The organism is Geodermatophilus sp. SYSU D00965, assembly GCF_054050075.1.
Window position 1 is genome coordinate 1 of the sequence record NZ_JBJGYQ010000025.1, and the last position, 56,279, is coordinate 56,279.

General features: G+C 75.0%; 57 protein-coding genes (1 of these 57 running past the window's edge). 32 read left to right on the forward strand and 25 right to left on the reverse strand.

Annotated features, from left to right (window positions below):
* Positions 1–304: 304 nt before the first annotated feature.
* From ACI789_RS20450 to ACI789_RS20460, 3 genes are read right to left on the reverse strand one after another with little or no spacing between them, the layout of a single operon-like run.
* On the reverse strand, positions 305–1,003 hold the full coding sequence (locus ACI789_RS20450; protein WP_457011218.1) for a hypothetical protein: 699 nt from the start codon (positions 1,001–1,003) through the stop codon (positions 305–307).
* Entirely contained in the window at positions 1,000–1,914 is a 915-nt protein-coding gene (locus tag ACI789_RS20455) for an ABC transporter ATP-binding protein (protein WP_457011219.1), read from the reverse strand. Before ACI789_RS20455 ends, ACI789_RS20450 begins: the two co-directional genes overlap by 4 nt.
* The gene (locus tag ACI789_RS20460) at positions 1,911–2,273 is read right to left on the reverse strand and encodes a GntR family transcriptional regulator (protein WP_456920005.1); all 363 of its coding nucleotides are present in this window, start codon (positions 2,271–2,273) and stop codon (positions 1,911–1,913) included. The genes ACI789_RS20455 and ACI789_RS20460 overlap by 4 nt, the downstream gene beginning before the upstream one ends.
* A gap of 102 nt (positions 2,274–2,375) precedes the next feature.
* Here ACI789_RS20460 and ACI789_RS20465 point away from each other — a divergent pair, with 102 nt between their 5' ends.
* From ACI789_RS20465 to allB, 8 genes are all read left to right on the forward strand, one after another.
* The gene (locus ACI789_RS20465; protein WP_457011221.1) at positions 2,376–3,509 is read left to right on the forward strand and encodes an epoxide hydrolase family protein; all 1,134 of its coding nucleotides are present in this window, start codon (positions 2,376–2,378) and stop codon (positions 3,507–3,509) included.
* A gap of 66 nt (positions 3,510–3,575) precedes the next feature.
* Positions 3,576–3,878 carry an urease subunit gamma gene (locus tag ACI789_RS20470; protein ID WP_457011222.1) on the forward strand — a complete coding sequence of 101 codons (303 nt, stop codon included), beginning with the start codon at positions 3,576–3,578 and terminating at the stop codon, positions 3,876–3,878.
* Positions 3,875–4,183, forward strand: coding sequence for an urease subunit beta (locus tag ACI789_RS20475; RefSeq protein ID WP_457011224.1), 309 nt, complete (start codon positions 3,875–3,877; stop codon positions 4,181–4,183). The genes ACI789_RS20470 and ACI789_RS20475 overlap by 4 nt, the downstream gene beginning before the upstream one ends.
* Positions 4,183–5,904, forward strand: coding sequence for an urease subunit alpha (locus ACI789_RS20480; protein WP_457011225.1), 1,722 nt, complete (start codon positions 4,183–4,185; stop codon positions 5,902–5,904). The genes ACI789_RS20475 and ACI789_RS20480 overlap by 1 nt, the downstream gene beginning before the upstream one ends.
* On the forward strand, positions 5,904–6,632 hold the full coding sequence (locus tag ACI789_RS20485) for an urease accessory protein UreF (protein WP_457011227.1): 729 nt from the start codon (positions 5,904–5,906) through the stop codon (positions 6,630–6,632). Before ACI789_RS20480 ends, ACI789_RS20485 begins: the two co-directional genes overlap by 1 nt.
* A gap of 18 nt (positions 6,633–6,650) precedes the next feature.
* On the forward strand, positions 6,651–7,343 hold the full coding sequence (gene ureG / locus ACI789_RS20490; protein WP_457011228.1) for an urease accessory protein UreG: 693 nt from the start codon (positions 6,651–6,653) through the stop codon (positions 7,341–7,343).
* Positions 7,340–8,041, forward strand: a complete 702-nt coding sequence (locus tag ACI789_RS20495) for an urease accessory protein UreD (protein ID WP_457011229.1) — start codon at positions 7,340–7,342, stop codon at positions 8,039–8,041. Before ureG ends, ACI789_RS20495 begins: the two co-directional genes overlap by 4 nt.
* Positions 8,038–9,354: an allantoinase AllB gene (gene allB, locus ACI789_RS20500; protein ID WP_457011230.1), complete on the forward strand. Its 1,317-nt coding sequence runs from the start codon at positions 8,038–8,040 to the stop codon at positions 9,352–9,354. Before ACI789_RS20495 ends, allB begins: the two co-directional genes overlap by 4 nt.
* 58 nt (positions 9,355–9,412) lie before the next feature.
* On the opposite strand, the gene ACI789_RS20505 is transcribed toward allB, so the two are convergent.
* Positions 9,413–9,571 carry a hypothetical protein gene (locus ACI789_RS20505; protein ID WP_456919996.1) on the reverse strand — a complete coding sequence of 53 codons (159 nt, stop codon included), beginning with the start codon at positions 9,569–9,571 and terminating at the stop codon, positions 9,413–9,415.
* 89 nt (positions 9,572–9,660) lie between these two features.
* Here ACI789_RS20505 and alc point away from each other — a divergent pair, with 89 nt between their 5' ends.
* The 4 genes from alc to ACI789_RS20525 all read left to right on the forward strand — a co-directional run bounded on the left by alc (position 9,661) and on the right by ACI789_RS20525 (position 14,260).
* Positions 9,661–10,779, forward strand: a complete 1,119-nt coding sequence (alc, locus tag ACI789_RS20510; RefSeq protein WP_457011231.1) for an allantoicase — start codon at positions 9,661–9,663, stop codon at positions 10,777–10,779.
* Between the two features lie 97 nt (positions 10,780–10,876).
* Positions 10,877–12,472 carry a methyl-accepting chemotaxis protein gene (locus ACI789_RS20515; RefSeq protein WP_457011232.1) on the forward strand — a complete coding sequence of 532 codons (1,596 nt, stop codon included), beginning with the start codon at positions 10,877–10,879 and terminating at the stop codon, positions 12,470–12,472.
* A gap of 96 nt (positions 12,473–12,568) precedes the next feature.
* Entirely contained in the window at positions 12,569–12,862 is a 294-nt protein-coding gene (locus tag ACI789_RS20520) for a DUF4333 domain-containing protein (RefSeq protein WP_457011234.1), read from the forward strand.
* 27 nt (positions 12,863–12,889) lie between these two features.
* On the forward strand, positions 12,890–14,260 hold the full coding sequence (locus tag ACI789_RS20525) for an 8-oxoguanine deaminase (RefSeq protein ID WP_457011236.1): 1,371 nt from the start codon (positions 12,890–12,892) through the stop codon (positions 14,258–14,260).
* 17 nt (positions 14,261–14,277) lie between these two features.
* On the opposite strand, the gene egtE is transcribed toward ACI789_RS20525, so the two are convergent.
* The 9 genes from egtE to egtA all read right to left on the reverse strand — a co-directional run bounded on the left by egtE (position 14,278) and on the right by egtA (position 22,992).
* Positions 14,278–15,408, reverse strand: a complete 1,131-nt coding sequence (gene egtE / locus ACI789_RS20530; RefSeq protein ID WP_457011237.1) for an ergothioneine biosynthesis PLP-dependent enzyme EgtE — start codon at positions 15,406–15,408, stop codon at positions 14,278–14,280.
* Between the two features lie 35 nt (positions 15,409–15,443).
* Positions 15,444–16,217, reverse strand: coding sequence for an anti-sigma factor (locus ACI789_RS20535; protein WP_457011238.1), 774 nt, complete (start codon positions 16,215–16,217; stop codon positions 15,444–15,446).
* The gene (locus ACI789_RS20540; protein WP_457011239.1) at positions 16,198–16,794 is read right to left on the reverse strand and encodes an RNA polymerase sigma factor; all 597 of its coding nucleotides are present in this window, start codon (positions 16,792–16,794) and stop codon (positions 16,198–16,200) included. Before ACI789_RS20540 ends, ACI789_RS20535 begins: the two co-directional genes overlap by 20 nt.
* A 92-nt stretch (positions 16,795–16,886) precedes the next feature.
* Positions 16,887–17,561 (reverse strand): class F sortase, encoded by a 675-nt coding sequence (locus tag ACI789_RS20545; protein ID WP_457011240.1) that lies wholly within the window; start codon positions 17,559–17,561, stop codon positions 16,887–16,889.
* A gap of 25 nt (positions 17,562–17,586) precedes the next feature.
* The gene (locus tag ACI789_RS20550) at positions 17,587–18,405 is read right to left on the reverse strand and encodes a DUF4397 domain-containing protein (RefSeq protein WP_457011242.1); all 819 of its coding nucleotides are present in this window, start codon (positions 18,403–18,405) and stop codon (positions 17,587–17,589) included.
* Positions 18,406–18,654: 249 nt separating this feature from the next.
* Entirely contained in the window at positions 18,655–19,623 is a 969-nt protein-coding gene (gene egtD / locus ACI789_RS20555) for an L-histidine N(alpha)-methyltransferase (protein ID WP_457011244.1), read from the reverse strand.
* Between the two features lie 8 nt (positions 19,624–19,631).
* The gene (gene egtC, locus ACI789_RS20560) at positions 19,632–20,321 is read right to left on the reverse strand and encodes an ergothioneine biosynthesis protein EgtC (protein WP_457011245.1); all 690 of its coding nucleotides are present in this window, start codon (positions 20,319–20,321) and stop codon (positions 19,632–19,634) included.
* Complete coding sequence (gene egtB, locus ACI789_RS20565; RefSeq protein ID WP_457011246.1) at positions 20,321–21,637, reverse strand: ergothioneine biosynthesis protein EgtB; 1,317 nt, start codon at positions 21,635–21,637, stop codon at positions 20,321–20,323. The genes egtC and egtB overlap by 1 nt, the downstream gene beginning before the upstream one ends.
* Entirely contained in the window at positions 21,634–22,992 is a 1,359-nt protein-coding gene (gene egtA / locus ACI789_RS20570; protein ID WP_457011247.1) for an ergothioneine biosynthesis glutamate--cysteine ligase EgtA, read from the reverse strand. Before egtA ends, egtB begins: the two co-directional genes overlap by 4 nt.
* 59 nt (positions 22,993–23,051) lie before the next feature.
* Between egtA and ACI789_RS20575 the strand changes: the two genes are divergently transcribed.
* The 6 genes from ACI789_RS20575 to ACI789_RS20600 all read left to right on the forward strand — a co-directional run bounded on the left by ACI789_RS20575 (position 23,052) and on the right by ACI789_RS20600 (position 28,056).
* Complete coding sequence (locus ACI789_RS20575) at positions 23,052–23,540, forward strand: DUF309 domain-containing protein (protein ID WP_457011249.1); 489 nt, start codon at positions 23,052–23,054, stop codon at positions 23,538–23,540.
* Between the two features lie 20 nt (positions 23,541–23,560).
* Positions 23,561–24,358 (forward strand): class I SAM-dependent methyltransferase, encoded by a 798-nt coding sequence (locus tag ACI789_RS20580; protein WP_457011250.1) that lies wholly within the window; start codon positions 23,561–23,563, stop codon positions 24,356–24,358.
* A gap of 10 nt (positions 24,359–24,368) precedes the next feature.
* The gene (locus ACI789_RS20585; protein ID WP_456919980.1) at positions 24,369–24,809 is read left to right on the forward strand and encodes an SRPBCC domain-containing protein; all 441 of its coding nucleotides are present in this window, start codon (positions 24,369–24,371) and stop codon (positions 24,807–24,809) included.
* Positions 24,810–24,923: 114 nt separating this feature from the next.
* On the forward strand, positions 24,924–26,429 hold the full coding sequence (locus tag ACI789_RS20590) for a malic enzyme-like NAD(P)-binding protein (protein WP_457011251.1): 1,506 nt from the start codon (positions 24,924–24,926) through the stop codon (positions 26,427–26,429).
* A 122-nt stretch (positions 26,430–26,551) separates the two neighbouring features.
* Positions 26,552–27,406 carry an Fpg/Nei family DNA glycosylase gene (locus ACI789_RS20595; RefSeq protein WP_457011252.1) on the forward strand — a complete coding sequence of 285 codons (855 nt, stop codon included), beginning with the start codon at positions 26,552–26,554 and terminating at the stop codon, positions 27,404–27,406.
* An 11-nt stretch (positions 27,407–27,417) separates the two neighbouring features.
* On the forward strand, positions 27,418–28,056 hold the full coding sequence (locus ACI789_RS20600; protein ID WP_457011253.1) for a haloacid dehalogenase: 639 nt from the start codon (positions 27,418–27,420) through the stop codon (positions 28,054–28,056).
* A 78-nt stretch (positions 28,057–28,134) separates the two neighbouring features.
* On the opposite strand, the gene ACI789_RS20605 is transcribed toward ACI789_RS20600, so the two are convergent.
* The 3 genes from ACI789_RS20605 to ACI789_RS20615 all read right to left on the reverse strand — a co-directional run bounded on the left by ACI789_RS20605 (position 28,135) and on the right by ACI789_RS20615 (position 31,082).
* Complete coding sequence (locus ACI789_RS20605) at positions 28,135–29,169, reverse strand: methyl-accepting chemotaxis protein (protein WP_457011254.1); 1,035 nt, start codon at positions 29,167–29,169, stop codon at positions 28,135–28,137.
* 113 nt (positions 29,170–29,282) lie between these two features.
* Positions 29,283–30,500 (reverse strand): MBL fold metallo-hydrolase, encoded by a 1,218-nt coding sequence (locus ACI789_RS20610; protein ID WP_457011256.1) that lies wholly within the window; start codon positions 30,498–30,500, stop codon positions 29,283–29,285.
* Positions 30,501–30,539: 39 nt separating this feature from the next.
* Positions 30,540–31,082 carry a copper chaperone PCu(A)C gene (locus tag ACI789_RS20615; protein WP_457011257.1) on the reverse strand — a complete coding sequence of 181 codons (543 nt, stop codon included), beginning with the start codon at positions 31,080–31,082 and terminating at the stop codon, positions 30,540–30,542.
* Positions 31,083–31,185: 103 nt separating this feature from the next.
* Between ACI789_RS20615 and ACI789_RS20620 the strand changes: the two genes are divergently transcribed.
* A complete protein-coding gene (locus ACI789_RS20620; RefSeq protein ID WP_457011259.1) occupies positions 31,186–31,782 on the forward strand; it encodes a MarR family transcriptional regulator in 597 nt (198 codons plus the stop codon).
* Positions 31,783–31,788: 6 nt separating this feature from the next.
* On the opposite strand, the gene ACI789_RS20625 is transcribed toward ACI789_RS20620, so the two are convergent.
* Complete coding sequence (locus ACI789_RS20625) at positions 31,789–33,096, reverse strand: Rieske 2Fe-2S domain-containing protein (RefSeq protein ID WP_457011260.1); 1,308 nt, start codon at positions 33,094–33,096, stop codon at positions 31,789–31,791.
* A 197-nt stretch (positions 33,097–33,293) separates the two neighbouring features.
* Between ACI789_RS20625 and ACI789_RS20630 the strand changes: the two genes are divergently transcribed.
* Complete coding sequence (locus ACI789_RS20630) at positions 33,294–33,683, forward strand: DUF485 domain-containing protein (RefSeq protein ID WP_457011262.1); 390 nt, start codon at positions 33,294–33,296, stop codon at positions 33,681–33,683.
* A complete protein-coding gene (locus ACI789_RS20635; RefSeq protein WP_456919972.1) occupies positions 33,673–35,319 on the forward strand; it encodes a solute symporter family protein in 1,647 nt (548 codons plus the stop codon). The genes ACI789_RS20630 and ACI789_RS20635 overlap by 11 nt, the downstream gene beginning before the upstream one ends.
* Positions 35,320–35,438: 119 nt before the next feature.
* Here ACI789_RS20635 and ACI789_RS20640 read toward each other — a convergent pair whose 3' ends face one another.
* The 3 genes from ACI789_RS20640 to ACI789_RS20650 all read right to left on the reverse strand — a co-directional run bounded on the left by ACI789_RS20640 (position 35,439) and on the right by ACI789_RS20650 (position 37,501).
* Positions 35,439–35,657, reverse strand: a complete 219-nt coding sequence (locus ACI789_RS20640) for a hypothetical protein (protein ID WP_457011264.1) — start codon at positions 35,655–35,657, stop codon at positions 35,439–35,441.
* A gap of 104 nt (positions 35,658–35,761) precedes the next feature.
* On the reverse strand, positions 35,762–36,622 hold the full coding sequence (locus ACI789_RS20645; protein ID WP_456919970.1) for a manganese catalase family protein: 861 nt from the start codon (positions 36,620–36,622) through the stop codon (positions 35,762–35,764).
* Between the two features lie 156 nt (positions 36,623–36,778).
* On the reverse strand, positions 36,779–37,501 hold the full coding sequence (locus ACI789_RS20650; RefSeq protein ID WP_457011265.1) for a sensor histidine kinase: 723 nt from the start codon (positions 37,499–37,501) through the stop codon (positions 36,779–36,781).
* A gap of 68 nt (positions 37,502–37,569) precedes the next feature.
* On the opposite strand from ACI789_RS20650, the gene ACI789_RS20655 reads away from it, so the two are divergent.
* Positions 37,570–38,253 (forward strand): response regulator transcription factor, encoded by a 684-nt coding sequence (locus tag ACI789_RS20655; RefSeq protein WP_457011267.1) that lies wholly within the window; start codon positions 37,570–37,572, stop codon positions 38,251–38,253.
* Between the two features lie 122 nt (positions 38,254–38,375).
* Entirely contained in the window at positions 38,376–39,650 is a 1,275-nt protein-coding gene (locus ACI789_RS20660; RefSeq protein ID WP_457011268.1) for a glutamate mutase L, read from the forward strand.
* Here the strand turns inward: ACI789_RS20660 and ACI789_RS20665 are convergent.
* Positions 39,598–41,106, reverse strand: a complete 1,509-nt coding sequence (locus ACI789_RS20665) for a PH domain-containing protein (RefSeq protein ID WP_457011269.1) — start codon at positions 41,104–41,106, stop codon at positions 39,598–39,600. The two genes, ACI789_RS20660 and ACI789_RS20665, sit on opposite strands and share 53 nt — an antisense overlap.
* Positions 41,103–41,612 (reverse strand): PH domain-containing protein, encoded by a 510-nt coding sequence (locus ACI789_RS20670; RefSeq protein ID WP_457011271.1) that lies wholly within the window; start codon positions 41,610–41,612, stop codon positions 41,103–41,105. Before ACI789_RS20670 ends, ACI789_RS20665 begins: the two co-directional genes overlap by 4 nt.
* A gap of 57 nt (positions 41,613–41,669) precedes the next feature.
* On the opposite strand from ACI789_RS20670, the gene ACI789_RS20675 reads away from it, so the two are divergent.
* The gene (locus tag ACI789_RS20675; RefSeq protein WP_457011272.1) at positions 41,670–41,999 is read left to right on the forward strand and encodes a rhodanese-like domain-containing protein; all 330 of its coding nucleotides are present in this window, start codon (positions 41,670–41,672) and stop codon (positions 41,997–41,999) included.
* A gap of 43 nt (positions 42,000–42,042) precedes the next feature.
* On the opposite strand, the gene ACI789_RS20680 is transcribed toward ACI789_RS20675, so the two are convergent.
* Both ACI789_RS20680 and ACI789_RS20685 read right to left on the reverse strand, forming a co-directional pair.
* The gene (locus ACI789_RS20680; protein WP_457011273.1) at positions 42,043–43,659 is read right to left on the reverse strand and encodes a long-chain fatty acid--CoA ligase; all 1,617 of its coding nucleotides are present in this window, start codon (positions 43,657–43,659) and stop codon (positions 42,043–42,045) included.
* Positions 43,660–43,812: 153 nt separating this feature from the next.
* Entirely contained in the window at positions 43,813–45,018 is a 1,206-nt protein-coding gene (locus tag ACI789_RS20685) for a cytochrome P450 (protein ID WP_457011274.1), read from the reverse strand.
* A gap of 49 nt (positions 45,019–45,067) precedes the next feature.
* Between ACI789_RS20685 and ACI789_RS20690 the strand changes: the two genes are divergently transcribed.
* From ACI789_RS20690 to araA, 8 genes are all read left to right on the forward strand, one after another.
* Positions 45,068–46,015, forward strand: a complete 948-nt coding sequence (locus tag ACI789_RS20690) for a DUF5926 family protein (RefSeq protein WP_457011275.1) — start codon at positions 45,068–45,070, stop codon at positions 46,013–46,015.
* Positions 46,016–46,411: 396 nt separating this feature from the next.
* Positions 46,412–47,566 (forward strand): multiple monosaccharide ABC transporter substrate-binding protein, encoded by a 1,155-nt coding sequence (chvE, locus tag ACI789_RS20695; RefSeq protein ID WP_457011276.1) that lies wholly within the window; start codon positions 46,412–46,414, stop codon positions 47,564–47,566.
* Positions 47,567–47,742: 176 nt separating this feature from the next.
* Complete coding sequence (gene mmsA / locus ACI789_RS20700; RefSeq protein ID WP_457011277.1) at positions 47,743–49,281, forward strand: multiple monosaccharide ABC transporter ATP-binding protein; 1,539 nt, start codon at positions 47,743–47,745, stop codon at positions 49,279–49,281.
* Positions 49,278–50,525, forward strand: coding sequence for a multiple monosaccharide ABC transporter permease (mmsB, locus tag ACI789_RS20705; RefSeq protein WP_457011278.1), 1,248 nt, complete (start codon positions 49,278–49,280; stop codon positions 50,523–50,525). Before mmsA ends, mmsB begins: the two co-directional genes overlap by 4 nt.
* Before the next feature lie 80 nt (positions 50,526–50,605).
* Entirely contained in the window at positions 50,606–51,643 is a 1,038-nt protein-coding gene (locus tag ACI789_RS20710) for a LacI family DNA-binding transcriptional regulator (protein WP_457011280.1), read from the forward strand.
* Positions 51,644–51,748: 105 nt separating this feature from the next.
* Positions 51,749–53,425, forward strand: a complete 1,677-nt coding sequence (locus ACI789_RS20715; protein ID WP_457011282.1) for a xylulokinase — start codon at positions 51,749–51,751, stop codon at positions 53,423–53,425.
* A complete protein-coding gene (locus ACI789_RS20720; RefSeq protein WP_457011283.1) occupies positions 53,422–54,102 on the forward strand; it encodes an L-ribulose-5-phosphate 4-epimerase in 681 nt (226 codons plus the stop codon). Before ACI789_RS20715 ends, ACI789_RS20720 begins: the two co-directional genes overlap by 4 nt.
* 10 nt (positions 54,103–54,112) lie before the next feature.
* Positions 54,113–55,624, forward strand: coding sequence for an L-arabinose isomerase (araA, locus tag ACI789_RS20725; protein ID WP_457011285.1), 1,512 nt, complete (start codon positions 54,113–54,115; stop codon positions 55,622–55,624).
* A 179-nt stretch (positions 55,625–55,803) separates the two neighbouring features.
* Here the strand turns inward: araA and ACI789_RS20730 are convergent, their stop codons facing one another.
* Positions 55,804–56,279: the 3' portion of a zinc-binding dehydrogenase gene (locus ACI789_RS20730; protein WP_457011286.1), read on the reverse strand. It continues 73 nt past the right edge of the window; only the last 476 of its 549 coding nucleotides appear in the window; its start codon lies off the right edge, out of view; it ends in the stop codon at positions 55,804–55,806.

The following is a 56,279-nucleotide window of genomic DNA, read 5'->3' on the forward strand; positions in this document are numbered from 1 at the left end:
CTAAGCCTCTCAGCGCCGATGGTACTGCCCTGGAGACGGGGTGGGAGAGTAGGACGCCGCCGGACAACCATTCCCGAAGGGGCCCCAGCAACCGCTGGGGCCCCTTCGCACGTCCCGGGCCAGACGTCCGTCCCCTGAGTCCTTCCCTCGCCATGCGCCGGGTCGGTGCCGGACGGAAGCCGAATTGCGGGAGTCGGGGCGGCGGGCCGGCGCCGGATGGGACCCGGATCCGGGAGCCGGTGGGGGCAGACGTGCATCGGCGCCTCCGTCACGTGACGAAGGCGCCGACGCACGAGGGGTGCCGTCAGGGGACGACGCGGCGGATCCCCGCGAAGGAGGCCGCCGCGACCACCGCCGCGATGGCCGCGGGGATCCCGAAGGCCAGCGTGATGGCCTCCCGGTCGGTCAGCCAGGCCCAGACGTCGCCCCACGCGCTCAGGCCCGTCGTCAGGACCGCCAGGCCGCCGATCACGACCACGCTGAGCAGCACCAGCAGCCACAGCCCATTGGGGCCCCAGAGCTTGTACACCACCCCGATCCCGATGCCCAGGAAGATGAGCGCCAGCATCGGTCCGCCGGAGTAGAGCACCTGGAGCACGAAGTTGTCGGCCAGCAGCGGCGTCGGCACCCAGAAGTTGAGGCCCACCCCCCAGCCACCCGTGACCTGGCCGATCTCGTTGAGGACGGCCAGCGCGATGCCGTAGCCGAGCGCCGACACCACCCCGACCAGTGCGGTGCCCAGCCAGTAGGTGCGCCGGCTGAGGCTGACGCCCATCGCGAAGGGCAGCATCTGGGTGAGCGCCTGGACGAAGACCACGCACACGGTGATGTAGAGCGCCGTGACGCCGCCGGTGAAGTTGTTCGGGTCGTGCTCGGCCACGTCGGCCAGCGCCCAGACCGCCCAGTTGATGACGAAGCTGATCGTCCCGACCATCCACGGCACCCCGAAGACGACCAGCGGGTGCACCAGGTGCAGTCGAGCGGCGGACAGGACGCGGTTCACCGGGGGACCTCCTCGAGGTCGGAGAGGGCGGCCGGGCGGTCCTGCGCCGTCTGCAGGCTCATGGCCACGACCAGCTGCTGGAGGGTGGTGGCCTCCCAGGAGAGGCCGGCCGCGGCGGCGTCCTCGGCGGCGGCACCGGGGCGCAGGCGGACGACGGCCCGGCTGTGCCCGCCCAGGGTCTCGCTGTGCAGGACCTCGTGCGCGGCGGCGAACGCGTCCACCCTGGCGCGCGGCCCGGTGACGGTCAGGGCGGTGCCGCGCAGCGAGTCGGCGTCGGCGTCCAGCAGGACGCGGCCGCGGTCGATGAGCAGCACCCGCTCGAGCAGGCTGGCGATCTCCTCGATGAGGTGCGTCGACAGGACGACGGTGCGCGGGTGCTCGGCGTAGTCGGCGAGCAGCCGGTCGTAGAACAGCTGCCGGGCCACGGCGTCCAGACCGAGGTAGGGCTCGTCGAACAGGGTGACCGGTGCCCGCGAGGCCAGGCCGATGACGATGCCCACCGCGGAGTTCATCCCGCGGGAGAGCTTCTTGATCGCCCGCTTCGGCGGGAGGTCGAAGTCCCGCACGAGGGCGGCCGCCAGGTCCCCGTCCCACCGGGGGAACAGCATCGCGGCCGAGTCCAGCGCGTCCTGCACCCGGAAGTGGTCGGGGTAGCGCTGGCCCTCCTTGACGAAGCAGATGCGGCTGAGCACGGCGTCGTTCTCGTACGGGTCGCCCCCGAGCACCTGCACCCGCCCGCGGGTGGGCCGGCGCTGTCCGGTGAGCAGCTGCATCAGCGTGGTCTTGCCGGCCCCGTTGCGGCCGAGCAGCCCGGTGATGCTGTCGGTCTCGACCGAGGTGGTCACGGCGTCGAGGGCCGTGTGCTCCCGGAACCGCATGGTCACGTCGGTGAGGGTGCCCGCCGCGGTCACCGGTGCTCCTCCCAGCGGTCGATCATCGCGCTGAGCTCGCGCGTGGAGATGCCGAGCTTGTGCGCCTCGGTCATCAGCGGGCGGACGTACTGGTCGGCGAACTCGCTGCGTCGCCGCTTGAGCAGCTGCTCGCGGGCGCCCGGTGCGACGAACATCCCCACTCCTCGTCTCTTGTAGAGGACCCCGTCGGCCACCAGCTGGTTGAGCCCCTTGGCGGCGGTGGCGGGGTTGATGCGGTGGAAGGCGGCCAGCTCGTTCGAGGAGGGCGCCTGGCTCTCCTCGGGGAGGGAGCCGTCGACGATCGCGTTCTCGATCTCTGCGGCGACCTGTCGGAAGATCGGGCCGCCGTCCTCGTTCACACCGGGTCCCGGGAGGAGCCCCGCGGGTCCCTTGGTTCACTACTCATGTAGCGAACCGTAGAGGCGCCGGTGTCGTGTGCGCAAGCCCACTACGGTGGGGCCGTGGACGCCGAGGTCATCAGGCCCTTCGCCGTGGACGTGCCCGCCGAGGCGGTGGCGGACCTCCGACGCCGGCTGCGGGACACCCGCTGGGCCGAGCCCGCCACGGTCGACGACTGGTCGCAGGGCGTCCCCCTCGAGTACCTGCGCGACCTGTGCGCGTACTGGGCCGACGGCTACGACTGGGCAGCCCGCCAGGAGCGGTGGAACGCCGTCCCCCAGGTCGTCACCGAGGTCGACGGCCTGCCCATCCACCTCCTGCACGTCCGCTCCCCGCACCCGGACGCGCTGCCGCTGGTGCTCACGCACGGCTGGCCGGGGTCGGTCCTGGAGTTCCTCGACGTCCTGGGGCCGCTCACCGACCCCGCGGACCCCCGGGACGCCTTCGACGTCGTCGTCCCCTCGCTGCCCGGGTTCGGGTGGAGCGGGAAGCCGGCGTCCTCCGGCTGGGGCCTGTCCCGCACGGCCGACGCCTGGGCCGAGGTGATGTCGCGGCTCGGGTACCCGCGGTTCGGCGCGCAGGGCGGGGACATCGGGTCGTTCGTCTCGGCCAACCTGGCCGCCCGGCACCCCGACCGGGTCGCCGGCATCCACCTCAACATGGTGGTCACCGGGCCTCCGGCGGGGCGCACGGAGTTCACCGAGCGGGAGCAGCGGGCCCTGGACCGGGAGCAGCGGTTCCGCGCCGAGGGCTCGGCCTACAACCAGCAGCAGCGCACCCGGCCGCAGACCCTCGGCTACGGGCTGACCGACTCCCCGGTGGGGCAGTGCGCCTGGATCCTGGAGAAGTTCGCCGCCTGGGCCGACTGCGCCGGCGACCCGGTCGCGACGCTGGGCGCCGACCGCATCCTCGACCACGTCTCGACCTACTGGTTCACCGCCTCGGCGACGTCGTCGGCGCGGATGTACTGGGAGATGGCCCAGGCGCCGCAGGAGCGCACGCCGCACGTCCCGGTGCCCACCGGCGTCTCGCTCTTCCCGCACGAGATCTTCCAGCCGCCCCGCGAGTGGGTGCAGCAGCAGTTCCCCGACCTGCGGCAGTGGCGTGAGCACGACCGGGGCGGGCACTTCGCCGCGATGGAGCAGCCGGGGCTGCTGGTGGACGACGTCCGGGAGTTCTTCCGCCCGCTGCGCTGACCCGCAACAGGACCGACACACGACGCGGCTAGCGTCCGGGCTCCCCGAGTCCGGAAGGCCGCTGCTGTGCACCTCTCCCCTCACGAGCAGGAACGGCTGCTGCTCTCGTACGCCGCCGAGCTCGCCCGCCGGCGGCAGGCGCGGGGCCTGAAGCTCAACCTCCCGGAGGCCACGGCGATCGTCACCGACCACGTGCTCGAGGGCGCCCGGGACGGCGTGCTCGCGGCCGAGTTGATGCAGTCCGGCCGCACGGTCCTCACCAGGGACGACGTCATGGACGGCGTCTCTGAGCTGCTGGAGGAGGTGCAGGTGGAGGCGACCTTCCCGGACGGGACCAAGCTCGTGACCGTCCACCAGCCGATCCCGTGAGCGTGGTCCCGGGCGAGGTGGTCCCGGCCGACGGCGAGATCGAGACGCTGCCCGGCGCGGCGCGGATCGAGCTGGAGGTCACCAACACCGGCGACCGGCCGGTGCAGGTCGGCTCGCACTTCCACTTCGCGCAGGCCAACCGGGCCCTGGCGTTCGACCGGGCTGCCGCGCACGGTCACCGGCTCGACGTCGCCGCCGGAACGGCTGTCCGCTTCGAGCCGGGCATCACCCGCACCGTGACGCTGGTGCCGCTGGCCGGGGCGCGCGTCGTCCCCGGCCTGACCCGCGAGGGAGGGCTGGGCTGATGGTGCGGCTGTCCCGCGAGCGCTACGCCCAGCTGTACGGGCCCACGACCGGCGACCGGGTGCGGCTGGCCGACACCGACCTGCTGATCGAGGTCGAGGAGGACCGCTGCGGCGGTCCCGGCCGGGCCGGCGAGGAGGCGGTGTTCGGCGGCGGCAAGGTGATCCGCGAGTCGATGGGCCAGGGGCGGGCCACCCGCGCCGAGGGCGCGCCCGACCTGGTGATCACCGGGGCGGTCGTCCTCGACCACTGGGGGGTGGTCAAGGCCGACGTCGGGATCCGCGACGGGCGGATCGTCGCGCTGGGCAAGGCCGGCAACCCCGACACGATGGACGGCGTCTCCCCCGAACTCGTCATCGGCCCGGGCACCGAGGTGATGGCCGGCAACGGCAGGATCCTCACCGCCGGCGGCATCGACTGCCACGTGCACTTCATCTGCCCGCAGATCGTGCCCACGGCGCTGGGTTCGGGGATCACCACGCTGATCGGCGGCGGCACCGGGCCGGCCGAGGGGTCGAAGGCCACCACCATCACCCCCGGCGACTGGTACCTGGCCCGCATGCTCGAGGCGATGGACCCCTGGCCGGTCAACGTCGCACTCCTCGGCAAGGGCAACACCGTGCGCCAGGAGTCGATGGAGGAGCAGCTCCGCGCCGGCGCCAGCGGGTTCAAGCTGCACGAGGACTGGGGCTCGACCCCCGCGGCGATCGACGCCTGCCTCACCGTGGCCGGGCGGCACGGCGTCCCGGTGGCCCTGCACTCGGACACGCTGAACGAAGCCGGGTTCGTCGAGGACACCCTGGCGGCGATCGCGGGCCGGAGCATCCACGCCTACCACACCGAGGGTGCCGGGGGCGGTCACGCGCCGGACATCATCACCGTCGCCGGGCACCCGAACGTGCTCCCGTCGAGCACCAACCCCACGCGGCCGCACACGGTCAACACCCTCGACGAGCACCTCGACATGCTCGTGGTCTGCCACCACCTGGACCCCAGCGTGCCCGAGGACCTCGCGTTCGCCGAGAGCCGGATCCGGCCGACGACGATCGCCGCGGAGGACCTGCTGCACGACATCGGGGCGATCTCCATGATCGGGTCCGACGCGCAGGCCATGGGGCGGGTCGGCGAGGTGGTGCTGCGCACCTGGCAGACCGCGCACGTGATGAAGCGCAAGCGCGGGTCGCTGCCCGGGGACGGCGCCGCGGACAACCTGCGCGCGCGCCGGTACGTCGCCAAGTACACGATCTGCCCCGCCGTCGCGCACGGCATCGACGGCGAGGTCGGCTCGGTGGAACCGGGCAAGCTCGCCGACCTGGTGCTCTGGGACCCGCGGTTCTTCGGCGTCCGGCCGCACGCGGTCCTCAAGGGCGGGGTGATCGCGTGGGCCCAGATGGGCGACGCCAACGCCTCCATCCCCACGCCGCAACCGCAGCTGCCGCGGCCGATGTTCGGCGCGTACGGCCGCGTGCCGGCGCAGACGTCGGTGCACTTCGTGGCGCCCGCGGCGCTGGAGGCCGGGCTGGGGGACCGGCTGGCGATCGACCGGCGGCTGGCCGCGGTCACCGACACCACCCGGCTGACCAAGGCCGACCTGCCGGAGAACACCGCGCTGCCGGAGATCCGCGTCGACCCGGACACCTTCACCGTCACCGTGGACGGCGAGGTGTGGGAGCCCGAGCCGGTGCGCGAGCTGCCGATGGCGCAGCGGTACTTCCTCTTCTGATGACGGCAGCGCTGCTCACGCTGGCCGACTCCCGGCTGCCGGCCGGCGGGCACACCCACTCCGGCGGGGTCGAGCAGGCGATCGCGGCTGGGGTGCTGCACGACCCGGCGTCGCTGGCCGCCTTCCTGCTGCGCCGGCTGGCGACCGCGGGTGCCGTGGCGGCCGGGGCGGCGGCCGCGGCGTGCGCTGCCGTCGACGAGACGGGGGCCGGAGGCCTCCTCGAGGAGGCGGCGGACCCGGCTCAACGCGACGGGGGGACGGCACCCGGCCGCGGTGTCGTCCGGAGGACGACGGCGTTGTCGCGCCTCGACCGGGAGGTCGACGCGCGGACGCCGTCGCCGGCGCTGCGCGCCGCCTCTCGCCAGCAGGGTCGCGGGCTGGTGCGGGTGGGCCGGCGGTCCTGGCCGTCGGACGCCTGGGACGCGGTGCCGGACCGGCCGCACCACCCGCTGGCCCTCGGCGTGGCCGCGGCCGCGGCGGGGCTGGACGCGCGCGCCGCCGCGCAGGCCGCCGCCTACCTGTCGGTGAGCGGCCCGGCGACGGCGGCCCAGCGGCTGCTGGCCATGGACCCGCTCACCGTCGCCGCCGTCACCGCACGGCTGGCGCCCGAGATCGACGCCGTCGCCGACGCCGCGCTGCGCGCCGGTCTGCCGGCCGACACCGACCCGCTCCTCGACCTCCTCGCCGAGGTGCACGCCGCACGGAAGGACCGGTTCTTCGCCTCATGAGCCGCACCGGGAGTCGCCATGCCGCCTGACCACAACCTGGACGACTACGTCGACCCGCACGTCGCCGGTCACCGGCACCCCGGCGACCGGGAGGGCCCGCTGCGGATCGGGCTGGGCGGACCGGTCGGCTCGGGCAAGACCGCGCTGGCCGCGGCGCTGTGCCGCACGCTGGCCGGCGAGCTCGACCTCGGCGTCGTCACCAACGACATCTACACGACCGAGGACGCCGACTTCCTGCGCCGGCACGCCGTCCTCCCCGACGACCGGATCGAGGCGGTGCAGACCGGCTGCTGCCCGCACACCGCGATCCGCGACGACATCACCGCCAACCTCGACGCCGTCGAGCTGCTCGAGGCCCGGCACCCGGGGCTGGAGCTGGTCCTCGTCGAGTCCGGCGGCGACAACCTGACCGCGTCGTTCAGCTACGGCCTGGTCGACGTGCAGGTCTTCGTCGTCGACGTGGCCGGCGGGGACAAGGTGCCGCGCAAGGGCGGGCCCGGGGTCACCGCGAGCGACCTGCTGGTGGTGAACAAGACCGACCTGGCGCCGCTGGTCGGGGCCGACCTCGACGTCATGCGGCGCGACGCGGCGAGGGTGCGCGGGGGCAGGCCGACCCTGCTGGTCTCGCTGCGGGAGGACCCGTCCGCCGGCCCGGTGGCCGACTGGGTGCGCGAGCAGGTGCGGCTGCGGGCCCTGCGAACCCCCGCGTGAGGACGGTCGTCGAGGTCGTCGCCCGCCGGGGCCGCGGCGGGCGCACCGAGCTGCCGGTGGTCCGGGCCGGCGGGCAGCTCGCGGTCCGGCGCACCGGTCCGACGTCCGTGCACCTGGTGGCCACGGCCTTCGGCCCGCTCGGCGGGGACGACGCGACGATCCGGCTGGTCGTCGAGGAGGGCGCGGAGCTGACCGTGCGCTCGGTCGCCGCGGCCGTCGCGCTCCCCGCGCGCGAGGAGGCGCCGTCGGTGCAGCGGGTGACCGCGTCGGTCGCCGGCCTGCTGGACCTGCGGCCGGAGCCCACGGTGGTGACCGCGCGGGCCCGGCACGTCGCGGAGCTCACCGTCGAGCTCGACTGCCGCGGCGTGCTCACCGCGACCGAGCGGGTGCTGCTCGGCCGGGCCGGCGAGGCGCCCGGCCGCTGGACCGGCACCACGCGGGTGGTCCGCGACGGCCGGCCGCTGCTGCACACCACGGTCGGGCTGGGCCCGGGCGCCCCGGCCTGGTTGCCGCCGGTGGCGCCGCGGGCGTATGCCTCCACCGTGCACGCCGGAACTCCCGAGGACCTCGCCACCGGGGACGACGCCGTCCGGCTCCCGCTGCCCGGCGGGTGGGTCGCCACCGCGTGGGGCGCCGAGCTGCACCACGTCGACCGCGCGCTGGAGGAGCTCGGGCGGCCGGCGCGGGTCCCGGCATGAGCCTCGTGGTCCGCGCGCGCCGGGTGGCCACGCCGGAGGGGGAGCGTGCCGCGGCCGTCCACACCGAGGGCGGGCGGATCGCCGCGGTCACCGACTTCGCCGACGCGCCGCCCGGAGCGGTCACCCTCGCCGACGACGAGGTGCTCCTCCCCGGCCTGGTGGACAGCCACGTGCACGTCAACGAGCCCGGCCGGACCGAGTGGGAGGGGTTCGCCACCGCGACCCGCGCCGCGGCCGCCGGCGGGGTCACCACGATCGTCGACATGCCGTTGAACTCGGTCCCGCCCACGACCGACGTCGCGGCGTTGCACGTGAAACGGCAGGCGGCGGAGGGGCAGGTCGCCGTCGACGTCGCGTTCTGGGGCGGCGCGGTGCCCGGCAACCTCGGCCGGCTGCGGCCGCTGCACGAGGCCGGGGTCGTCGGGTTCAAGTGCTTCCTGCTCGACTCCGGCGTCCCCGAGTTCCCACCGCTGGACGACGCGGGTCTGCGCGCCGCACTGTCCGAGCTGGCCGCCGTCGACGGGCTGCTCATCGCCCACGCCGAGGACGCCGGGGTCATCGCCGCGGCGCCGGACCCGGCCGGGCCCAGCTACACGGCCTTCCTGGCCTCCCGCCCGGAGGCGGCGGAGGAGTCGGCGATCGCCGGGCTGGTCGCGGCGGCACGGGACACGGGCGCCCGCGTGCACGTCGTCCACCTGGCCGACGCCGACGCGCTGCCGCTGCTGCGCCGGGCACGGGCGGAGGGCGTCCGGATCACCGTGGAGACCTGCCCGCACTACCTGACCTTCGCCGCGGAGGAGGTCCCCGACGGCGACACCGCCTTCAAGTGCTGCCCGCCGATCCGCGAGACCTGGCACCGCGAGGCGCTGTGGGCGGCGCTCGCCGACGGCGAGATCGACCTGGTGGTGAGCGACCACTCGCCGTGCACGCCGGACCTCAAGCGGCTCGACGTCGGCGACTTCGGCCTGGCCTGGGGCGGCATCGCCTCGCTGCAGGTGGCGCTGCCGGCGGTGTGGACCGGCGCGCGGGCACGCGGGATCGCGCTGACCGACGTGGTGCGCTGGATGGCCGCGGCACCGGCCCGGCTGGCCGGACTGCCCAGCAAGGGGGCGATCGCGGCCGGGAAGGACGCCGACCTGGTGGCGTTCGCGCCGGACGAGCGGTGGACGGTGGGCCAGCTGGCGCACCGCAACCCGGTCACCCCCTACGCGGGGCGGTCGCTGGTCGGGCGGGTGCGGCGGACCTGGCTGCGCGGGGAGCCCGTCGACGGCAGCCCCCGCGGTCGGCTGCTCGACCGCGGCGGCCCCGCCTGACGTGCCCCGGCCCCCTGCCGGGTCCCGCCCCGAGCCTGCGAGGGGGCAGGGGGTCCTCCTACCGCTGCTCCCCTTCCTCGCGGGCGGCCTGGTCCATCACCTGCGGGTCGTCGGTCGAGCCGCCGGCCGGGTCGGCGTTGCCGAGCGCCGTCTCGGCGGGCATCTGCTGCACGTGTTCGCGGGCGCGCTCGCGCGCGTCGTCAGTGGGTTCGGACACGAGCCCTCCTCGGAGTCGGTGGGGACGCCGACGGTCCTACCCGCCCCGTGCCAGAGTGACCCGCGCGCCGCCCACTCCCGAGGAGCCCGATGAGCGACCCCACCCGCCTGACCGACCTCGCCGGCCGTGCCCTCGGCGGTGCCGTCGTCGCCGCGAACGACGAGTTCTTCGCGGCCAAGGAGAACCTGGTGCTCCCGCACCCGCCGGTGGCCCGGACGGAGTTCGGGCACCGGGGCAAGGAGTACGACGGCTGGGAGACCCGACGGCGCCGCTCGCCCGGCACCGACTGGGCGGTCGTCCGGCTGGGCGCACCCGGGATCGTGGCCGCGGTCGTCGTCGACACCACGCACTTCACCGGCAACTCCCCGGCGCGGGCGTCGGTGGAGGCCGCGTCGGTGGAGGGCCACCCCACGGTCGCCGAGCTCGACCGCGCCGACTGGCAGCCGCTGCTGCCGCTGTCCGACCTCGCCGCCGACACGGCCAACGTGTTCCCGGTGCGCTCCACCCGGCGGGTCACCCACGTGCGGCTGACCATCCACCCCGACGGCGGTGTGGCGCGGCTGCGGGTGCACGGCACCGTCGTCCCCGACCCGCGGCTGGTCGACGCCGGCCCGTTCGACCTGGCCGCGCTGGAGTGGGGCGGCCGGGTGACCGGGGTGAGCGACGACTTCTACGGCCGGCCGGCGCAGCTGCTCGCGCCCGGCCCGGCCCGCAGCATGGGCGAGGGCTGGGAGACCCGCCGGCGCCGCGACGGCGGCAACGACTGGGTGGAGGTCACGCTGGCCTGCGAGGGCGTGGTCACCCTCGCCGAGCTCGACACCTCCTGGTTCCTGGGCAACGCCCCCGGCTCGGCGTCCCTGACCGGCAGCGGTCCGGACGGCGAGGTCGTCGTGCTGCCCCGGACCCGGCTGCTGCCCGACACCCGCCACCGCGTCGTCCTCCCCGGCGGCCCGGCGGTCGACCGGGTGCGGCTGGACGTCTTCCCGGACGGCGGCATGGCGCGGCTGCGGCTGTGGGGCCGGCCGACCGTCGCCGGGCGGGCCGCCCTGGGCCGCCGGTGGTTCGAGGCGCTGCCCGACGTCCAGGCGCTGGAGGTGCTGCAGTCGACCGGCGTGCCCGCCGCGGCGGCCGGCCGGCTGGTCGGTGCGCGGCCGCTGCCGGCCGACCTGCCGCCCGCCGTCCGGCCGCTGCTGGACGGCCCGGCCTGACCGGTGTGCCGGAGGTCATGACGCCGCCGGGCTGAGGCCGGCGCCGGACCTGCCGATGAGGGGAGGTCACACCTGTCTCGTCGATGGAGCTCCCCTGGTGTCCCTGACCCCCTCGTTCCTGCGGCGCAGCGTCCGCACCCGGCTGCTGGCCGCCTTCCTCGGCGTCGCCGCCGTCATGGTCACGCTCGGGCTGATCAACGTCGCGCAGCTGTCCTCGATCCACGGCCAGGTCGAGGACCTCGCCGCCCGCGACGTGCGCCCGCTGGCCGACCTGCAGCAGCTGACCGACGACTTCCAGGCCTACTCCGTGCACGGCCTGGTCACCGCGCTGGGTGCGGTGCAGGGGCAGCCCGACATCGTGGAGCTGCAGAGCGGCCTGCAGGAGGAGTCCAAGGCGGCGACCGACGCCGACGTCGAGGCGCTGCTGGCCAACACGCCCGCCGAGCTCCGGGACCGGGCGGAGCAGCTCGCCGCCGGCTGGGACGACATGGTCGCCAAGGACCAGGCCTATCGCGCCGCCACGGCAGCGCAGGCCCCGAACGCCCAGCAGCTCGGTGACGTCGCGACCGCCTCGTACCTGGAGTTCCAGGCCGGCGTCGGCGAGATGACCGACGCCCTCGTCGCCGACGAGCAGGTCAGCCGGGCCAAGATCGGCGACAGCTTCGGTGCCACCCGGGTGTGGACCCTGGTCCTCCTCGCCGTGGGCACGGCGCTGGCCCTCGCGCTGGGCATCGCCCTGGCCCGGGACATCCGCCGCCGGATCGTCCCGGTGCGCGCGGCCGCCGAGGCCCTGGCCCGCGGCGACCTGTCGCATGACGTCCGCAGCGAGTCCGACGACGAGCTCGGGCAGCTGGGCCGGGCGCTGTCGCAGGGCGTGGGCCGGATCCGGGAGATGGTCTCCGGTGTCGCGTCCGCGACCGCCTCGATGAGCACCCTGGTCGGCGACCTCAGCCGCGCCACCGCGGGGGTCGTCGACGCCTCCCGCAGCGGGGCGACCCACGCCCAGGCGGTGTCGGGGACCGCGGCCGACGTCTCGGGCAACGTGGGCCAGGTGGCCGCCGGCGCCGAGGAGATGAGCACCTCCATCCGCGAGATCTCCCGGTCGGCGCACCAGGCCGCGAGCGTGGCCACCGACGCAGTCCGGATCGTGGCCAGCACCAACGACACGCTGACCCAGCTGGGCACCTCGTCGGCGGAGATCGGCAACGTCATCAAGGTGATCACCGGCATCGCCGAGCAGACCAACCTGCTGGCGCTCAACGCCACGATCGAGGCCGCCCGGGCCGGGGAGGCCGGCAAGGGCTTCGCCGTCGTCGCCAACGAGGTCAAGGAGCTGGCCCAGGAGACGGCCAAGGCCACCGAGGACGTCTCCCAGCGGATCCAGGCCATCCAGGCCGACTCCGGCGCGGCCGCCCGGGCGATCGCCCGGATCGGCGAGACGGTCGGGCAGATCAACGCGCTGCAGACGACGATCGCCACCACCGTCGAGGAGCAGACGGCCGCCGCGGCGGAGATCGACCGCAGCATCGGCGTCGCCGCGCAGGGCAGCCAGGACATCGCCCGAGGGGCCGAGGCCGTCGCGGGCGCCTCGGAGCTGAGCGCCGGGCGGATCGAGGAGTCCCGCGTCCTGGCCGAGCGGCTGGCCACCGAGGCAGCGGAGCTGCAGCAGCGGGTCGCCCAGTTCACCCTGTGACGGACCGCTCCTCCCGGGGCGGGCGCGACCTGCCCGCCCCGGGAATGCGCTCGATAGGGTGCGGCTCCCCGCCGTGACCTTCCCCGAGGAGCAGCCGTGCCCCGTTCCGGTCCCCTGGCTCTGCTCCTGCCCGCCGCGGCGCTGGCGCTGACCGGTTGCGGCTCGTCGATCGAGCAGGGCGAGCTGGAGTCGCAGGTGGCCGCGGCGCTCGAGGGCGAGACCGGTGTCAGCCCGGAGGTCAGCTGCCCCGGGGACCTCGACGCCGAGGTCGACGCCAGCACCGAGTGCACGGCCACCGAGCCCGACACCGGCCGCGAGTTCACCTACCGCATCACCGTCACCTCGGTGGACGACGGCCGCGCCGCGTTCGACATCGAGTCGGTCGGCTGACGCCGTCCTCCCGCGGAGACCGTCGCCGTGCGCACCGCTGACCTGCTCGTGCACGACGCCGAGCTGCTCGCCACCGTCGACGACACCCGCCGCGAGATCGCCGGGGGGTGGATCGCGGTCACCGGTGGGGTGGTGACCGGCGTGGGCGGCCCGGCCGACCCCCAGCCGGCCGCCACCCGCCGCATCGACGCCCGCGGCTGCCTGGTCACCCCCGGGCTGGTCAACACCCACCACCACCTCTACCAGAACCTCACCCGCGCCTACGCCCCCGCGCTGACCGGCGGCCTGTTCGAGTGGCTGGTCACCCTCTACCCGCTGTGGGCGCGGCTGGACGAGGAGGCGGCGTACGTCAGCGCCTTCGTCGGGCTCACCGAGCTGGCGCTGTCGGGCTGCACCACCTCCACCGACCACCTGTACGTGCACCCCCGCGGCGGCGGCGACCTGATCTCCGCGGAGGTCGCGGCCGCCCGCGACCTGGGGGTGCGGTTCTCGCCCACCCGGGGCTCGATGTCGCTGTCGGTGAAGGACGGCGGGCTGCCCCCGGACTCGGTGGTGCAGGACGACGACGAGATCCTGGCCGACTCCGAGCGGCTGGTGCGGGCGCACCACGACCCCTCACCGCACGCCATGACCCGGGTCGCGCTGGCGCCGTGCTCACCGTTCAGCGTCTCGACGGCACTCATGACCCGGACCGCCGAGCTGGCCGAGGCCCTCGACGTGCGGCTGCACACCCACCTGTGCGAGACCCAGGACGAGGACGCGTTCTGCCTGGCCACCTTCGGTCGCCGCCCGGTCGAGTACCTCGCCGACGTCGGCTGGCTCTCCGACCGGGTGTGGCTGGCGCACGTGGTGTGGCCGGACGCCGCCGAGGTCGCGCGCCTGGGGGCCGCGCGGGTGGGGGCGGCGCACTGCCCGTCGTCCAACATGATCCTGGGCAGCGGGCTGGCGCCGGTGGCCGAGCTGCGCGCGGCCGGCGCCCCGGTGGGCCTCGGCGTGGACGGCTCGGCGTCGGCGGACGCCGCGTCCCTGTGGCTGGAGGCCCGGACGGCGATGCTGCAGGGCAAGCTGCGGCACGGCGCGGGGGCGTTCTCCGCCCGGGACGCGCTGGAGCTGGCGACCCGCGGCGGCGCGGCCTGCCTGGGCCGGGCCGGCGCGATCGGACAGCTGTCGGTCGGCGCGTGCGGGGACCTGGCGGTGTGGCCGCTCGACGGGGTCGCGTTCGCCGGCGCCCTGTCGGACCCCGTCGAGGCCTGGCTGCGCTGCGGCCCCATCGCGGCGCGGCACACCGTCGTCGCGGGGCGGCTCGTCGTGGAGGACGGCGTCCCGGTGCACCCCGCGCTCGACGAGCAGCTCGCCGTCCACGCCCGGGTCTCGGCTCGGGTGCAGGCCGCCGTCTGACGTCGGCCCCGTCCCCGCTACAGGGCGGAGGCGAGGGCGTCGAGGTCCTCGGTGGTGGCGTCCAGGTGCGGGGAGACGCGCAGCACCGGCCCGGTCATCTCGCCCGGCGCCCGCTCGCGCTCGATGGCGGTGGTCACGATCCCGTGCTCGGTCAGCAGCCGGGCGCGGGTGGTGACGACGTCGACGCCGTCCGGCGGCCGCAGCGTCGTCGTCGCCGTGGGCTCGTCCAGCGGCTCGACCACCCGCCAGCCGGCCACGCCCTCCAGCACCTCGCGGGAGGCCCGCCCCAGCGCGGCCAGCCGCTCGCGGACCCGGGCCGGCCCCGCGGCGACGTGCTCGCCGACCGCCAGCACCAGCCCGACCCGCCCGGCCACGTGCGCCTCGCCGGACTCCAGGGCCCGCAGCGGCGGCAGGTCGGCCGGTGCGGGCAGCACCGGGACGAGCTCCGCGGTGACGGCCGGCCGCACGCACAGCAGCCCCACGCCCCGCGGACCGGCCAGCCACTTGCGGGACGTGCCGTAGACCACGTCGGCGCCCACGTCGGTGTCGACGTGGCCCAGCGACTGGGCGGCGTCGAGCACGAGCGGCACGCCGGCCGAGCGGCACAGCGCCGCCACCTCGGCGGCCGGCTGCACGGTCCCGCGGTGGCTGCCGATGTGGGTGAGGTGCACCGCCCGGGGCGGGTCGGCGGCCAGCAGCCGGGCCACCCCGTCGAGGTCGGCCCGTCCGAGTCCGTCGACCGGCAGCGGCTCGAGCACCAGGCCCGCCGCGCGCAGCAGGGCGGCGTTGGGCGCGTACTCGCCGGGCAGGCACGCCACCCGGGACCCCGCCGGCAGCCGCCAGGCGGTGAGCAGGGCGAGCAGCGCGGCCTGCGCGGACTCGACGAAGACGACGTCGGCGGCGGCCATGCCGACCAGGCCGCCGATCACCGAGCGGCCCTGCTGCAGCAGGTCCTCGGCGGTCGCCTCGGCCACGTACCCGCCGAGCTCGGCCTCGTGCCGGGCGTGGTGGGCAGCGGCCTCCAGCACCCGGTGGCTCTGCCGGCTGCAGGCGGCGGTGTCCAGGTGCCGCCCGGCGGGACGGGGTCGTGCGGAGCGCCACGAGGAGCCGAGGTCCTCGTGGACGAGGGCGCGGTCGAGCAGGGTCACGTCCCCACGCTAGGCGAGCCGGGCGGCCGGTCTGCTCAGGTCTCCAGTTGCCCGCGGGCCACCGAGACGCCGGAGTGCGCCGGGTCGCCGTCCAGCGGCTCCACGGAGACGTCGACGATCGGGTACTCGCCGAGGTCGATGCCGGGCGGCAGCTCCAGCGTCACCTCGCTCCCGCCCTGCACGACCCCGAGGGAGACCAGCTGCTCGACCGCCGGGTCGAGCAGCCAGACCTCGTAGTACTCGCCGGCGCGCTCGGCCGCGCTGAGGTCGACGTCGAGCACCAGGCTGCCGTCGCTGCGCTCGAGCACGCGGGCCTCGCCCGACGCGCCGCTGCCCTCCAGCGGCTCGAGGGGGGTCTCGGCGACGGTGAGGCCCTCGCCGCCGCGGGTGCCGAACGCCACGGCTCCCGCCCCGATGGCCGCCCCGACGACGAGCGCCGCGGCGGCGGCCACGAGCAGTCGCGAGCGGCTGCGTCGCAGCGGGACGACCGGCGCCGGCGGCTCGGACGCCGGGGTCGCGGGCTCGGGTGCTGCGGCCGGCGCGGGCTGGACGGGGGCGGCGTCTCCCGCGGGGCGCGGGGCGGTGCTCACGCCGGTCGCCGCGGCGATCCCCGCCCAGACCGACGCCGGCGGGGCGACCGGCGCCCCGGGCGCGGCCAGCTGCGGAACGGCGAGGGCGTCCACGCCGCGCTGCAGCGAGGCCACCTCGGCGCGGCACTGCGCGCAGGACTCGAGGTGCGCGGCGTCGGACGCGGGCAGGGGCTCACGCAGCGCGGCCAGGGCGAGCTGTTCAGGCGTGCAGTGCGGCACCGTCCACCTCCAACCGGGTGCGCAGGCGCTCGAGGGTGCGCCGGATGTGGCTCTTGACCGTGCCCAGCGGCAGCCCGGTGCGGGCCGCGATCTGGGCGTGGGTGAGGTCCTCGAAGAAGGCGAGCTCGATGATCCCGCGCTGCGGCTGGCCGATCTGGTCCAGCTCGTCCAGCAGGAGCACGCGGTCGGCGACGGTGGTGTCGACCAGCGGGCCGCCGGGGTCGGGCGCGGCCTGGGCCTGCGCCGCGGCCGCCTCGGCGGTCCGGCGCTGCCGGTCCCGGCGGGCCCAGGTGTCGGCGATCTTGTGCCGGCAGACGCCGACCAGCCAGGCCGGGAGCGGGCCCTGGTCGGGGCGGTACCCGGCGCGGCCGGTCCACGCCGAGACGAAGGTCTGCTGGGTGACGTCCTCGGCGTCGGGGCCCGGACCGAAGGCACGCACCGCCATGCCGTGGATCTGCCCCGCGAAGCGCTCGTAGGCCCAGGCCAGTGCCTGCTCGTCGCCGGCGGCGAACCGGCGGCCGACCTCGGCGTCGTCCGGCTCCGGGGCCGTCCCCGGCGGCCCGGCGTCGGTGGTCACCCGCCCGACCCTAGGCCCTCCGGCCCCGGCGCGTCGGCCTCGCTGCAGGGCCCCGGTGCGAGCCTGCGAGCGACGGGGGGCAGCGAGGTCCTTCACCATCGGAGGGGCTCCGCGACGACGACCACGTTCTCCTGGTAGCTGCCGGTCTCGGCCACGAAGGGGCCGCCGCAGGTGACCAGGACCAGCCGAGGCGGACCGGTGCGGCCGAAGACCCGGTCCAGCGGCAGGGCGCGCTTGTCGACCAGATCGCGGGAGACCACCCGCCACCGGCTGACCTCGCCCGCCGCGCCGGTCACCCGGACCTCGTCGCCGACCTCGGCCTCCCGCAGCGGCGCGAGCGCCCCCAGGCCCTGCTCGCGGTCGTCGACGTGGCCGGCGAGGACGGCGGCACCGTCGCCTCCCGGAACGGGACCGAAGCGGTACCAGCCGACCCGGTCGACGTCGTCGGGCAGCTGCACCTGGCCGTCGTCCCGGACCCCGACCGGGTCGACCGGGGCGTCGACGCCGAGTGCGGGCACGGTGAGCCGTACCGGCGCCGGCGGGCGGGCCACGGGGGACGGGGCCGCGGCCCGGGTGCCCACGGGCGCGGGCGGGACCGCCGGTGCCGTCGCCGAGGAGGCCGGCGACGGCACCGGCGGGGTCGGTGCGGGGAGGGCCAGCTCGATCGACGTCCCGGTCGCGGCAGGTTCCCGGGTCAGCGCCCAGGCGGCCGGGGCGCCGACGGCGAGCACCAGGCCCACGACGGCGACGGCGGCCGGGGACCGCACGGCTGGCCTCCCTCTCCGGCGCCGGTCAGGCCCGCGAGGTCACCCACCGGCGGCCGGCGACCCCGGCGGCTACCAGCCCGGCCAGCGACAGCGCCGCCACGGGCACCGGCACGCCGCCGTCGTCGGCCAGTCCCGCCGAGCCCCCGGGGACGCCGGAGGGCGCGGAGTGCGATCCGGAGGTCGTCTGGACGGCGAGGGAGAAGCCGGCCTGCTGCGAGCCCCACGCGTAGACGATCGTGGTCGCGCCCTCGGCCAGGTCGAGGTCCGCGGGGCCGATCGCCACGGTGTCGGTGCCGGCGAGGACGACGTCGGCGCTGACGGTGCCGGCGGGCACGGTGAGCGCCGCCTCGTTCGGGTTGGTCAGCCCGGGGGCGACGACGCTGCCGCCGGCCCGGACGTCGACCGCCGGCGCGGCCGCGGTGTGCCGGACGACCACGCGGGCCTGGCCCGCGGGAACGGCGGAGGTGTCGTTGACGAACGGCGTGAGCGTCGGCGCGCCGTCGGCGGACAGGTGCGCCACCACCGTGGCGTTCGCGCCGGCCGGGACGGCGACACCGTCGGCGGACAGCAGGGGGTCGCCGGACGCGTCGGGCGCGTCGGCAGGGTAGAGGGCCAGGTCGTAGGTGCCGGCGGGGAGCTGGAGCGGGTCGGTGAGGGTGCCGGGCTGGAAGTCGTCGATCAGCCGCTCGCCGTTGGCGTAGACGTCGACGGGGGTGGCGGGTACCGCGTGCAGGACGGAGACGGTGGCGGTGTCGGCGGCCAGCGCGGGGGCCGCGCCGAGGGCGAGCAGGGTGCCGGTGGCTCCGCCGACGGCGATGGCGAGGGAGGTGCGGCTGCTGGGCACGGGACGGGGTCCTTTCGGTGGAGGAGGAGGTGCCTCTCACCCCGTCCTTCCGGTCGTCCTCGCCCGGCGGATGCAGCCGCTGGTCACAGGTGTCACCCGCGAACAGTCGTGCTCTGCCTGCAGAGGGCACGCAGAGCACGAGCGTGCCGGGACGGGCCCGACGGTGGCTCCTCGTGCTCTGCCTGCGGAGCGCACGCAGAGCACGAGCATGCGCAGAGCAGGTGGTGCGCGACGCGGTGGTCGACCGGGTCAGGCGGGCACGGACAGGGAGAGCGCGAAGTCGCCGTCCGGGTCGGTCCACCAGTGGGTCACCGCCAGGCCCGCGGCGGCCAGCTCGCGCGCCACCCCGTCGCGGCGGAACTTGGCCGACACCTCCGTGCGCATCTCCTCCCCGGCGGCGAACCGGACGTCGAGGTCGAGGGCGGCCACCCGCACCACCTGGTCGACCCGCGACCGCAGCCGCATCTCGATCCACTCGTTCGCCGCGTCCCACACCGCGACGTGCTCGAACGCGGCGGGGTCGAAGTCCGCGCCGAGTTCGCGGTCGAGCACGCGGAGCACGTTGCGGTTGAACTCCGCGGTCACGCCGGCCGCGTCGTCGTAGGCGCGGACCAGCCGGCCGGGGTCCTTGACCAGGTCGGTGCCCAGGAGGAAGGAGTCGCCCGGCGCGAGGGTGCCGGCCAGCGCGGCGAGGAACTGCGCGCGGGGTCCGGGCTCGAGGTTGCCGATCGTGGAGCCGAGGAAGGCCACGAGGCGCCGTCCGGACCGGGGCAGCTCGGACAGGTGCCGGGTGAAGTCGCCGACCACCGCCGCGACCTCGACGCCGGGGTACTCCGCCTCGATGGCCGCGCCCGCCGCGCGCAGCACCGACGGGTCGACGTCGCAGGGCACGAACCGGCGCAGCGTGCCGGCCTCGCGCAGCGCGGTCAGTAGCAGGCGGGTCTTCTCCGAGGTCCCGCTGCCCAGCTCCACGAGCACGTCGGCACCGGAGGCCGCGGCGATCTCCCCGGCGGAGGCGGTGAGGATCGCCCGCTCGGCGCGGGTGGGGTAGTACTCCGGCAGGCGGGTGATCTCGTCGAACAGCTCGCTGCCGCGCGCGTCGTAGAACCACCGCGGCGGCAGGGACTTCGGGGTCGCGGTCAGCCCCGCCAGCGCGTCGGCGCGCAGCGCGGCCGCGGCCTCGTCGGGGGCGAGGTGGTTGGTCAGCGAGAGGGACACCGGGCTCCTCAGGTCAGCGGGTTCACGGTCAGGCCGTCGGGGGTCACCTCGACCAGGGAGCGGTCGGGCACGTCGGTCCACGCCGGGTCGTCGTCCCAGGGCTCGCTGGCCAGCGCCGTGCCGTCGGCGGTGACCAGCACCGAGAGCGTGTCGCCCCAGGTGGTGGCCAGCAGCCGGGTGCCGTCGGCCGCCAGCAGGTTGAGCCGGGCCGCGGGGTCGGCGGCGGCGACCTCGCGCACGACGTCGGCGAGCGCGTCCGGGCCACGGGCGAAGACGAGGGCGGCCAGCAGCGCGCTGTCGACGGTGGACTCGGCGTCCCGCACGGGCGGCAGCACCGACCGGTCCACCCGGCCGTTGTGCGACAGCAGCCACCGGCCGTCGGTGAAGGGCGCGACGGCGCTCTCCTCCAGCGGCATGCCCACGGTCGCGGACCGGACGGCGGCCACCACGCACCCCGACGCCAGCACCGGGGCGACCGAGGCGAACGACGGGTCGGCCCACAGCGGCCGCGGCGAGCGCCAGCGCGCCGGCCGGGCGCGGCCGAGGGGGAAGAAGCCCACGCCCCAGCCGTCGGCGTTGACCGTGCCGTAGCGCTGCCGGCGGGGCGCCCACGACTGCACGAGCAGCGAGGACGGCGGGTCGAGGACGAGGTCGGCCAGCGTCCGCGGCCGGCCCAGCCAGGCGAGGTGGCGGCACATCACGCCGACCCCCCGTCGACGGACCAGGCCAGCCGGAAGCCGCTGAACACCTGCCGGCGGACCGGGTGGTCCCAGTTGCGGAAGCTCGGCCGCAGGATCGACGCGCCCACCGCCCACGACCCGCCGCGCAGCACCTTGTGGTCGCCGCCGAAGAACGGCGCGGAGTAGTCGGCGTAGAGCATCGGCCGGAAGCCGGGCCAGGGGAGGAAGTCCGAGGAGGTCCACTCCCAGACGTCGCCCATGAGCTGCTCGGCCCCGCAGGCCGACGCGCCGGCCGGGTAGGCCCCGACCGGGGCGGGGCGCAGGGCGGCGCCGCCGAGGTTGGCCAGCGCCGGTGTCGGCTCGGCCGCGCCCCACGGGAAGCGGCGGCGCCGCCGCGCGGCCGGGTCCCAGACCGCGGCCTTCTCCCACTCCACCTCGGTGGGCAGCCGCGCCCCGGCGGCAGCGGTGCCGGTGCCCCCCGCCCAGGCCGCGTACGCCTCGGCCTCGAAGAACGTGACGTGCTGGACCGGTTCGTCCCGCGGCAGCTCCTCGACGACGCCGAACCGGGTGCGGGTGCCGTCGGGGCCCCAGAACTGCGGCCGTTCCAGCCCCGCCTCGACCCGGTGCGCCCACCCCCGGGGCGACCACCACCGCGGCTGCGCGTAGCCGCCGTCGGCGACGAAGGCGGCGTACTCGGCGTTGGTCACCGGCACCCGCCCGATCCGGAAGGCGGGGACGTCGACGACGTGCGCCGGCCGCTCGTTGTCCAGCGAGAACGGCTCGTCGGCGGCGTCCACGCCGAGCACGAACTCCCCGCCCGGGACGAGCACCGACGTGCCGGCCACGCCGGGGCGGCCCGGCGGCAGCGGCGTCCCGGACCCGAGCAGCGGCGGCCCGGTGCGCAGGTTCAGCGCCTGGAGCATCGTCTCGTCGTGCTGCTGCTCGTGGCTGACCACCATGGCGAAGTCGAACGGGTCGTCGTCGGCACCGAGGGCGTCCAGCCGGTCGAGCACCCGGCCGCGCACCTGGCCGCAGAAGGCCCGTGCCTCCACCGGCGGCAGCAGCGGCAGCCGGGACCGGACGGCGCGGGGGTGGGTGAACGCGTCGTAGAGCGCCTCGACGTCGGGCGGCAGCAGCCCCGGCCGGGTGGCGTCGCCGCGCCGCAGCAGCCAGAGGTCCTCCTGCTGGCCGACGTGGGCGAGGTCCCACACCAGCGGGCTGAGCAGCGGCGTGTGCTGGCGCAGCAGCTCGGGCTCGTCGTGGTCGGTGAGCAGCAGCGTGCGCTCCCGGGCCGCGGTCAGCTCGCGGGCGAGGAGCTCGGGCAGGTCGCTCATCGGTCCTCCGTGGCCGAGAGGAGGGCGGCGGCGGGACCGCCGACCCGGGCGGTGCGGAGCAGGTCGTCGCCGGGGCTGCGGCCGCGGTCGACGAGGTCGGCCAGCGCGGTCACCTCGCGGCGGAGGTCGGCCGGGACCGCGTCGCAGGCGGCGGCCAGGCAGGCGCGCGCCGCCCGGTGCAGCGCGCGGTCGGCCAGCCCCAGCCGCGCGGCGCGGTCCCAGGCGGCGGCGACCGGTTCGGTGGCCGCCGCCGCGTGCCCGGCCGCGACCGGGTCGTCGAGCAGCGTCGTCGTCACCGCGGCCAGCGCCGGCCACCACGGCTCGGGCGCGGCGTCGAGGTAGCGGATCTCCAGCCAGCCGCGCGGCCGCACCGGCGGGAACAGCGTGGTCAGGTGGTAGTCGAGGTCGGCGGTGGTGGGCCGCCGACCGCCCAGGGGGACCGCGCCGGTGACCCAGTCGGCGAACGGCACCCGGGCCCGGACGGGGACGGCCGCCTCGCCCGCGCCCGGGTCGCGCACCAGCATGACCGGGGCGGCGAGGGCGTACCGCGCCCACTCGCCGGCCGGGTCGGCCCCGCCCAGCAGCGGACCACAGCGGGCCTGGTCGATCTCGCCCCACACCCGCTGCCGGTGCGACGCCCAGCCGGTGACCCGGCCGGCCGCCAGCGGCGAGCAGGCGGAGACGGCGACCAGCACCGGCCCGATCTGGTGGGCCAGCGACACCCGTTCGCTCCACCCGGCGCGGGGGCCGGCCTCCAGGTTGACCTGCAGCGACGCCGTCCCCGACATCATCGCCGTGCCCGGGCCGGCGCAGCCGACGGCGGCGAAGTGCTCCTCCATCGCCGCGTACCGGGCGGCGGGGCTGACCCGGCGCGGCGGGCGCAGCGGGTCGGCGCCCACGGGGGCCGCGCCCAGCCCGTCGGCGCCCAGCGCGGCGGCGAGCACCGCCCGGTCGGCGCGCAGCCCGGCCACCGCGGCGGCGACGTCGGCCGCCGGCGGCCCGGACAGCTCCACCTGGCCGCCCGGCTCGAGGGTGACCCGGCTGCCGCAGGGCAGGGCGGGCAGCGCGCCGGTGACCCGGCGGACGCGGGACCACGGCACCCGCGTCGCCGGGTCGGCGAGGTCGACCAGGTGCGCCTCGAGCTCCAGGCCGACGGCGCCGACGGGGCCGGGGCGCAGCGCGGCGTCGGCGACGTGCGCCAGGGCGCCGTCCAGGTCGAGGACGGCGGTGCACTGCTCGGTGACCGGGGCCACGGGCCCCACCCCCTCCAGGTCCGGACCGGTCGAGTCGACCGCGGGTCGGTGCGGGGGCGGCCCGTCGGAGCGGCCGTCCTCGGCGACCATCGTGCACGCCACCACCGACAGGACAACCCCCACGGACGACGCCCGCGGGGTGTTCGGCAGAAGATGGGCAGGTGGATGCCTCCCGGGACCGCGACGCCTCGGGGCGGGCCCGCAACGCCCGCCCGCGGGACGCGCTGGGCCGCCCGCTGGCCCGCGGCGCGGTGGGGGAGGAGCGGGCCCCCGAGGGGGTGGTGCGGCCGCCGGACGAGGCGCTGGCGGAGGCGCAGCGGCTGCTCGACGCGGGCCGGCCGTTCCACGCCCACGAGGTGCTCGAGGACGCCTGGAAGTGCGCGCCGGAGGCCGAGCGGCAGCTGTGGCGGGGGCTGGCCCAGCTCGCGGTGGGGCTCACCCACGCGGCGCGGGGCAACGGCCGGGGCGCGGTCACGCTCCTCGACCGCGGCGCCGGCAACATCGCCGGCTACGCCGCCGACCCCCCGCACGGCGTCGACGTCGCCGGCCTGGTGACCTGGGCGCGGGGCGTGGCCGCGGCCGGCGAGGACGTCGTCGTCGACCCGCGGGCGGCCGCGCCCCGCCTGACCGCCACTTCCAGCGCGGAGTGACGCGGAGCACACTGCCGGGCATGACCTCCTCCACCGCGGCGCGCACCCGGGACGTCTGGGCGGCCGGGGACTACCAGCGCGTCGGGGTCCGGCTGGTGCCGGCCAGCGAGCAGCTGGTCACCGACCTCGCCGTCCGTCCCGGCGACCGGGTGCTCGACGTCGCCGGGGGCACGGGCAACACCGCGCTGGCCGCCGCCCGCCGCGACGCCGACGTCGTCTGCAGCGACCTCGTGCCCGAGCTGCTGGAGTACGCCGTCCGCCGCGCGGAGATGGAGGGACTGGGGTTCGAGACCGAGGTCGCCGACGCCTGCGAGCTGCCGTTCCCGGACGAGTCCTTCGACGTCGTGGTCTCCACCTTCGGCGTCGTCTTCGCCGCCGATCCCGAGCAGGCCGCCCGGGAGCTGCTGCGGGTGCTGCGGCCCGGCGGCCGGCTCGGGCTGACCGCCTGGCGCCCCGAGGCACCCGGCGGCCGGCTGCTCGCGCTGATCGAGCGGCACGACCCGGAGGACGCCACCGGCGACCCGCTGCGGTGGGGGACCTCGGACGGCGTCGAGGGCCTGCTGCCCCGCGGTGAGTGCCAGCTGCGGCACTCCGAGCGGACCGTCGAGTTCACCGCGCCGTCGGTGGCGGCCCAGTGGCAGCGCTACCGCGACTGGTACGCGCCGGTGCACGTGGCCTGGCAGCGGCTCGACGAGGCCGGTCGCGCGACCCTGGAGGGCGAGTTCAGCGACATGTGGGGCAGCTTCACGCGCGGCGGCGGACCCGGCATCGTGGTGCCCAACACCTACCTGCAGTCCACCGGCGTGCGGGCCGGGTGAGGGGAGAGCCATGAGGAGCTTCGAGGCCGCCGTCCGGATCGACGCGAGCCCCGCGGCGGTGTGGGACCTGCTGGTCGACGTCGGCGGCTGGCGGGACTGGAACTCCGGCGTCGACCGGGTGGAGGGCCGGGTCGCCCTGGGGGAGCGGCTGACGCTCTACGCCACGATGATCCGCACCCGCCCCTTCTCGGTGACGGTCACCGAGATCCGGCCGCAGGAGGCCATGCGCTGGCGCGGCGGGCTGCCGTTCGGCCTGGCGGTGATCGAGCGGACCTACCACCTCGACGGCCAGGACGACGGTGGCACGGTCCTCACCGTCCGCGAGGACCACACCGGGCCGCTGGCCTTCCTGCTCGGCCGCACCACGCCGGACCTCAACCCCTCGTTCCGCCAGTTCTGCGAGGGCCTCAAGGCGCGCGCCGAGGGGCGGACCTCCCGGCACGGGGGCTGAGGCCGGGAGCACCCGGTCCGGCGGTCCGGACCCCGTACGCGTGCCGGACCCCACACGACCACTGCGACCGCAACGGAGCCCCCGCGGCAGCGAGGTGGGACGATGGGGCCCGCCATGAGCACCGACACCGCTGCCACCGCGCCCCGTTCGAACGACACCGACAGGGGTGAGCCGGCGACACCGCCGCGCGGCCCCGTCACCTCGGCGTCGTACTCCCTCACCGTCCGGCTCACCGCCGACGGCGACCCGGCCAGCATCGGCCGGATCGCCACCGCCGTGGGGTCCGCCGGCGGCGCGGTCACCGCCATCGACGTCGTGGACAGCCGCTCCGACGGCCTCACCGTCGACGTCACCTGCTCGGCCGCCGACGCCGCGCACTCCGAGGAGATGGTCGAGGCGCTGCGGGCGGTCCCCGGCGTGAAGGTCCGCAAGGTCAGCGACCGGACCTTCCTGCTGCACCTGGGCGGCAAGCTCGAGGTCGCCTCCAAGGTCCCGCTGAAGACCCGCGACGACCTGTCCATGGCCTACACCCCCGGGGTCGCCCGGGTCTGCCTGGCGCTGGCCGCCAACCCCGACGACGTCCGCCGGCTGACGATCAAGGGCAACACCGTCGCGGTGGTCACCGACGGCTCCGCCGTCCTCGGCCTCGGCGACATCGGCCCGGGCGCGGCCATGCCAGTCATGGAGGGCAAGGCGGTCCTGTTCAAGCGGTTCGCCGACATCGACGCCTGGCCGATCTGCCTGGACACCCAGGACGTCGACGAGATCGTGCGCACCGTGGAGCTGCTGGCCCCCGGCTTCGGCGGGATCAACCTGGAGGACATCGCCGCGCCGCGCTGCTTCGAGATCGAGGCCCGGCTGCGCGAGAAGCTCGACATCCCGGTCTTCCACGACGACCAGCACGGCACGGCGATCGTCGCGCTGGCCGCGCTGCGCAACGCCCTGCGCGTGGTGGACAAGCAGCTCGAGGACGTGAAGATCGTCGTCGCGGGTGGCGGTGCCGCCGGGACGGCGATCGTGCACCTGATGCTCAAGGCCGGCGCCCGCCACGTGCTGGTGTGGGACCGCGAGGGCATCCTCTCGCCCGACGACGAGCGGCTCTCCCCGGCCAAGCGGGACCTCGCCGAGCGCACCAACCCGGAGTGCGTGCGCGGTCAGCTGCCCGACGCGCTCGAGGGCGCCGACGTCTTCATCGGGGTCAGTGCGGCCAACGTGCTCGCCGTCGAGGACCTCGACCGGATGGCGGACCAGGCGGTCGTCTTCCCGATGGCCAACCCGACCCCCGAGGTCGACCCGGTCCGGGCCCGGCAGTACGCCGCCGTGGTCGCGTCCGGCCGCTCGGACCTGCCGAACCAGATCAACAACGTGCTGGCCTTCCCCGGCGTCTTCCGCGGCCTGCTCGACGCCCGCGCCCGGGAGATCAGCGACGGCATGCTGCTCGCTGCGGCCGAGGCGATCGCGGCCGTCGTCAAGGACGACCAGCTCAACGCCAACTACATCATCCCGAGCGTCTTCGACCCCGCCGTCGCCAAGGCGGTGGCCGCCGCGGTCGCCGACCAGGCCCGCACCGAGCCCGGCGCCACCGTCCGGCTCACCGAGGACAACGGCGTCACCCCCTGAGCTCCACCTCGTGCCGGTCCCCCCGGGGGCCGGCACGAGGGGTGGGTCCCCGGCCGGGGCGACCGCGGATCCGCCCGGATCGGGGGACGGCGGCCGGGAGTCCGAGCGGGCATCATGGCCGGGTGCCCGAGTTGCCCGAGGTGGAGGCGCTGGCCGCGTTCCTCCGCACGAACGCCGTCGGCCGGGTCGTGACGCGGGTCGACCTGGCCGCCGTCCAGGCGATCAAGACCTTCGACCCGCCGCTGACCTCGCTGGCCGGCCTCGAGCTGACCGGCGTCGCCCGGCACGGCAAGTTCCTCGACCTCGACGTCTCCGGCCTGCACCTGGTCGTCCACCTGGCGCGCGCCGGCTGGCTGCACTGGCGCACCGGGCTGCCGACCGCGCCGCCGAAGCCGGGGAAGGGCCCGCTGGCGCTGCGCGCCCACCTCGACGACGGCAACGGCTTCGACCTCACCGAGCAGGGCACCCGCAAGGGGCTGGCGGTCTACGTCGTCCGGACGCCGGCCGAGGTCCCCGGGATCGCCCGGCTCGGCCCCGACGCGCTCGAGGTGGACCGGGAGGCGTTCGCGGCGCTGCTGGCCGGCCGCTCCGGGCAGCTGAAGGGCGCGCTCACCGATCAGACGCTGGTCGCCGGCATCGGCAACGCCTACTCCGACGAGATCCTGCACGCGGCCCGGCTCTCGCCGTTCAAGATGGCCGACAAGCTGACCGAGGACGAGGTCGTCCGGCTCTACGACGCGGTGCGGGCCACGCTGACCGACGCGCTGGAGCGCCAGGTCGGTCAGCAGGCCGCGACGATGAAGGGCGAGAAGCGCTCCGGGCTGACGGTGCACGCGCGCACCGGGCTGCCCTGCCCGGTGTGCGGGGACACCGTCCGCGAGGTCAGCTTCGCCGACACCTCCCTGCAGTACTGCCCGACCTGCCAGACCGGCGGCAAGCCCCTGGCCGACCGGCGGCTGTCCAAGCTGCTGCGCTGATCGGGCCGTTCGTGCTGGTCACCGTCGACCTGTTCAGCGCGCTGATCGACTCCCGAGCGGGTGGCTCGGCGGCGCTCGCGCGGATCACCGGTGCCGACGGCGCGGCCCTCTACGACGTGTGGGACGCCGCCAACAAGGCCTCCCAGCGCGACGAGGCAGCCTGGGTGCCGTTCGCCGAGCACAGCCGCCGGGCGCTGGCCACCGCCTACGCGCAGCTCGGGGTGGACCGCGACCCCGACGGCGACGCCGCCGAGCTGCTGGCCTCGGTGGGGAACTGGCCGCTGTGGCCGGACGTCGAGGCGGGCCTGTCGGCGATCGGCGCGCGGCACCGGGTCGGGGTGCTGTCCAACGTCGACGACGCCGTCTTCGCCCGCACCCGCGTCGCGCCCCTGGTGGACGACGTCGCCGTCCTCACCTCCGAGCGGCTGCGGGCCTACAAGCCGGCCGCCGCCCTCTACCGGCGCGCCCTCGACCGCGCCGGGGGCCGGCTGGTGCACGTGGCCACCTCGGCGCGGGACGTGCGCGGCGCCCTGGCCGCCGGCATCGACGTCGTCCGGCTGCGCCGCCCGGGGCACGTGCTCGACCCGCAGGGCGGGACGCCGCAGCGCGAGGCGGGGGACCTGCCCGAGGTGGCCCGGCTCCTGACCTGAACGGAACCGGCTCAGGGCGTGGCCCCCTGCAGGGCCCCGCCGCGACCTCGCGAGTGGTGGGGGGCAGGAGGTCCTTCCTCAGCCGAGGATCTGGCGGGTCACCGCGGCCTGCTCGGTGAGGACGCCGCCGATCACCTGCTGGGTCTCGTTGATCCGCCCGACGACGGCCGCGATGGCCTGCAGCGCGGCGACCACGCGCTCGACCTGGCCCTGGATCGCGGTGACCTTCGCGTCGACGTCCCTGGTCGCCCGTGCGGTCTCCAGCGCCAGCTCCTTGACCTCCCCGGCGACGACGGCGAACCCGCGGCCGGCCTCCCCGGCCCGCGCCGCCTCGATCGTGGCGTTGAGCGCGAGCAGGTTGGTCTGGTCGGCGATGCCGCGGATGACCTTCACGACCTTGCCGATGTCCGTGCTGGACTCCCCCAGGCCCGCGACCTCGGAGTCGGCCTCGGCGGCCAGCCGGCGGCCGTCGTCGGCCACCGCGGTCGCCGACAGCACGTTCCGTTCGACCTCGGTGATCGACTCCAGCAGCTCCCGGCCGGCCGTCTCCAGCCGTTCCGCGGCGGCGAAGCGCTCCAGCGCCTGGCCGAGCAGGAACCCGGCGCTGCGCAGCGCCTGCGCCCGGCCGGGGGACAGGGCGAGCGTCCGCGTCGCGAAGAAGTCGAGGGTGCCCACCACCTCCCCGGCGACCACGATCGGCAGGCAGACGCCGGACCGGACGCCGGCCCGCCGTGCGGCGGGGGCGCGGACGCAGTCGGTGACCTCGGCGAGGTCCTCGACGAAGACCAGGTCGCGGGCGCGCCAGGCCCGGCCGGCCAGCCCCACACCCTCCGCGAAGGACGCCGCAAGGGTCACCTCGCGGAACTCGGCACCGGCCTCGCCGGACTCCTGGCCGAAGCGGAGCGCGCGCTCAGCCGGGTCGATCCGCCAGTGGGAGGCATAGGCCCAGCCGAACCGCTCGCGCACCAGGTCCAGGGCGGTGCCGATGGCCTGCTCGGCGGTCGTGCTGCGGCTGAGCGCGGTGACGACGGCGGTCACCGCGGCCACGTTCACGCGGGCCTCGGTGGCCCGCGGGTCCTCGGCGGCGGACGGTGCTCGGCGGGGAAACAGCATCGTCGGAGTCCCTCTCCTGTGTCCGGTGTGAGGGACCTTCGACCCTGCCCCGGGGTTCGTTGAGTCCGAAGCACTTCTGTTTTGCCCCACCGAGTGGGGCACCACCGATCGGGTCAGTCGAGCTGCCGCCGCGCGGTCAGCCAGGACGCCGCCCGCGCCAGCACCGAGCTGCCCACCCCGCCGTCCCCCTGGTCGACCGGCTCGTCGGCGGCCGACCCGACGACGCTCCACCAGTCGGTGACCGGGGGCGGGGTCAGGACGTCGACCCGCTCGCCGGGCCGTGGCACGGCGACCCGGGCGCCGGACCGCTCGGCGGCGGCGCACAGCCGCTGCACCGGTTCGGCCCAGCGGTGGAACGCCAGGTTGAACGTGGCCCAGTGCACCGGGACCAGCAGCCCGCCGCCGAGGTCGCCGTGGGCCTGCACGGCCTCCTCGGGGGTCATGTGGATGTACTGCCACGCGTCGTTGTAGGCGCCGATCGGCAGCAGGGTCAGGTCGAAGGGGCCCAGCAGGGCGCCGATGCCGGCGAAGGCAGGGGTGTAGCCGGTGTCGCCGCCGAAGAAGACCCGGTGCCGCGGCCCGGCGATGGCCCAGGAGGCCCACAGCGTGGTGTCCCGGGCGAAGAACCGGCCGGAGAAGTGCCGGGCCTCGGTGCAGGTGATGGTCAGCCCCGCGACGACGGCCGCGCCGTCCCAGTCCAGCTCGACGATGCGCTCCTCCGGCACGCCCCACCCGCGCAGGTGCGCCCCGATGCCCAGGGGCACCAGGAACGGGGCGGTCTGGGTGCGCAGCAGCTCGCGGACGGTGGGCAGGTCGAGGTGGTCGTAGTGGTCGTGCGATACGAGGACGGCGTCGACCGGCGGCAGCTCGGCGAGCGGACCGGGCACCGGGTGCAGCCGGGTGGGGCCGAGCAGCGGGGAGGGCGAGACGCGATCCCCCCACACCGGGTCGACCAGCACCCGGCGGCCGTCGACCTCGATGAGCGCGCTGGAGTGCCCGAACCAGGTGACGGCCAGCTCCCCGGCCTCGGCCGGCAGCGCGGGGCGGGCCAGCGGCACCGGTCGGGCGGGCAGCCCGGTGTGCCGCTCCTCGTGCATCTGGCGCAGCAGCCCCCGCCGCGCGCTGGCCGGGGGCAGCGCGGGGGTGGTCATCCGGTTGTGGAACCGGCCCTCGGAGAACTGCGGCGACTTCCCGGCGTACCTGCGTACCTCCCGGCGGTTGGCGCCGAGCGCCGTGGGTAGGCCCCGGGCGGCGCGGGCGACCCAGACGGCGGGCCCGGCGAGAGTGGCGGCGACGGCGAAGGCGGTGCGGCGGGCAGCGGGGGACGGCACGACCGCCAGCATCCCAGCGGAGTGCGCCTGCGCGCCGCGTCAGGGGTCGACGTCCTCCGCCGGGTCGGGGAAGTCGAACGGCGCGGCCGGGTCCTCGCCCTCGGCCGCGACCACCGCCTCCACCGTGACCTCTCCGGCGTCCTCGAACACGAACGTCACCGGGATCGACTGCGACGACCGCAGCGGCGTCCGCAGGTCCTCCAGGACGACCGAGGGGGCGCCCTCGGCACCGACGTACACGTTGTCGTCGGGCGGGACGGCGATGGTCCCGGGCGCTCCGCCCGCGACCAGCTCGGCATCGGTGAAGTCGGGCCCGCGCACGTCGAGGAGGGTGTCGGCCTCGGATCCGTCGTTGGCGATGGCGAGGAACAGCCGGGCGTCCTCGCCCTCCTCGTGGACCCCGTCGAGCGGGAACTCGAGCTGGACCTGCAGCAGCTTGATCGTCTCGTCGACGACGACGTCGGGGCCCACCGCGCCGCTGTCGTCGACGTCGGGGAGCTCGTCACCGGCACACCCGGCCAGTGCCAGGACGACGGCGAGGGTGGGCAGCGGCAGTCGGCGGGCGCTTCCGCTGGGGGACACGGGTTCTCCTTCTCGTGGACGGCGTCGGGACGGCACCTACCCGTGCGGTTGTGCTGGATACCAACTGTTGCCGTACTGCAATGAAAGCGTCACGATGACCGGCGTGACGGCCGCCGAGGACGACGTGCTCATCGCCCTGGCCCGCGGGGTCGTGGGGGTCACCACCCGGGCGGCGGGCCGGCTCGGGGGCGTCTCGGTGACGCAGCTGCGCGCGCTCACCGTGCTGCGGGGGCGCGAGGGAGCCAGGCTGGCCGGGCTGGCCGGGGCCCTGGGCGTCACCGTGTCCACGGCGAGCCGTCTGGTCGACCGGCTCGTGGCCGCCGGCCTGGCCGAGCGGCGGCCCTCACCGCGCACGCGCCGGGAGGTCGCCCTCGAGCTCAGCGCCGCCGGGGCCGCGCTGCTCGACCGCTACGACGCGCTGCGGCTGACCGAGCTGCGGGCCGCGCTCGACGCCCTCCCTCCCGGCCGACGGGGCGAGGTGCTCGCCGCCCTGGGCGAGTTCGGGACTGCGCTGGACTCCCCGCCGGAGCCGGAGGCCGAGGTGGCGGCGGAGCCCGACCCGACCCCGGTGCCGACCGAGCCCGAGGGCGGCGACCCCGCGTGCTGGCAGGCGCGCGTGTGCCCCGCCTGCGGGCGGCTGGCCGACGAGGACCCGCCCACGCGCTGCGCGGCCTGCGGCGAGCTGCTGCCGGCCGGCTGACCGAGCTCAGGCGGCGCCGCGGAGGTGCCGGGCCGAGGCCGCGAAGTCGGCCAGCGCGCGGCGCAGCGCCACCCCGAGCCGGTCGGAGCGCACGTGCAGCTCGTCGCGCACGTCCAGCGGCAGCCCGCTGTCGGGCAGTTGCGCCTGCAGCGCGAGGTCCTCGGCGAGCACCCGGCGCTGGATGGCCACCTCGCGGGCGACGTCGTCCGGCCAGGGCAGCCGCGCCCCGGGGCCCGCCGACACCAGCATCCGGGTGTAGACGCGGGTGGAGTCGGCGTCCTCCGGCTGCAGCAGGCACAGGATCGTCGTCACGGCGCCGGTGTCGGGGGAGTCCAGCCGCAGCCGCAGCTGGAACGGCGCCCGGTAGGTGTAGGTGGCGCGGCGCCGGACCGGCGGGCCGGCCACGCCGTCGGGGTGGTGCGGCGTCTCGTACGGGCGCTCCAGCTCCGCGCGGAACCCGCCCTCCTCCGGGACGACGTCGAAGGCGGGCACCTCGGCGGCGTCCGCGGAGCCGCCGATCCGGCTGTGCACGAACGGCGCGTGCGCCACGTCGAAGAAGGTGTCGGCCAGCGGCCCGGCGGGGCCCGGCGAGCGGACCGGCGGCAGCCAGGTGCTCACGAACCGGCGGTCGCCGTCCTCCGGCACGTCCAGGGGCACGTCGTGCGGCTCGGCGGGGGCCAGCCAGACGACGCCGAGGCGCTCGACGACGGCGAACGCGGGCGGCTCGACCTCCAGCCCGTGCGCGGTGCGGCGCAGCAGCCAGGTGCGGCCCAGCAGCCGGACCTGCAGCCAGCCCCCGGGGACCAGCTCCCGGGACAGTGCGACGGGGTGCCACGCGTGCTCCAGGGACCGGTCGAGGTTGCCGAACACCGGGCCGCGCGGCTCCTCCGGCGGCGGCGCCGGCTCGGTGGCCGTGCCGGCGGACGGGCGCGGCGGGACGGCAGCGGCCGTCGGCTCGGGCGCCAGCCAGACCCAGCCGTGCCGCTCCTCGACGGCCCAGGGCATCGCCAGGTCCGCCCGCGGCGGGGGTGAGCCGTCGGGGCCGAGGGACGGGATGGACACGCAGTGGCCCTCGGCGTCGAACCGCCACCCGTGGTACGGGCACTGCAGTCGGCCCCCGACGACCGTCGCCGCCGCCAGCGGCACCAGCCGGTGCGGGCAGCGCGCGGGGAAGGCGCTCACCTCACCGCCGGGCCGGAGCCGGACCACCACGTACGGCCGGCCTCCGGCGCCCACCGGCACCGGCGTCGTCCCGACCTCGGCGGCGCGGGCCACCGGGAACCACCCCGTCGACGTCGTCCCAGGCGTGTCCATGACCCATTGCAGCGCGGCCGCGTTCCCGCCCGGTTACGGACGCCGGACGGTCAGGCAACGTCGGCGACGGGCCCTGCGCCCGATCGGCGGATCGTCCGACACGGTTCCGTCTCGAACAGCACACGGCGGGTCGACACGTCTCTACAGTGATCACGATCACACAGCAGGTTCCCAGTCCTGACAGGGGAGGGCGCACCGTGACACCACCCGCCGAACGCCGGTTGCTCACACCGGAGGAGTACGAGCAGGCCCAGGCCTCACCCGAGTTCGCGGAGCTCAAGCGGCGGTTCCGTCGGTTCGCGTTCCCGATGACGGTCGCGTTCCTGGTCTGGTACCTGCTCTACGTCCTGCTCTCGACCTACGCGCCGGACTTCATGTCCACGCCGGTCTTCGGCAACGTGAACCTCGGGATCCTGCTCGGCCTCGCGCAGTTCGTGACGACGTTCGTCATCACGCACCTCTACGTCGCCCACGCCGACCGGCGCACCGACCCGATCGCCGACGAGATGCGCGAGCGGCTGGAGCACCACGACTACGCGCGTCACCGGGACGCGTCGATGGACGAGGAGATCACCCGTGGCCGCTGAGGTGCTCGCCGCCGAGAGCGCGACGATCGGCAACCCAGCGATCAACATCGCGATCTTCGGGGTCTTCGTCGCCATCACGCTGGTCATCACGTTCCGGGCCAGCCGGACGAACAAGAGCGCGGCCGACTACTACGCGGCCGGCCGCAACATCAGCGGGACGCAGAACGGCCTGGCCATTGCCGGCGACTACCTCTCGGCGGCCTCCTTCCTGGGCATCGCCGGCGCCATCGCGGTGTTCGGCTACGACGGGTTCCTGTACTCGATCGGCTTCCTCGTCGCCTGGCTGGTGGCGCTGCTGCTGGTCGCGGAGCTGATGCGCAACACCGCGCGGTTCACGATGGCCGACGTCCTCGCCTTCCGGATGCGGCAGGGGCCGGTGCGCACCGCCGCGGCCATCTCCACGCTGGCGGTGTCGCTGTTCTACCTGCTGGCGCAGATGTCCGGCGCCGGCGGCCTGGTCACCCTGCTGCTGGGGGTCACCGGTGAGGCGGCCCAGGCGCTCGTGGTCGTGCTGGTCGGCGCGCTGATGATCATCTACGTGCTCGTCGGCGGCATGCGCGGCACCACCTACGTGCAGATCATCAAGGCCTCGCTGCTCATCGCCGGCGCGCTGGTCATGACCGTGTGGGTCCTGGGCCTCTACGGCTTCAACCTGTCGGCGCTGCTCGGCGGCGCGGTGGACCAGGCCGTCGAGGGCCGCGACGTCCTGGCACCCGGGGCGCAGTACGGCGCGACCGACACCTCCAAGCTGGACTTCGTCTCCCTGGGCCTCGCGCTGGTGCTCGGGACGGCAGGCCTGCCGCACGTCCTGATGCGCTTCTACACCGTGCCGACGGCGAAGGACGCCCGTCGCTCGGTGGTCTGGGCGATCTGGCTGATCGGCATCTTCTACCTGTTCAGCCTGATCATCGGCTACGGCGCCGGTGCCCTGGTGGGCCCCGAGACGATCCTCGGCGCGCCGGGCGCGGTGAACTCGGCCGCGCCGCTGCTGGCCTTCGAGCTCGGCGGCACGGTCCTGCTGGGCATCATCGCCGGCGTCGCGTTCGCCACGATCCTCGCGGTCGTCGCGGGCCTGACGATCACCGCGTCGGCGTCGTTCGCGCACGACGTGTACGCCTCGGTGATCAAGAAGGGCAACGTGCCGCCGAACGGCGAGGTGAAGGTCGCGCGCATCACCGCCGTCGTGATCGGCGCGATCTCCATCGGGCTGGGCATCCTGGCGCTGCAGGCCGGGCTGAACATCGCCTTCCTGGTGGCGCTGGCCTTCGCCGTCGCCGCCTCGGCGAACCTGCCGACCATCCTCTACACGCTGTTCTGGAAGCGCTTCACCACCCAGGGCGCGCTGTGGTCGATGTACGGCGGGCTGATCGCCTGCATCGTCCTGATCATCTTCTCGCCGGTGGTGTCGGGTGCGCCGATCGTGGAGGCGACCGGCAAGAGCACCTCGCTGATCCAGGGGGTCGACTTCTCCTGGTTCCCGCTCAACAACCCGGGCCTGGTGTCCATCCCGCTGTCGTTCTTCCTGGGCTGGCTGGGCACCGTCCTGTCGAAGGAGAAGCCGAACGAGGCCAAGTGGGCCGAGCTCGAGGTGCGGGCGCTCACCGGCATCGGGGCGGAGAAGGCCGTCCAGCACTGAAAGGACCCCCTCCTCCCCACCCCTCGCTCCGCTCGGGGCGGGGCCCGGGAGGGGGCCGTTCCATTCCGTTGCGTGGCCGAGGCGCGCGTCCCGTCGGGGGCGCGCGCCTCGTGCGCTGCTCAGGCGGCCCGGGCCGCGGGGGCGGCGTCGGGGGCCAGGACGGCGTCCACGACGGGGACGGCGCGGTGCGCTCGCCGGTGGCGCACGGCCCAGCGGCTGACCAGGCCGGTGAGGACGACCAGGCCGGCCAGGGTGTGCTGGCCTGGTGCGGTGACCGCGACGGCGAGCGCCGCGGCGTAGACCACCGTCAGCAGGACGGCGGGGAGGGACAGGTGCACGGTGCTTCCTCCTGGGGGGCGGAGGCGTCCCGCCGGCCGGCAGCCGGGTCGCCGAGGACCCGGCCGCCGGCGCGGCGACGGCGCAGGACAGGAGCCTCAGCAGGTCACTTGAGCATGTCCTTGGCCTTCTGGAGGAACGACTGCCCCGGCTGCTGCGGGGTCGGGAACAGCCGCGGGTCGCCGGGCGGCAGGATCGGTGCGTCGGCGGTCGCCTCGATCGGGCGGGCGGAGAACTGGCCGCGGCCGTCGACCGACGGGCCCGACGCCCAGCGGCCGGCCGAGGCCTCGGGGCCGTCGGAGGCGTCGATGAAGGTGTAGCCCAGGTCGCCGACCTCCTCCTCCAGCGGGAACGCCTCCGGCACCGGGATGCCCTCGAGGCCGTCGTCCTTGAGCTCCTCGATCGCGGCCAGCCACTGCTGCTGGTGGTAGTGGTCGCGGGTGATGAGGAACCGCAGCATGTCCTTGACCCCGGGGTCGTCGGTCATGTTGTAGAGCCGGGCGACCTGCAGGCGGCCCTGCATCTCGGCGGTGGCGTTGTACATGAAGTCGGCCATCAGGTTGCCGCTGGCGGTGACGTACGCGCCGGTCCAGGGGTTGCCCATGCTGTCCATGTAGGAGGCGCCGGCGCCGTTGACGATCGGGTGCTGCGGGTTGTGCTGGCCGTAGCCGGCGGCGGCCTCCTTGGTGCGGTCGGCGGCGTCCGGCTTGAGCGGGATGTGGTCGAGCAGCCGGTCGATCATCGTCACGATCATCTCGACGTGGGCCAGCTCTTCCGTGCCGATCGCGAGGAGCAGGTCCTTGTACTTGCCGGGCAGCCGGCAGTTCCAGCCCTGCAGCAGGTACTGCGTGGCGACGGTCATCTCGCCCCACTGACCGCCGAGGACCTCCTGCATCTTGCGGGCGAAGTCCGGGTCCGGACCGTCGGGCTTTGCCTCGTACTGCAGGGCGTGGGTGTGCGTGAACACGGGTGCTCCCTTGCGTCGTCGCGACCACCGCCGATGCGGTGACACCAGGGATCTGCCCGCGCCCGGTGGCCCGCCCGTGCCGGTCTCTGGCCCCCCGGTGCCAACCTCACGGGAGCGGAGTGGCAGGGACGCGGGATCCGCGCCGTGGCACTCCGCTCAGCGGTCGGGGAGCTGCACGATGAGGGTCAGCGAGGCGCCGTCGGCGTCCCACACCACCTGCCCGCCGAGCTCCCGAGTCTGTCGCCGGACCGACCACAGGCCCAGCCCCGTGAGGTCCGGCGGCGGCAGCTCGGCACCCAGGTGCCCGATCAGCCGCTCGGGGTGCGCGACGGCCTGGGTCAGCGCGAGGTCCACCCAGGCCGGGCGGCAGGTGAGCGCCAGCCGCACCGGCGCGCCCGCCCCGTGCCGGTGCGCGTTCTCCAGCAGGTTGATGAGGATCCGCTGGACCCGGGCGTCGGCCACCCGCACGTCCGCAGCGTCCTCGCCGAACGCCACGGTCAGCTGGTGCGCGGGGAGCCCGGAGGCGGTCACCGAGGCGTGCACGACGTCCGTCAGCCGGCGCGAGGTCGGGGTCCGCGACGCGGCGCCACCGGCGGCCGCCGCCGTCCGCAGCATGGAGGACAGGTGGGCGGTCTGGGCGCGGGCCAGCTCGAGCACCTCGTCGGGGTCGACGACGTCCTGGCCCAGCGAGCCGAGCAGGGCCTCCAGCGAGGCCAACGGCGTGCACATGTCGTGGCACAGGGCGCGCACCACCGCGTCGTCGGCGCTGGCCGGCCGCGGTCGGGTACGGCGGGGCAGGCCGGCCCGGACCCGACGGGCCAGGCCGGAGAGCAGCCGCGGCGGGGTGTGCCAGGTCGAGGGGTTGGCGGCGAGGGTCATGGGCACCTCCATCGTGCGCAACCGGTGAGCCCGTGCCGGTGCGCGGCGACCGTCGGGGGGAGTGGCAGGTGACCGACGCCGGTGCTGAGCGCCGCCCTGTCGATGTCGTGCTGGTGGACGACCACCCGCTGTTCAGCCGTGGTCTGGCGCTGCTCCTGCCCGGCGTGAGTGACGGGCGGGTGAGGGTCGTCGGGACGACGGATGACGCCTCGGCGGCGGCCGCCCTCGTGCGCCGGCACCACGCCGACGTCGCCGTCGTCGACCTGCACATGCCGCCCCCGGGCGGGACGCGGGCGATCGCGGCGATCCTCCGGACCGACCCGATGGTCCGGGTCGTGGCCCTCTCCGGTATGGCCGAGACGGAGGACGCCATCGAGGCGCTGCGGGCGGGCGCGGCCGGCTACCTGCCGAAGACCGCCGACCCCGAGCACCTGGTCCGCCCGCTGCTGGCGGTCCTCGACGGCTGGTCGGTCGTCCCCGACGACCTGCTGCGCCGGCTGCTGGACGACGCCACCCCCACCGGTGAGCAGGGGATCCCCGAGCGGCTGACCGCCGACGAGCGCCGGCTGTGGCGGCTGGTGGCCGACGGCGCCCCGACGGTGGAGATCGCCACCACGCTGCACGTGTCCGAGCGGACCGCCAAGCGGCTGGTCGCCGCCCTGCTGCGCAGCCTCGGGGTGACCACCCGGGTGGAGGCCGCCGCGCTCGCGGGCCGGGTGAACCTGGGGAAGTCGACGGGCCGGCAGGGCTGACCTCCGGAACGGTGCCGGATCGGAGGTCATGGCTCCCCGCGCTACCCACGAACGGAGACCGGCACGCGCGGCTAGGGTCGCCCGGTGACCGCGCCGACCGTCCTCTCCGGGCTGCCGCCGGCATGAGCGCGGTCGCCTGCGTCGACATCGGGTCGACCTGGACCAAGGCCGCCCTCGTCGACCTCCCGGGCGGCGTGCTCCTGGCCCGCGCGCAGGCACCCACCGACGCCGACGACGTCGTCCGCGGGGTGCTCGCCGCCACCGCCGCCTTCCCCGACGCGCCGGTGCTCGCCTGCTCGAGCGCCGGCGGCGGGCTGCGGCTGGCGGTGGTCGGGTACGAGGAGCTGATCAGCGCCGAGGCCGGGCACCGTGCCGCGCTGTCGGCCGGGGCCCGCGTCGTCCACGTGGCCGCCGGCCGGCTGTCGGAGGCGGCGCTGGCGCGGCTGTGGGCGGCCGAGCCGGACGTCGTCCTGCTCGTCGGCGGCACCGACGGCGGCGAGTCCTCGGTGCTGCGGCACAACGCGGTGGCGCTGGCCTCGGGGGTCAGGTCCGTCCCCGTCGTGCTGGCCGGCAACGCCGCCGTCCGGGACGAGGTCGCGGCGCTGCTGCGCGCGGGCGGCGTGCCCGTCACCGAGACCGCCAACGTGCTGCCCGACATCGGCCGGCTGGCCCCGGAGCCGGCGCGGGCGGCGATCCGGGAGGTGTTCCTCCGGCACGTCATCGGCGGCGACCGGCTGTCGACCGACCCGCGGCTGCGCGAGTGGGTGCGCACGGTGACGCCGGACGCCGTCCTCGCCGGGGTGTCGGTGCTCGCGGCCGGCCGGGCGGGCGCCGACGTCCCGGGGGTCGTCGTGGTGGACGTCGGCGGCGCGACCACCGACGTCTACTGCGTGCCCGACCCGGACGCGGAGCAGGCGTCGCTGGGCCGCGAGGCGGTCGGGGTCCCGGCGGCGCGGCGCACCGTCGAGGGCGACCTCGGGGTCGAGGCGAGTGCGGACGCGCTGCGTGCGGCTGCCGCGGCGGAGGAGGTCCCGCTGCCCGGGGCGGACCCGCTCGACCTCGGGACGGCGGCCGCGACCATCGCGCTGCGCCGGCACCTGCGCGCGGAGGCGGCCTACGGCGGTGGCGCCGGGGCGCGCGCCGTCGGCCTGGTCGTGCTGTCCGGCGGGGTGTTCCGGCACGGCGCGCCCGACGCGGTGGACGCCGCTGCGGCGCGGATCGCCGCCGACCGCGGGGGAGCCGGCGGCGTGCTGGCCGGTGCCGAGGTCGCCGTCGACGTCCGGTACGTGCTGGCCGCGGCGGGCCTGCTGGCCGCTGACGCTCCCGCCGCGGCGGCGGGCCTGCTCAGCGCGGGGCGAGCGTTCCGGCCCACGTCCCGGACGACGCCGCCGCGGTGAAGCCGGCGACGTCCGCGGCGGCGAGGTCCACCGCCGCGTAGCCACCGCTGCCGGCGCCGACGCAGGCGACCACCGTGGCCAGCCCCGCACGGCGCTGGAACACGCTCTGCCGCACCCGCCACCCCACGACGGCGCGGCGCTGCAGCACCGCCTGCTCCCGGACCAGCCAGCCGCCGCGGACGCTGAACGAGCGCGGCCCCGCCCGGTGCCCGAGCGACCGGTACCGCCCGATCCCCATGGGCACGCCGAGCACGGTGAGCACGCCGCCGGCGACGAGCAGCCACCACCAGCCGAGGGTGGCGGTCGCGAGGACCCCCGCCGCGGCGACCAGCAGGCCGGCCACCAGCGCCCGGACCAGCCGCCGGCGCCGTGCCGCGGGCGGGTGCGCGGTCAGCGGTCCGGGGTCCTCGACCAGTCGCCCCAGCAGCGCCTGCGCCTCCGACCGCGGGCCCAGCGGCAGCAGCTGGCCGCGCCGGTTGGCCTGGCCCAGCCCGGTGACCAGGGCGTTGACCCGGGCGGCGCGCACCCACCGCATGCCCAGCCCCTCGCTCAGCGTGCCGCCGCGGATGCGGTCGACCTCCAGCTCGGTGTGCCGCCGGGTGAGCAGCCCGCGGACGGCGACCAGCGACCCGCCCCGCCGGACCAGCCGGAACCGCCAGTTGACCAGCGCCGCGCCGACGACCGCGGCCAGCGCCAGCAGTGGCACCGCGACCGCCAGCGCGCCGAGCGCGATGCGGGGGTCGGACAGGTCGGGGCCGGCGACCTCGGGCACCAGACCGTCGGGCAGCTCGTCGACGAACCGGAACAGCGCACCCACCGCGGCCAGCGGGACGACCAGGTAGCTGCCGACCAGCGGCGCGTACAGCAGCCAGCGGTCGTCGAAGCGGGCGAACTCCTCCTCGGCCGGCTCCTCGGGCTCCGCCGTCCCCGGCGCGGCCGCCGGGCCGGTCGCGACGCGGCGGGCCAGCAGCCGGGTCCGCAGCCGGTCGCCCTCGGCGGCCGGCACGCCGTCGATGACGACCTCCTCCTGGTTCACGCCCACCGACCCGGCCGCGGCGTCGATGCGCACCCGCACGAGGCCGAACAGCCGGTGCAGCAACGGCGTCTCGACCTCGACGCCGCGGATGCGGTCGTTGGGCACCGTGCGCACCGAGCGGGCCAGCAGCCCGCGGGTCACCACCAGCGCCGTCGGCCCGTCGACGTAGCTGAACCGCCACCAGCCCAGCGCGGCCGCGACGAGCGACAGCACGGTGATCGCGACGGCCAGCAGGGCGACCGTGGTCAGCCCGTCGTCGAAGCCGACGACCGCGGCGAGCGGGATGAGCAGCGGCACCAGTTGGCGGGCCTGCCGGAACGTGACGGTGTGCACCAGCACGATGCGCGGCGACGTCCGCCGGGCCTCGACGTCGGGCGCCGGTGCGGCCGGGGCGGCCGGGAGTCCCTCGGGGGAGGTCATGTCGCCTCGTCGCGGACCAGCTCGGCCCGGCGGGCGAGGTCGTCGGCCACCCGCCGGGCGACGTCGGCCTCCAGGTGCAGCACCCGCACGGTGCCCTGGCTGGAGGCGGTCAGCACGGCGACCGTGGCCAGGCCGAACAGCTGCTGGAGGACGCCGCGGGTCACGTCGACGGTCTGGATGCGCGAGATCGGGACCAGCGTCCAGGTGCGGGTCAGCCAGCCGGTGAGCGTGTAGACGGCCTCGTCGGTGACCTCCCAGTGGTGCACCCGGTAGCGGAACCGGGGCCGGACGCCGATCGCCACGACCGCGTACACCAGCAGCAGGGCCGGCAGCACCCAGCGCAGCACCGGCACGGGGCCGCCCACGGGGACGAAGAGCACGAAGGCCGCCACCAGGGCCCCGTAGAACAGGGTGCCCAGCACCCCCTCGGTGACCCACAGCCCGATGGCGGAGCGGGACAGCGCCCAGGCGGGGTCACGGACCGGCGCGGTGGTCTCGGCAGTCATCGCCGCCCATCCTCGCAGCCGGGCGGCGTGCGGCCGCGTGTCACGATGGGGTGTGTGATGCCGCAGCAGGTCCCGACCGTCCCCGCCGGCGAGCTCCCCGGCGACGCCGTCGTCCTCGACGTCCGCGAGGACGACGAGTGGGTGCACGGGCACATCGAGGGCGCGACGCACATCGCGATGGGCGAGGTGCCGGCCCGGCTCGACGAGCTGCCCGAGGGTGACCCGCTCTACGTGGTGTGCCGCAGCGGCGGGCGCTCGGCGCGGGTGGCCGCGTGGCTCAACGCCAACGGTTTCGACTCGGTCAACGTCGGCGGCGGGATGGGGGAGTGGGAGGCGGCCGGCCGGCCCATGGTCAGCGAGACCGGCCAGCCGCCCTTCGTGCGCTGAGCGGAGCGCCAGGGGTGAGGGATCCTCGCCCCTGGCACTCCGCTCAGCTCTCCACGGGGCGCTCGGCGAAGCGGGCGCGCAGGTCCTTCTTCGAGAACTTGCCGACGCTGGTCTTGGGCACCTCGTCGATGAACTCGACGGCGTCGGGCAGCCACCACTTGGCGACCTGGGGCCGCAGGTGCTCGAGCACCTCCTCCTCGGTCATCGTCTCGCCCGGCTTGACGACGACGCAGGCCAGCGGGCGCTCGTCCCACTTCGGGTGCGGGATGCCGACGACCGCCGCCTCCTTCACCTTCGGGTGGCTCATGATCACGTTCTCGAGGTCGACCGAGCTGATCCACTCGCCGCCGGACTTGATGAGGTCCTTGGTGCGGTCGGCGATGCGGATCGAGCCGTACTCGTCCATGGCCGCCACGTCGCCGGTGCGCATCCAGCCGTCCGGGGTGGACAGCACCACGCCGGCGTCGGGGTTGTAGTAGTCCTGGGCGCACCACGGGCCGCGGACCTGCAGCTCACCGGTGGCCTTGTCGTCCCACGGCTGCGGCTCGAACGTCTCGGCGTCGACGATGCGCGCCTCCACCCCGAGGAACGGGATGCCGGCGCGCGCCCGCTGGGTGGCCTTGGTCTCCTCGTCAGCGTCGAGGAACCGGCGGGGCAGCACGCCCGAGGAGGCCACCGGGTGGGTCTCGGTCATGCCCCAGGCCTGCAGGATCGCCAGGCCGATCTGCTCGCGGTAGGCCTCCGAGAGCGCCTTGGGCACCGCCGAGCCGCCGCAGCCGATGCAGCGCAGCTTGTGCTCGCGGCCGGCCAGGTGCGGCAGCACGCCCTGCCAGATGGTCGGGACGCCGGCGGTGAAGGTGACGCCCTCGTCGATGATCAGGTCGGCCAGGGCCTGCGGCTGCATCATCGGCCCCGGCATGACCAGCGAGGCGCCGGCGGCCGGGGCGGCCTGGGCGATCCCCCACGCGTTGGCGTGGAACATCGGCACGACCGGCATCGCGACGTCCTGGATGCCCAGGCCGAACGCGTTGGGCGCCATCACGCCCATCGTGTGCAGCCAGGTCGAGCGGTGGCTGTAGACGACGCCCTTGGGGTTGCCGGTGGTGCCGCTCGTGTAGCACATCGACGCGGCCCGGTACTCGTCGGTGACGTGGAAGTCGACCGGGGAGGCCTCGGCGAGCAGCGCCTCGTAGTCGAGCACCCGCGGGTCGTCGGGGATCTCGTTGTCCCCGCCGTCGTCCATGACCACGACGTGCTTGACCGTCTTCATGGTGTCGATCAGCGGCCACAGCAGCGGCAGGACCGTGCGGTCGGCGAAGACGACCTCGTCCTCGGCGTGGTTGGCGATGTAGGTCAGCTGCTCGGGGAACAGCCGGATGTTGAGGGTGTGCAGCACCCGGCCGGTGGACGGCGCCGCGAAGTACAGCTCCAGGTGGCGCTGGCTGTTCCACCCGAAGGTGCCCACGCGCCCGTCCTCGGAGATGCCCAGGGTGTCGAGCACCCCGCCCAGCTTCCGGGTGCGCTGAGCCCACTCCGCGTACGTCGTCCGGGTGATCCCGCCGGGCCCGGCGGTGGCGATGGTGCCGTCGCCGTAGTGCTGCTCGACGTGCCGGAAGATCGCATCGATGGTCAGGGGGTAGTCCTGCATGAGCCCGCGCATGGCCGCATCGTGCCAGTGAGCTGGCTCACGATCTACCGGTGAGTACCGCCCGGGCGCCGACCTCGCCGCGTGGCCGCCGGACCCGCGTCGTGCCGCGAGGTCGGCGACGACACCGGGGCTCTGGAGCCCGGTCGGAGGCCGGAGGTCGACAGATCAGCGGAGCACCACGGGCAGCTGCGCCAGGCCGCGGATGACGAACTCCGGGCGGCGCACCGGCTCCCCGCCCAGCTCCAGCCGCGACGTGCGGTCCAGCAGCGCACCGAACGAGGCCTGCAGCTCGACGCGGGCCAGCGGCGCGCCGATGCAGAAGTGGACGCCGGCGCCGAACGAGATGTGCGGGTTGTCCGGGCGGCCCACGTCGAGGGTGTCCGGGTCGGCGAAGACGGCGGGGTCGCGGTTGGCCGCCCCCAGCAGCGCGGCGATCTTCTGGCCCTCCCGCACGGTCGCGCCGCCGATCTCGACGTCGGCGCCGGCGGTGCGCTCGAACAGCTGCAGCGGCGAGTCGAAGCGCATCAGCTCCTCGATCGCGGTGGGCAGCAGGCCGCGGTCGGCCCGGAGCCGGGCCAGCTGGTCGGGCGAGCGCAGCAGCGCCAGCAGCCCGTTGCCGGTCACGTTGACCGTCGCCTCGTGACCGGCGTTGAGCAGCAGGATGCAGGTGGTGACCAGCTCGTCCTCGGTCAGCCGGTCGCCGTCCGCGTCCCGGACGCTCACCAGGTGGCTGACCAGGTCCTCGCCGAGGTGCCGGCGCCGGTCGGCGGCCAGCTCGCGCAGGTAGGTGACGAACTCGTCCGCCGCCCGCTCGGCCGCCTCCTCGACGGCCGCGGTGCGCCCGTACTCGTACATCTTCACGATCGCGTTCGACCACGGCCGCAGCAGCGGCCGGTCGGCCTGGGGGACGCCGAGCAGCTCGGCGATGACGTCGACCGGCAGCTGCTCGGCCATGCCGGAGAGGACGTCGACCGGCTCGCTGCCCCCGGAGCGCTCGACGAGCTCGTCGACCAGCCGGCCGGCGAGGTCCTCGACCCAGGGCCGCAGCCGCTCCACGTGGCCGCGCGCGAACGCGGTGCTGACCAGCCGGCGCAGCCGCGTGTGCGACGGCGGCTCCATCTCCAGGATCGCGTTGCGGTGGATGAGGTTGAAGCTCCCGAACCGCTCCGCCGGCTGCTTGTCCCGCCAGATCCGGCCCAGCCGCCGGTCGCGCAGGACGGCGTTGCTCTCGGCGTGGGTGAAGGCCAGCCACAGGCCCAGCCCCTCGTGCCACTGCACCGGCGCCTGTGCCCGTGCCCGGGCGAACGCCGGGTAGGGGTCGGCCACGACGGCGGGGTCGGTGAGGTCGAGCAGCGGGGCTGTGCTGGTCACCCCACGCAGCCTATGAGGGCGGTCGCGGGCGTCCCCCTACCCTCGTCCCATGGCCCGCTCCGCGACCCGCAAGCGCTCCGCTCCCCCCGCCGCGTCGTCCGCCACGGACGGCGGCGTCAACCCGAAGGCGCCCTGCCCGTGCGGCTCGGGCCGCCGCTACAAGCACTGCCACGGCTCGGGCTACGCGCCGCCGGTGACCCGGCCCTTCGAGGGGCTGCCCGGTGAGCCGCACTGGGTCGCCCTGCGCGAGCTGGTGCCCGCGGCCACCGTGCCGCTGACGACCACCGACGGCCGGGACGTCACCCTGGCCAGCGTGCTGCCCGGCGGGGCTCCCGCGCTGGTGCGGGCCAACGGCGAGATCCTGCTCGGCGTCCAGCTGCAGACCTCCTCCGACGACGTCAGCCGCGACCTGGGGACGGCGCTGGCGGCGGCCCTCGAGGCGCCCACCGGTGCCCCGGTCGACCCCGGTCCCATCGGCGGCGCCGGCTCGGCCGGGCCACGGCTGCAGGAGCTGCTCGACCTCGACGCCCCGTTCGAGGTCACCGTGCACCCCGACTTCGGCTTCTGGCTGGAGGGCACCGAGCCGTCGGCGGCGGCGCGCGCCGGACTCGAGCAGGCCAACGCTGCGGTGCTGCCCACCGAGCTGCTGCCGGGCCTGGGCGCGGCGTACTGGGTGCGCCCCTCGGCCGAGCGGGCGCACCTGCGCTGGGTGCGTCCGGAGCCGGAGGAGCGGCTGCTCGACGCGCTGGCCCGGCTGCGGGCGGCCGAGCAGGTCACCCTCGGCGAGGGCACCCGGTACGCCGGCGCCTTCCGCGCCCACGGCCTCGTCGTCCCCGTGTGGGACCTGCCCGCCGACACCCCGGCCGCCGACTGGACCGACGCGGCCACCGCGTTCCAGGACCGGCTGGAGCAGGCCCTGGCCGCGACCGAGCCGCTCACCGCCGACGAGCGCCGCGCCCGCGCCGGCCTGCTGTCCCGCCAGATCACCCTGCGCTGAGTCCCGCCGCACCGGCGGCGGGCACCACCTCCGGACGCTCGTGCCCTGTCCACCCCGGTGAGCAGGGCACGAGCCCGCCGGGGTGACGGTGCGGCCCCTCCTCGAGCTCTGCCCACGGTCGGGGGCAGAGCTCGACTGCGTTCCGGGGAGGTCTCGCGGGCGGCCGTCGACAGCCCGGGGAGCGGCGGATGTTACTCCCCAGTAAGGCCTTTCGCGACGCAGGGCCATGCGCCGCGGACGCATTGCACCCGAACGACTGCGGCGTTACGAGACCGTGACGATGGATTGGCGTCCAGGGGTTGACGGCCCCCCTTTGTTAACGCTCACACTTGTGCCGCTCGCCACGGGCGGGCCTGCGCCGGGTCGAGCGCGCAGAAATCTCGAGGAGGAGATCACGTGAGCAGAAGGCTCGGCTTCGCCGCTGTCAGCGCCACCCTGGCGCTCACGCTGGCGGCGTGCGGCGGCGAGGGTGCCGGCGGCAGTGGGGGTGCCGGCGGCGGCACCGAGGCGGAGGACCTGACGATCGGCGTCTCGATGCCGACCCAGACCTCCGAGCGCTGGATCGCCGACGGCAACAACGTCAAGGAGCAGCTGGAGGGCGAGGGCTACACCGTCGACCTGCAGTACGCCAACGACGACATCCCGACCCAGTCCCAGCAGATCGACCAGATGATCACCGAGGGTGCCGACATCCTCGTCGTCGCGGCGATCGACGGCACCGCGCTCTCCGGCCAGCTGGAGAACGCCGCCTCCAACAACATCCCGGTCATCTCGTACGACCGGCTCATCCGCGACAGCGAGAACGTCGACTTCTACGTCAGCTTCGACAACTTCCAGGTCGGTGTGGCCCAGGGCAACGCGCTGCTCACCGGTCTGGGCCTGCTCAACGAGGACGGCTCGGCCGGCTCCGCCACCGGTCCGTTCAACATCGAGCTGTTCGCCGGCTCGCTGGACGACAACAACGCGCACTTCTTCTTCGACGGTGCGATGTCGGTCCTGCAGCCCAAGATCGACGACGGCACCCTGGTCGTGAAGTCGGGCCAGACCAACATCGAGCAGGTCGCCATCCTGCGGTGGCAGCAGGAGACCGCCCAGCGGCGGATGGAGGACCTGCTGACCTCCACCTACAACGACGGCTCGCGCGTCGACGGCGTCCTCTCGCCCTACGACGGCCTGTCCCGCGGCATCATCACCGCGCTGCAGAACGCCGGCTACGGCCCCAACCTGGACTCGCAGCCGAACCCGATGCCGCCCGTCACGGGCCAGGACGCCGAGATCGCCTCGGTCAAGCTGATCGCCGACGGGGTCCAGAGCTCCACGATCTTCAAGGACACCCGTCAGCTGGCCGAGCAGGCCGTCAAGGCCGCGCAGGCGTTCGCCGAGGGCAACGAGCCGGAGGCCAACGACACGGAGACCTACGACAACGGCGTGAAGGTCGTCCCGTCGTACCTCCTGCCGGTCGTGACGGTCTACGCGGACAACATCCAGTCCGAGCTGGTCGACACCGGCTACTGGACGGCCGACGAGGTCGCCAAGGGCCAGGCCGACTGACCTCGCACCCCGAGTCCCGGCCGGGCTCGGCAGCACCAGCTGCCGAGCCCGGCCGGCACCACCCGGGACGACGTCCCGACCTGCCCGCCCGCCGCGGCGGGAGCACACTCTGTCCACCATCCGTGGCGCACCCCCGTGCCTGACGAGGGGCACCGACGACCGGACGACGAGGTCCCATGGACGACTACATCCTGGAGATGCGCTCCATCACCAAGACGTTCCCCGGCGTGAAGGCGCTGTCGGACGTCAACCTGAAGGTCCGCCGCGGCGAGATCCACGCCATCTGCGGTGAGAACGGCGCCGGGAAGTCGACGCTGATGAAGGTCCTGTCGGGCGTCTACCCGGCCGGCAGCTACGACGGCGAGATCGTGTACGACGGCAACGTCAGCCGCTTCCACGGCATCCGCGACAGCGAGCACGTCGGCATCGTGATCATCCACCAGGAGCTCGCCCTGGTGCCCTACCTGTCGATCGCCGAGAACATCTTCCTGGGCAACGAGATCCGCGGCCGCAACGGGCTGATCGACTGGAACAAGGCCAACGCCGAGGCCGCGCGACTGCTCGACGAGGTCGGCCTGCGCGAGAACGCGGTCACCCCGGTCGGTCAGCTCGGCGTCGGCAAGCAGCAGCTGGTCGAGATCGCCAAGGCGCTGTCCAAGGACGTCAAGCTGCTGATCCTCGACGAGCCGACCGCCGCGCTGAACGACAACGACTCGGCGCACCTGCTGGACCTGCTGCGAAAGCTCCGGGAGCGCGGGATCACCTGCATCATGATCTCGCACAAGCTCAACGAGATCACCGCGATCGCCGACAACGTCACCGTCATCCGTGACGGCAAGACCGTCGAGACGCTGAGCCTGCACGCCGGCGAGGTGACCCAGGAGCGGATCATCCGCGGGATGGTCGGCCGCGACCTGGAGAGCTACTACCCCGAGCGTGAGTCGCACCCCGGCGAGGAGGTCCTCCGCGTCGAGGACTGGACCGTCTGGCACCCGACGCAGGACCGCAAGATCGTCGAGAACGCCAGCTTCACCGTGCGCGCCGGGGAGGTCGTCGGCATCGCCGGCCTGATGGGCGCCGGGCGCACCGAGCTGGCCATGAGCATCTTCGGGCGCGCCTACGGACGGAACATCTCCGGTCGGCTCTTCGTGCACGGCAAGGAGATCCGGCCTCGCAACGTCTCCGAGGCGATCGACGCCGGGATCGCCTACGCCACCGAGGACCGCAAGCACTACGGCCTCAACCTCATCGAGGACATCCGGCGCAACGTCTCCGCCGCCGCCTTGTACAAGCTCGCCAACAAGGGCTTCGTCAACGGCAACGAGGAGATCAAGGTCGCCGAGGGCTACCGGAAGAGCATGAACGTCAAGGCGCCGAGCGTCACCTCGGTCGTCGGCAAGCTCTCGGGCGGCAACCAGCAGAAGGTCGTGCTGTCCAAGTGGCTCTACACCGACCCCGAGGTGCTCATCCTCGACGAGCCCACCCGCGGCATCGACGTCGGCGCGAAGTACGAGATCTACACGATCATCAACCGGCTCGTCGCCGACGGTAAGGCGGTGCTCGTCATCTCGTCGGAGCTGCCCGAGCTGCTCGGCATCTGCGATCGGATCTACACGCTCTCCGCGGGCCGGATCACCGGTGAGGTGCCCGTCGCGCAGGCCACCCAGGAGAACCTGATGGAGCTCATGACCAAGGAGAAGGAGCTCGCGGCATGACCAGGACCGCCCCCCCGCGCCCCGACACCTCCCCGCAGGAGCCGGCGCCGTCCGCCGCGCTGCACGCCGGGACGAGCAACCTGCGGGAACTCGTCACCCGCAACATGCGGCAGAGCGGCATCTACGTCGCCTTCGTGGTGATCATCGCGCTGTTCGCGATCCTGACCGACGGGACGTCGCTGAGTCCCGGCAACGTCACCAACATCGTCCTGCAGTACAGCTACATCCTGATCCTGGCCATCGGCATGGTCATCGTGATCATCGCCGGGCACATCGACCTCTCGGTCGGCTCGGTGGTCGCGCTGACCGGGGCGACCTCGGCCGTCCTGGTGATCCGGCACGGGATGCCCTGGTGGGTCGGCGTCCTCGCCGCGCTCGCCGTCGGGCTCCTGATCGGCGCGTGGCAGGGCTTCTGGGTGGCCTACGTCGGCATCCCGGCGTTCATCGTGACCCTCGCCGGCATGCTGCTGTTCCGCGGTCTCACGCTGCAGGTGCTCGACAACATCTCGCTGTCCCCGTTCCCGAGCGAGTACGGCAGGATCGCCAGCGGCTTCCTCAACGGCCTCATCGGCGGCGACGGTTACGACGCGTTCACCCTGCTGATCGGCGCGATCGCGGTCGCCGGTTACGCGTTCAGCAGCTTCCGCACCCGCTTGGCCCGGATCAAGTACCAGCAGCCGGTCGAGTCCTTCCCGCTGTTCGTGGCCAAGATCGTCCTCGTCGGCGCGGTGGTCATGTGGTTCGCGTGGCAGCTGGCGCACGCCCGCGGCCTGCCGATCGTGCTGATCATCCTGGCCGTGCTGATCATCACCTACGGCATCATCACCAACCGGACCGTCTTCGGTCGCCAGGTGTACGCGATCGGCGGCAACCTCGCCGCGGCGACCCTGTCCGGCGTCAAGGTGCGGGCGGTCAACTTCTGGATCTTCGTCAACATGGGCTTCCTGGCCGGTGTGGCCGGCGTCGTCTTCTCGTCCCGGTCGAACGGGGCCCAGCCGGCGGCGGGCAACATGTTCGAGCTCGACGCGATCGCCGCCTGCTTCATCGGTGGCGCGGCCGTCACCGGCGGTGTGGGCACCGTCGTCGGCGCCATGGTCGGTGGTCTGATCATGGCCGTCATGAGCAACGGCATGCAGCTCATGGGCATCGACCAGTCCATCCAGTCGGTGGTCAAGGGCCTGGTCCTGCTCCTCGCCGTGGCCTTCGACGTCTACAACAAGCGGCGGGCCGGCGCCTCGCGCTGACCTCCCGGGCGGCCCCGCGGACGACAGCCGCGGGGTCGCCCGTGCCGGTGCGGGGCGACGGCGCCCCGTCGAAGAGAGGGGTGACGGTGGAGCCCGAGGGGGCGACCCGTTCGCTGGTCATGTCCGACGTCGCCGCCCGTGCCGGGGTCTCGCACCAGACCGTCTCCCGCGTCATCAACGGCCACCGCAACGTCGCGCCGCACACCCGGGAACGGGTCGAGCAGGCGATCCGCGAGCTGGGCTACCGGCCCAACACCGCGGCGCGGGCGCTGGTGACCGGGTCGACCCGCACGATCGGCTTCGTCACGGTCAACATCAACCAGTACGGGCCGGCGCAGACCCTGGTCGGCCTGGAGCAGGCCGCGCGCACCGCGGGGTACTCGCTGTCGGTGACCGTCCTGGACGAGGCCACCGCGGAGGCCATGCGCGCGGCGGTGGACCGGTTCGTGGGGGCGTCGGTCGACGCGGTCGTCGCGCTGGCCACCTACGACGACGCGGTGGAGGCGCTGCACCAGGTGGACGTGCCCCTGCCGCTGGTCACCGTGCAGAGCGGCGGCGCCGTCGAGGAGCCCGCGGTGGGGGTCGACCAGGTGGCCGGCGCCCGGCTGGCCACCCGTCACCTGCTCGACCTCGGCCACCGGACGGTGCACCACGTCACCGGCCCGGCCGACTCGAAGGAGGCCCGGGACCGCATCGCCGGCTGGCGGGCCGAGCTGCAGGCGGCCGGTGCCGAGGTGCCGGCCCACGTGTGCGGCGACTGGACGCCGTCGTCGGGGTACGCGGCCGGCCGGCAGCTGGCCGCCCGCCTCCGGGACGGCGAGGAGATCACCGCGGTCTTCCTGGCCAACGACCAGATGGCGCTCGGGCTGCTCGCGGCCCTGCACGAGGAGGACCTCGAGTCGCCGCGCGACGTCAGCGTCGTCGGCTTCGACGACCTGCCCGAGTCGCCCTACTTCACCCCGCCCCTCACCACCGTCCGGCAGGACTTCGCCGAGCTCGGCCGACGCGGGGTCGAGCTGGTGCTCGCTCGGCTCCAGGGCCTGGAGCTGCACCCCGATCCCGTCCCACCGGCACTCCTGGTGCGGGCCAGCACCGGGCCGGTACCGCACCGGGCATGAGGACGTCGCGAGTGTTAACGCTAACATCGGGCCCTGCGCCGCACCCCCGGTCGACCGGAGCGCGAGGAGCAGGCCTGTCACCGGTAGGCGGGAGGGTCTCCTGACATGACGATGGACGTCGGCGCCGCGATCACCGAGGGGCGCACGGCTCTTGGGATCGAGCTCGGATCGACCCGGATCAAGGCGGTGCTGATCGGTCCGGACCACGCTCCGCTCGCCGTCGGCACACACGACTGGGAGAACCAGTTCGTGGACCGGCTGTGGACGTACTCGCTGGACGCGGTCTGGGCGGGGGTGCAGGACAGCGTCGCCGTCCTGGCGGCCGACGTGCGCCGGCGCCACGGGGTCGACCTGACCACGGTCGGTGCCCTGGGTGTGTCGGCGATGATGCACGGCTACCTGGCGTTCGACGCCGCCGGTGAGCTGCTGACGCCGTTCCGCACCTGGCGCAACACGAACACGGGGGAGTCGGCCGAGCGGCTCAGTGCGGAGTTCGGCCACAACATCCCGCACCGGTGGAGCGTGGCCCACCTCTACCAGGCGATCCTCGACGGCGAGGAGCACGTCGGCCGGCTGGACCACCTGACGACCCTGGCCGGCTACGTGCACTGGCGGCTCACCGGCGACAAGGTGCTCGGCGTCGGCGACGCCAGCGGCGTGTTCCCGATCGACAGCGAGACCGGCGGGTACTCCGCCGCGATGCTGACCCGCTTCGACGAGCTCGCGGCCGAGGCGGGGGTGGAGCTGACCCTGGCGGACCTGCTGCCGGCGATCGCCGTCGCCGGTCAGCCGGCCGGCCGGCTGACCGAGGCGGGCGCGGAGCTGCTCGACCCCACCGGGCGGCTGCGTCCCGGCATCCCGCTCTGCCCGCCCGAGGGCGATGCGGGAACGGGGATGGTCGCCACCAACTCGGTCGCTCCGCGCACCGGCAACGTCTCCGCCGGGACGAGCATCTTCGCCATGGTCGTGCTGGAGCGCGAGCTCAGCCGGATGCACCGCGAACTCGACCTGGTCACCACGCCGGCCGGGGACCCGGTGGCCATGGTGCACTGCAACAACGGGGCCAGTGAGCTGAACGCGTGGGTCGGGCTGTTCGCGGAGTTCGCCCGGGCGCTCGGTGTCGCGGCCGACCCGTCGGCCGTCTTCGAGACCCTGTTCGCCGCCGCGCTCGGTGGCGCCAGCGACTGCGGCGGGCTGCTGGCCTACAACTACCTCTCCGGCGAGCCGATCACCGACTTCGAGGAGGGGCGGCCGCTGTTCGTGCGGTCCCCGGACAGCAGGTTCGACCTCGCCACCTTCATGCGGACGCACCTGTTCGCGTCCCTGGCCACCCTGCGGATCGGCATGGACGTGCTGCTGAAGACCGAGGGCGTGCGGCTGGACGGGATGTTCGCGCACGGGGGGCTGTTCAAGACCAGGGGCGTGGCGCAGCGCTTCCTGGCCGCGGCGATCGACACGCCGGTCTCGGTCGGGAACGTCGCGGCCGAGGGCGGCGCCTGGGGGATGGCCGTCCTCGCCGCCTTCGCCACCCGGCGCGCGCCGGAGCAGAGCCTGGCCGACTACCTGGACACCGTGGTCTTCGCCGACGCCGCGCTGGAGACCGCCGAGCCCGACCCGGCCGACGTCGCGGGGTTCGACGCGTTCGTGCAGCGGTACGTCGCCGCACTCCCGGTCGAGCGGGCCGCCGTGGACCACGTGGGCATCGGCCACCGGCGAGCCGAGCCGCAGAGTTCCGACGCCGAGACGACGGCGTCCGCCCTGACCGAGGAGCGCACCGCATGACCACCACCGAACCGCGCACCGAGCGCGGCACCCACCGGGCGCAGCGCGAGCACGTCGCCGCCCTGCACAGCGAGCTGACCCGCAACGGCCTGGTCACCTGGACCTCGGGCAACGTCTCCGAGCGGGTGCCCGGCGAGGACCTGTTCGTGATCAAGGGCAGCGGCGTCCTCTACGACGAGCTGACCTGGGAGGGGATCACCGTCTGCGACCTCGACGGGAACGTCGTCGACGGGGTCAAGAAGCCCTCCAGCGACACCGACGCGCACGCCTACGTGTACCGCAACGTGCCCGAGGTCAACGGCCAGGTGCACACCCACAGCCCGTACGCGACTGCCTGGGCCGCCCGGGCCGAGCCGATCCCGTGCGTGCTCACCGCGATGGCCGACGAGTTCGGCGGGCCGATCCCGGTGGGGCCGTTCGCGCTGATCGGCGACGACTCCATCGGCCAGGGCATCGTGGCGACCCTGCGCGGCTCGCGCTCGCCGGCGGTGCTCATGCAGAACCACGGCGTGTTCACCATCGGGCCCTCGGCGCGCGCCGCCGTCAAGGCCGCGGTCATGACCGAGGACGTCGCCCGGACGGTGCACCTGTCGCGGCAGCTCGGTGAGCCGCTGCCGATCGCCCAGACCGACATCGACTCCCTCTACGCGCGCTACCAGAACGTCTACGGACAGTGAGGAAGGCTTGATGCGCAAGGACCCGTTCACCAGGCACGAGCTGTGGTTCCTGACGGGCAGCCAGGGCCTGTACGGCGAGGAGACCCTCCAGCAGGTCGCCGAGCAGTCCCAGCGGGTGGCCGCCGCGCTCGACGAGGCCGGTGAGGTCCCCATCCGGGTGGTCTGGAAGCCGGTGCTCACCGACGCCGGCGCCATCCGGCGGGCGATGGGCGAGGCCAACGAGGACCCGGCCTGCGTCGGCGTCATCACCTGGATGCACACCTTCTCCCCGGCGAAGATGTGGATCAGCGGCCTCGACGCGCTGCGCAAGCCGCTGCTGCACCTGCACACCCAGGCCGACGCCGCCCTGCCGTGGGCGACGATCGACATGGACTTCATGAACCTCAACCAGGCCGCCCACGGCGACCGGGAGTACGGGTTCATCCTCACCCGGCTGCGCATGCCGCGGACGACGGTCGCCGGCCACGTCGACAACCCGCGGGTGCGGGCACGGGTCGGGTCGTGGGCCCGGGCCGCCGCCGCGGCGCACGCGGTCCGCTCGCTCAAGCTGGCCCGGTTCGGCGACAACATGCGCAACGTCGCGGTCACCGAGGGGGACAAGGTCGAGGCGGAGATCCGCTTCGGGGTCTCGGTGAACACCTGGGGGGTCAACGACCTGGCCGCCGTGGTGGACGCCGTGGAGGACAAGACCGTCGACGACCTGGTCGAGCAGTACGGCGACCTGTACGAGTTCGCCGAGGACGCCCGCCCGGGCGGTCCGCAGCACGAGGCGGTGCGCTACCAGGCCCGCATCGAGGCGGCGCTGCGCACCTTCCTCGAGGACGGCGGCTTCGGCGCGTTCACCACGAACTTCGAGGACCTCGGCGGGCTGCGCCAGCTGCCGGGGCTGGCTGTCCAGCGGCTGATGGCCGACGGCTACGGCTTCGGCGGCGAGGGCGACTGGAAGACGTCGGTGCTGCTGCACACGCTCAAGGTCGCCGCGGCCGGCCTGCCGGGCGGGACCTCCTTCATGGAGGACTACACCTACCACCTGGCCGCCGACACCCCGAAGATCCTGGGCGCGCACATGCTCGAGGTCTGCCCGACGATCGCCGGGGAGAAGCCGCGGGTGGAGGTGCACCCGCTGTCGATCGGCGGCCGGGAGGACCCCGCGCGGCTGGTGTTCACCGCGGCCCCGGGCGAGGGCGTCGTGGTGGGCTGGTGCGACCTGGGGGACCGGTTCCGCTGGGTGGCCAACGAGATCGACGTCGTCGAGCCCGACGAGCCGCTGCCGAACCTGCCCGTGGCCCGTGCCGTCTGGCAGCCGCGGCCGGACTTCGCGACGGCGACCGAGGGCTGGCTGACCGCCGGCGGGCCGCACCACACGGTGCTGTCGACCGCGCTGGGGGCCGAGGAGCTCACCGACCTCGCCGAGGTGTTCTCCACCGAGCTGGTGCTCATCGACGCGGAGACCACCCGCCGCTCGCTGGCCAAGGAGCTGCGCTGGAGCGCCGCCTACCACCGGCTGGCCCAGGGGCTGTAACCGCTCGGCGCCCGACCGCACCTCTTTCCCCCTCGGGGAGCTCGTGCTCTGCGTGCACGTGCGGAGCAGAGCACGAGCTCCCGCAGGACGACCAGGTCCCCGAGCCGGCCGCTCGATCAGGAGAGGGCCGGCGGACCGGGCCCTGCCCGCGTCGTGGCCGGCCCGGACCGCCGGGACGGTCAGGCGAAGGAGACGAGCGGCTTGAGGATGCCGTCCTCCTTGGTCTGCATCATGGCGAAGGCACGCTCGATCTCGTCGAAGTCGAACCGGTGGGTGGTCAGCGGGGTCGGGTCGACGCGCCCGGTCTGCAGCAGCCGGAGCAGCCGCCCCATCCGCTCGCTGCCGCCCGGGCACAGCCCGGTGTGGATGGACTTGTCGTTCATGCCCAGCCCGATGCTGTCGAGCGGCAGCTGCAGCGGCGCGGGGTTCTCGCCGTGGTACCCGATGTTGGAGACCCTGCCGCCGGCCTTGGTGACGCGCAGACAGCCCTCGAAGGTCTCCGGGAACCCGAACGCCTCGATGGCCGCGTCGACCCCCTCGCCGCGGGTGAGGTCCATGATCTGCTCCACCGGGTCGCCCTCGGTGAAGTCCACGACGTCGTCCGCGCCGAAGCGCCGGGCCAGGTCCTTCCGCTCGGGCCGCGACTCCACCGCGA

What these genes read in the sequence shown, in the direction of transcription:
- egtB (WP_457011246.1), bottom strand. Translation starts at nt 21,637, where the DNA reads ATGAGCGACCTGCCCGAGCTCCTCGCCCGCGAGCTGACCGCGGCCCGG.
- ACI789_RS20480 (WP_457011225.1), top strand. Translation starts at nt 4,183, where the DNA reads ATGGTGCGGCTGTCCCGCGAGCGCTACGCCCAGCTGTACGGGCCCACG.
- ACI789_RS20605 (WP_457011254.1), bottom strand. Translation starts at nt 29,169, where the DNA reads ATGCTGTTTCCCCGCCGAGCACCGTCCGCCGCCGAGGACCCGCGGGCC.
- ACI789_RS20720 (WP_457011283.1), top strand. Translation starts at nt 53,422, where the DNA reads ATGACCACCACCGAACCGCGCACCGAGCGCGGCACCCACCGGGCGCAG.
- ACI789_RS20625 (WP_457011260.1), bottom strand. Translation starts at nt 33,096, where the DNA reads ATGGACACGCCTGGGACGACGTCGACGGGGTGGTTCCCGGTGGCCCGC.
- ACI789_RS20680 (WP_457011273.1), bottom strand. Translation starts at nt 43,659, where the DNA reads ATGCGCGGGCTCATGCAGGACTACCCCCTGACCATCGATGCGATCTTC.
- allB (WP_457011230.1), top strand. Translation starts at nt 8,038, where the DNA reads ATGAGCCTCGTGGTCCGCGCGCGCCGGGTGGCCACGCCGGAGGGGGAG.
- ureG (WP_457011228.1), top strand. Translation starts at nt 6,651, where the DNA reads ATGCCGCCTGACCACAACCTGGACGACTACGTCGACCCGCACGTCGCC.
- ACI789_RS20665 (WP_457011269.1), bottom strand. Translation starts at nt 41,106, where the DNA reads ATGACCTCCCCCGAGGGACTCCCGGCCGCCCCGGCCGCACCGGCGCCC.
- ACI789_RS20585 (WP_456919980.1), top strand. Translation starts at nt 24,369, where the DNA reads ATGAGGAGCTTCGAGGCCGCCGTCCGGATCGACGCGAGCCCCGCGGCG.
- ACI789_RS20715 (WP_457011282.1), top strand. Translation starts at nt 51,749, where the DNA reads ATGACGATGGACGTCGGCGCCGCGATCACCGAGGGGCGCACGGCTCTT.
- mmsA (WP_457011277.1), top strand. Translation starts at nt 47,743, where the DNA reads ATGGACGACTACATCCTGGAGATGCGCTCCATCACCAAGACGTTCCCC.
- ACI789_RS20485 (WP_457011227.1), top strand. Translation starts at nt 5,904, where the DNA reads ATGACGGCAGCGCTGCTCACGCTGGCCGACTCCCGGCTGCCGGCCGGC.
- ACI789_RS20675 (WP_457011272.1), top strand. Translation starts at nt 41,670, where the DNA reads ATGCCGCAGCAGGTCCCGACCGTCCCCGCCGGCGAGCTCCCCGGCGAC.
- ACI789_RS20690 (WP_457011275.1), top strand. Translation starts at nt 45,068, where the DNA reads ATGGCCCGCTCCGCGACCCGCAAGCGCTCCGCTCCCCCCGCCGCGTCG.
- egtC (WP_457011245.1), bottom strand. Translation starts at nt 20,321, where the DNA reads ATGTGCCGCCACCTCGCCTGGCTGGGCCGGCCGCGGACGCTGGCCGAC.
- araA (WP_457011285.1), top strand. Translation starts at nt 54,113, where the DNA reads ATGCGCAAGGACCCGTTCACCAGGCACGAGCTGTGGTTCCTGACGGGC.
- alc (WP_457011231.1), top strand. Translation starts at nt 9,661, where the DNA reads ATGAGCGACCCCACCCGCCTGACCGACCTCGCCGGCCGTGCCCTCGGC.
- mmsB (WP_457011278.1), top strand. Translation starts at nt 49,278, where the DNA reads ATGACCAGGACCGCCCCCCCGCGCCCCGACACCTCCCCGCAGGAGCCG.
- ACI789_RS20580 (WP_457011250.1), top strand. Translation starts at nt 23,561, where the DNA reads ATGACCTCCTCCACCGCGGCGCGCACCCGGGACGTCTGGGCGGCCGGG.
- ACI789_RS20670 (WP_457011271.1), bottom strand. Translation starts at nt 41,612, where the DNA reads ATGACTGCCGAGACCACCGCGCCGGTCCGTGACCCCGCCTGGGCGCTG.
- ACI789_RS20650 (WP_457011265.1), bottom strand. Translation starts at nt 37,501, where the DNA reads ATGACCCTCGCCGCCAACCCCTCGACCTGGCACACCCCGCCGCGGCTG.
- ACI789_RS20590 (WP_457011251.1), top strand. Translation starts at nt 24,924, where the DNA reads ATGAGCACCGACACCGCTGCCACCGCGCCCCGTTCGAACGACACCGAC.
- ACI789_RS20660 (WP_457011268.1), top strand. Translation starts at nt 38,376, where the DNA reads ATGAGCGCGGTCGCCTGCGTCGACATCGGGTCGACCTGGACCAAGGCC.